Below are 57671 nucleotides of genomic sequence, written 5' to 3'. Positions count from 1 at the left end.
ATTGACGGTACCCGAAATCCCGAATGTTTCGACGCTTGGCTCGAATGCTGCTGTTGCGGGCACCGGAACATGCCGCTGGGTGGAGCAATCACCGGCGTGCCGGGGGGCGGCCCGGGAGGCTGGACGTCTTGTCTAGATTCGTATGCCAGGAGTCCCGGGTGAGGCACGACGGTCCCAACCCACCACTGCCCGCGCCCCCCGCATGGATGCGCTGGCTACCGGTCCTGTACGTCGCCGTCGTCCTGCTGCTCGAACCGCTCACCCCGGTGGAGTGGCCGGTGAGTTTCGTACTGATCGCCCTGCCCCTGGTGACCGCCTTCGCGCACCCGCCCGTCGTGGTCGCCGTCGCCACCGTCTTCGGCATCGGCCTCGAACTTCTACTGGCCGGAACCCAGTGCTGTGCCGGGCGCACCGTCGGCTACCTCTCGGAGCGGCACTACGTGGCCGCCTACGCGTGCACGGCCCTGGTGGGTGCCCTGGGCGCGATCCTGGCCGCACACCGGATCCGCCGGGAACGCACCCTGGCCGACGTCCGGTTCGTGGCCGAGATCGCACAGCGCGTCCTGCTCAGACCGGTTCCGCACCGGATCGGGAACCTGCTGCTGGAGAGCTTCTACCTGTCCGCCGCCGCGGAGGCGCGCATCGGCGGCGACCTCTTCGAGGCGGTCCCCACGGCGTACGGGGTGCGGCTGCTCATCGGGGACGTGCGCGGCAAGGGGCTGCTCGCGGTGGAGACCGCGGCGGCGATGCTGGGCGCCTTCCGGGAGGCCGCGCACGACGAACCCGACCTGCTCGCCCTGATGGAGCGGGTGGACACCAGCATGACCCGCCGGGCCGACCGGCTGGGCGGGACCGAACTCGGCGAGCGGTTCGTCACCGCGATCTTCGCCGAGATCCCCGGGGACGAGAGGATCGTACGCCTGCTCAACTGCGGCCATCCGCCGCCGCTGCTCATCCGCCCCGGCGGGGTGAACGAACTGGACCGGGGGCAGCCGGGCCCGCCGCTGAACCTCGGCATGCTCGTGCGGGACCCCTACCGCGTCGAGACCTACCCCTTCGGCCCCGGCGACCAGCTGCTCCTGTACACGGACGGGGTCACGGAGACCCGGGACCCCGCCGGCGACTTCTACCCGCTGCTCCAGCGACTGCGTTCGTGGGGTCCGATGCCGCCCCCCGAACTGCTGGAACGGCTCCATCAGGACCTGCTGGACCACAGCCACGACCAGTTGCAGGACGACACGGCAGCGCTCACCGCCTTCCTGCTGCCCGAGGGAGCGGTCGAGGAAGCCGACGGCGGCCGGGAGGGCACCGTCGCCGGGGAGTTCGGCGAGCCACTGCCGTGACACGGGGGTCCTGACCCCGGACCGGCGGCTGAGTGGTCAGAGGAAGCTGACGCCCTGGGCCAGAGTGAGTTCGCCGGAGTAGTTGACCTTGTTGGTCGCGGAACGCATGTACGCCTTCCAGGCGTCGGAGCCGGACTCCCGGCCGCCGCCGGTGTCCTTCTCACCGCCGAAGGCGCCGCCGATCTCGGCCCCGGAGGTGCCGATGTTGACGTTGGCGATGCCGCAGTCGGAGCCGGCGGCGGAGAGGAAGAACTCGGCCTCCCGCTGGTCGCGGGTGAAGATGCTGGAGGACAGGCCCTGCGGGACGTCGTTGTGGAGCGCGATCGCCTCGTCGAGGGTGTCGTAGGCGAGGACGTACAGGATGGGTGCGAAGGTCTCCTCCCGGACGACGCCGGTCTGTTCGCCGACACGGACCAGGACCGGTTCGGTGTAGGCGGCCGCGGGTGCCGCCTCGGCCAGGCGCCGGTTGCCGCCGGCCAGCAGCTTGCCGCCGTCGGCCCGGACACGGCTGAGGGCGTGCTGCATGCGGTCGAGGGCGCCGGTGGTGATGAGCGGGCCGACCAGGGTCGCGGCGTCGAACGGGTTGCCGACGGGGAGCCTGCCGTAGACGGTGGCCAGGCGCTCGGCGAGGGTGTCGGCGATGTCGCGGTGGACGAGGAGCCGGCGCAGTGTGGTGCAGCGCTGCCCCGCCGTGCCGGCCGCGGCGAAGACGATGCTCTGCACGGCGAGGTCGAGGTCGGCGGAAGGGGCGACGATCGCGGCGTTGTTGCCGCCGAGCTCCAGCAGGCTGCGGCCGAAGCGGGCGGCGACGCGCGGGCCGACCTCGCGGCCCATGCGGGTGGAGCCGGTGGCGCTGACGAGAGCCACCCGGGGGTCGTCGACGAGCTGCGCGCCGATCGCGCGGTCGCCGAGCAGCAGGCGGTGCACGTCGCGCGGGGCGCCGGTCTCCTCGGCGGCGCGGGCGAGCAGGTGGTGGCAGGCCAGGGCGGTCAGCGGGGTGAGTTCCGAGGGCTTCCAGACCACGGTGTCGCCGCAGACCAGGGCGATGGCGGTGTTCCAGGACCAGACGGCGACGGGGAAGTTGAAGGCGGAGACGACGCCGACCACGCCGAGCGGGTGCCAGGTCTCGGCGAGACGGTGGCCGGGGCGTTCGGAGGCGATGGTACGGCCGTACAGCTGGCGGGACAGGCCGACCGCGAAGTCGCAGATGTCGATCATCTCCTGGACCTCGCCGAGCGCCTCGGAGCGGATCTTGCCCGCCTCCACGGTGACCAGATCGGCCAGGTCCTCCTTGTGCTCGCGCAGCAGTTCGCCGAGGCGCCGGACCAGGTCACCGCGGCGCGGGGCGGGGGTGGTGCGCCAGGTCAGGAAGGCGGCACGGGCGGCCGACAGGGCCTCTTCGACGTCCGAGGCGGTGGCTGCCCGCAGTCCGAAGAGGTGTTCGCCGGTGACGGGTGTGCGGGCCGGGAAGTCGTCGCCCTCGGCGGCCTTGGCACCGATGTTCCGCAGGCAGGCCCGGGCGCGGGCGCGCAGTTCGTCCGTGGTGGGCAGCGCGGTGCTGGTCATCCTGGTCCTCCGGGGGGTGTGCGGGGTCAGCGGATGGGCTCGGCGAGGCCGAGGGTCCGGGCGGCCTGGGCGAGGGAGCGGTTCTGCTGCTGCCCGTAGAGGGCGAAGGGGTCGAGAACGTCGCGGCCGATGGCGCCGGAGAGCCAGTCGGCGTCGTAGGCGGTGCCCTGCCGGTCGTCGTCGCGGGTGCCCTCGCCGCTGAGGTTGGACTGGAAGATCCCGGCGGCGGAGCGGGGCAGGAAGTCCTCGTAGACGACGGGTTCGGCGCGCACCCAGCCCTGCCGCACCAGTTCGGCGATCCCGGTGGGCGGCGTGCGGCCGTCGTGCGGCCGGTCGTCGGCGACCCGGTAGGTGAAGAACGCCAGCCCCTGGGCCGCCAGCTCCGCCTCGCTGCCGGGCAGGTGCCGCTCCCACACGGCGCGCGCGATGTCGGCGCGCGCCGACGCGGGGTGGCCGGCCGCCTGTTCGTCGACGCGGTCGAGGAGTTCGTCGTACCGGGCGCGCCCCGTCCGGGTGAGGGCGATGCCGCGGGCCTCGACCTCGCCGAAGCGCACCCGCAGGGCGCCGCTGACGACGCTGCCGTCCTCGGTGCGCATCGCGCGCGGCTCGGCCAGGGCGCGGAAGGAGGTCTGGCGGAGCAGGACGTCGGGGCCCTTCCAGGCCGGCGGGCCCTGGATGGTGTCGATCATCTCGATGCCGCGGTCGGTCATCCGGCGGTACAGCTCGTCGATGTCCAGGACGCGCGGGGTGAGGTGGTTGATGTGGGTGCTGCGGACGCCGCCGATGTCGGCGGCGACGGCGGAGACCTGCTCCAGGGTGCGGTACCAGGCGCGGTCCACCGGTTCGGCCGACAACTCGAAGGCCCGCACGGCCAGTCCGAGGAAGCGTTCGGCGTCGTCCGCCGGCAGTCCACGGTCGGCCGCCGCGCGGTCGGCCAGCGTGAGCAGCTCCGGCGTGAAGAGTTCGCGGGCGGCGAGGAAGGTCTCCAGCCGGACGCGCAGCTCCGCGTCGAAGAAGCGGGGGTCGTCGGGGGTGAGCAGGGAGGTGAACACCCGGAAGGGGTTGCGGGCGAGTTCCTCGGCGTCGACCGGCCGGAAGGCGGTGGAGACGACGGGGACGGCGCCGACCGCGGCGTCCCGCAGGTCGTAGAAGCCGACCGGGTGCATGCCGAGGGCGCCGAAGACGCGGGCGACCTGGTGCAGTTCGCGCGGGGTGCCGACGCGGATGGCGCCGTGCCGCTCGGCGGTGACCCTGCCGATGGATCCGAGGCGTTCGGCGTCGGCGCCGCGGGCGCGCAGCACGTCCTCGTTGACCTCGCGGGAGACGTCCACCAGCGTGGTGTAGGCGGGCACCTCCCGCCCGTACATCTCCGACAGCCGCGCCGCGAACGCGGCCCGCAGCCGCCATTGACCGATCGTCGGCATCGTGGGGTCCTCCGGTCGGCGACGGGGCGGCGATCACGTCTTCGATGGTCGCCGACCGGGCCGCCGCCGTACAGATGACGGGGCCGCCCGCGGGCGCGGGGAAAAGCGCCGCCACACGCGGAGCGGAAAACCCATTGGACCGATCTTCCCAGCGGGTCCCTAACATATGGCGTCAAGACAACCAAGCGACCGGCTCGTCGGATGCGTGCCGGTCGGGGTCGCCGATGCCAGGGTCCGCTCCCCGGGCTGCGGTGATCTTCCTACCCAGGAGGACCTTCCGCATGTTCCGACGAATCGGCAGTGCCGTCGTCCGACATCCAGTCTGGACGATCGTGGCATGGCTGATCGCGGCGGTGGCGATCGTAGCCACCGCCCCGAGCCTGCCCTCGAACAGCGACGAGAGCAGCTTCCTGCCCAAGAGTTACGAGTCCATCAAAGCGGCCGATCTCCAGGCGAAGGCGTTCCCCAGCGCCTTCACCCCGTCCGCGATCGCGCTGTACCAGCGCACCGACGGCGGCAAGCTCACCGCCGACGACAAGAAGGACGTCGCCCGGTTCGCCACCGAACTGGGCGGCAAGCACATCGACCAGGTCCAGAAGGTCGTCCCCGGCCAGCCGTCGAAGGACGGCAGGTACGACCTGATCCTGGTGCAGATGGACAGCAAGAAGGCCGGCCAGCCCGTACAGGCCGACGCGGCCAAGGTGTTGCGCGACGACGTCAAGCAACTGGCCCAGGGCACGCACCTGGAGGTCAAGCTGGGCGGTTCGGCCGCGCAGGCCCTCGACCAGCAGGACTCGTCCAAGCGCGGTCAGGCGCTGATCGGCATCGGCACCTTCGTGATCATCCTGGTGACCCTACTGATCATCTTCCGGGCGCCGATCCTGGCGTTCCTGCCCCTGGTGGTGATCGGCGTGGTGTCCGCCATCGCCAACGGGCTGATCGCGTACGCCACCAAGCTGTTCGACCTGCAGGCCAACAGTTCCGTGTCGTCGATCCTGATCGTCGTGCTGTTCGGCGTGGGCACGGACTACTTCCTGTTCCTGATGTTCCGGTACCGCGAACGCCTGCGCGCGGGGGACGAACCCAAGGAGGCCATGGTCAACGCGGTCGGCCGGGTCGGTGAGGCGATCGCCTCGGCGGCCGGCGCGGTCATCATCGCCTTCCTCGCGCTGGTCCTCTCCACGCTGGGCTTCCTGAAGCAGATGGGCCCGGCGCTGGCCATCGCGGTCTCCGTCACCCTGATCGCGGGGCTGACGCTGATCCCGGCCGTGGTCTCGCTCATCGGCCCGAAGGTGTTCTGGCCGTCCAAGTCCTGGCAGCAGGAGCCGGCGAACGCCCGTTTCGCGGCCCTGGGCCGTGGTGTTCAGCGCCGTCCGGGGCTGACCGCGGTGGTCTCCGGCCTGGTCCTGGTCGTGCTGTCGCTGGGCACGCTGGGCTACCACGCCACGTTCGACCTGGCGTCGGGCTCGATGCCCAAGACCAAGGAGTCCATGGTCGTCCAGGACCAGATGCAGAAGGCGTACTCGGCCGGTGCCGCCGCGCCCACCGACGTCTATCTCTCCAGCACCGACGGCAAGCCGCTGGACGCGTCCTCCTTCGATGCGTACGCGCGGAAGCTGGGGGCCGTGGACGGTGTCGCGAGCGCCCGGATGGTCCAGGTGAACAAGGCCGGCACCACGGCGGACTTCACGGTCACCCTCAAGTACGAGGCGTCCACGGACAAGGCCATAGACGCCGTGGGCCGGGTGCGGGACGTCGCGCACGCCGGTGCGCCCGAGGGGACCGAGGCGCTCGTCGGCGGCATGTCCTCGATCTACAAGGACATCGACGCCGCGGTCAACCACGACTACCGGACGGTGTTCCCCGTCGCAGCTCTGCTGATCATGGTGATCCTGGGGCTCCTGCTGCGCAGTGTGGTCGCCCCCTGGTACCTGATCGCCTCCGTCGGGCTCGGCTTCGGCTCGACACTCGGCGCCACGGTGTGGATCTTCCAGGACGCGCAGAACAAGCCGGGCCTGATGTTCATGCTCCCGGTGATCATGTATCTCTTCGTGGTGGCCATCGGCACGGACTACAACATCCTCATGATCGCCCGGCTCCGTGAGGAGGCCCGCGAGGGCCGGGAGCCGCGCGAGGCGGCCGGCATGGCGCTGCGGCACGCAGGGCCGACGGTGGCCGCGGCGGGCTTCATCCTGGCGGCGACCTTCGCCACGATGATGCTGGCCGGCAACGCGCTGCTCACGGAGATGGGTTTCGCGGTCTCCTTCGGCATCGCGGTGGCCGCGTTCGTCATGGCGATGTTCTTCACCCCGAGCCTCACGGCGCTGATCGGCCACGCGGCCTGGTGGCCCGGCCACGCCGACCGGGCGGAACCGGCCGCGGTCACGGGCACGGGCGACGGCGATGCCACGCCGGCGGCCGGCGAGGACCGGAACGCCCCCGCGGGGCGCCGCGGCTGAGCACTCAGCGGGACGTGCCGCGAGCTGCCGACCCGCGGCACGGTCGTGGCTGGTCGCGCCCCGCCCCGCCCCGGGGCGGGGCGGGGCGGGGCGGGGCGGGGGAAGGCCGGACTTCGGCCGACTTCGCCGGACCTGCTGGGCGGCGCGATTCCGGTCGCGTACGGGTGGGGTCCGGGGGAAGCTGTAACGCTGCCCCTGGTTCCCACCCCCCGGACGAGGCGACATGGCGTTCTTCGCGATCTCCCGCACGGAGCCCCTGCGGTTGCTGTCGGCCACCGAGCTGGCCGCCGAGTACGAACGGCTCACGGCCGAGACCGCCCAGCTCCAGCAGGCCGTCACCTCTCATGCCGTAATCGACCAGGCCATCGGCGTCGTCGTCGCGTACGGCCGGATCCCTCCTGAGGAGGCCTGGAGGGTCCTGCGCGACCTCTCCCAGCGCACCAACACCAAGCTGCGCACCCTCGCCGGACTCCTCCTGAGGTACGCGCAGGGCGAGGCCGTCCCGGACTTCGACCCGGCCGAGTTACGGCGGACGATCGACCGGTACCCGGTCTCCGTCCGGCACTGATTCACGTGACGACATGATCACGTGACGATCGTGAAAGATGCAGCGGCGAAGACCGCGGTGGTGCGCCGGCGGACCGGGAAAGTGATCCCCGGCCCGCCGCGCCGTGTCGTCGCCGTCGCTACGCCGCGAGAGCGTGCCCGGGGTGCAGGACGACCTTGGTGTAGCCCTCGATCCGCTGGTCGAACTTCTCGTAGGCGCCGGGGGCGTCCTCGAGCGGCAGTTCGTGGGAGACCACGAAGCTGGGCTTGGCCCGCTCCGCGATGATCATGTCACGCAACTGGCGGTTGTACTGCTTGACGTTGCACTGGCCGGTGCCCATCTGCTGCCCCTTCTCGAACATCCTGCCGATGGACACCAGGAGCTGGCCATGCTTGGCGTGCTCGTCGGGACCGCCCGGGTCGGAGGGGACGTACAGGCCCGGTACGCCGAGCATGCCGGTCGGCCGTACCGTCTCGACGAGGGAGTTCAGGACGACGGCTGGTTCCTCGTGGCTCGCGTCGTGCGCCTGGGCCTGGTAGCCGACCGCGTCGACGCCCTTGTCCGTGCCCTCGCCTCCCGTCTGTTCCTTGATCTGTTCGGCCGGGTCGCCCTGGGTGAAGTCGATCGGTATCGCTCCGATCTGCTCGGCCTTGGCGAGCCGCTCCGGCACGCGGTCGACCGAGAACACCTTGGCCGCACCCCGCAGCAGGGCGGAGTACGCGGCCATCAGCCCGACCGGGCCTGCTCCGAAGACGGCGACGCTCTCACCCGGGGCGACCCGGGCCAGCTCACAGCCGTGATAGCCGGTCGGGAAGATGTCCGCGAGCAGCACGAAGTCGGTCTCGAACTCGTTGCCCGGCGGCAGCTTCAGGCAGTTGAAGTCGGCGAACGGCACCCGTAGCAGCTCCGCCTGGCCGCCCTTGTAGGGGCCCATGGCCACATAGCCGTAGGCTCCGCCGGCGAAGCCCGGATTCACCGTGAGGCAGAAGCCGGTCTTGCCGGCCAGACAGTTCTTGCAGAAGCCGCAGGCGACGTTGAAGGGCATGACCACCCGGTCGCCCTCGGACAGCGAGGTCACGCCGGAGCCGGTCTCCTCGACGATGCCGAGGTTCTCGTGTCCGAAGACGATGCCCGCCTCGGCGGCCGTACGCCCCTCATACATGTGCAGGTCGGACCCGCAGATGGCCGTCGATGTGACCCGTACCAGCACGTCGTTCGGGTGCTGGATCCGTGGATCTTCGACATCCCTGACCGTGACACTGAAGGGCTTCTCGTAGACGACGGCTTTCACCAGGCTCACCTCCGCGTCGAGCGCCGGGTCACGGCGGACCACTCGGACCGAGGCCTGGCCATGGCAGACAGCCGGGACAGAGCCCCCGGTCCGTGCCGCAACCCTGGGCGCTCTTGTTTCACCATCGGGTACTTCCAGAAAACGCCGGTCGCGCGGACGCTGCAACCCAGGCCCCGGCGGCGCCCTCCTACTGGGTAAGTGCCCGGCCCAACAGGGATCGTGGGCAAGGTTGTTGCACCGAGGGGGCCTGGTGGGAGTGGAGCGGGCGTTTGCCGTACGGCCCGTTGCGGAGTTGCTCGTCGAGAACTCCGTGCGCTACGGCCGGAAGGTCGCCTTCGCCGATGACCGGCGGGCGGTGGGCTGGGCCGAGCTCGAACGCAGGACGGGCCGGTTGGCGGCCGGGCTGGACGTGGGCCGCACGGCCCGGGTCGCCTTCTGCCTGGGCGACGGCGTGGAGCTGGTCGAGGGGCTGCTCGCCACGGTGCGGGCCGGTGCCGTGGGGGTGCCGCTGAGCTCCCGCGCCACGGACGCCGAACTCGCGGAGCTCCTGGCCGACTGCGCCCCCGCCGTGCTGGTCACCGACCGGCACAACCTGCCACGGATCACGCGGCTGACGGCCGGACAGCCCGTCCGGCTGCTGGTCACCGGCGAGGGGGCGGTGCCGGGCGGGGCGGCCGCCTGGGAGGCGCTGGCCACCCGACCGTCGTCCGCTCCCGCCGACGACCTCGGTCTGGACGAGCCGGCCTGGCTGCTCTACACGTCCGGGACCTCCGGCACCAGCAGGGCGGCGATCTCCAGCCAGCGGTCGGCGCTGTGGTCCTCGGCCGCCTGCTATCTGCCCCGGCTCGGGCTGTCGGCGACGGACCGCGTCCTGTGGCCGCTGCCCCTCTCGCACACGTACGCCCACTCGCTCTGCGTCCTCGGCACCACCATGGCCGGCGCGAGCGCCAGGATCACCGTGGCTCCGGAACCGGCCGCCCTCGTCCGGCTGGTCGGCGAGTACGCACCGACCGTCCTGGCCGGGGTCCCCCTCACCTACCGGCAACTGCTGGACGCCGGGCTGGGGGCCGTCCCCTCGCTGCGGCTGTGCGTCACGGCCGGCGCGCCCAGCGGACCGGAGCTGCGGGAGGAGGCCGAGGCACGGTTCGGTGCCCCGCTGCTGGACGGCTACGGCAGTACCGAGACCTGCGGCAAGATCGCCGTGGAGTCGCCCGCGGGGCCGCGGGTGCGCGGCAGCAGCGGACTGCCGCTGCCCGGCATGGAGGTACGGATCGTCCCGGCGGAGGGTGGCGGCGAGGACGGCGAGATCTGGGTCCGCGGCCCCGGCGTCATGCTCGGCTACCACGACCGGCCCGAGGAGACCGCCGCCGCCCTGCGCGAGGGCTGGTACCGCACGGGTGACCTGGGCCGGCTCGACGAGCACGGCTCTGTGACCGTCACCGGCCGGGCGGGCGACCGTATCGTGCGCGGCGGCGAGAACGTCGACCCGGCCGAGGTGGAGCGGGTGCTCTGCGGGCTGCCCGGGGTGCGGGACGCGGCCGTGGTCGGCCGGGCACATCCGCTGCTCGGTGAGGTTCCGGTGGCGTTCGTGGTGCCGGACCGTCCGGGCCTCGATCCGGCGCCGCTGCTGCGCGCCTGCGCCGCGGTGCTCTCCGCGCACAAGGTGCCCGAGGAGGTGCTGCCGATCCCGGCGGTACCGCGCACCTCCGGCGGCAAGCCGCGCCGGGCCCTGCTGCGGCGGGCGCTCACCGACCGCCCGGCCGATCCGGGACTCGCCGAACTGGCCGGGCGGGCGCCCGCTGAGCGGCGGGCCGCGCTGACCGACCTGGTGCTGGCGGAGACGGCGGCGGTCCGGGACGGCGCCGCCGATCCGGACGCGGCGTTCGCCGATCTGGGCCTGACCTCGATGGACGCCATGAACCTGTGGCACCGGCTCGGCACCCGCACTGGGCTGTGGCTGCCGGCGACCCTGGTGTGGGACCACCCGAGCCCGGCCGCGGTCGCCGCCCACCTGGACGCACTGCTGCACGGGCCGACGGCGACCGCACCCGGCGGCACGGCGGCGACCGCACAGGACGGGACAGCCGGCACCCCACGGGACGGGACGGCCCGCACGGCACAGGACCGAACAGCCGGCACCCCACGGAACAGCACCGCCCGTACCGCACAGGACGGGACGGCCCGCACCGCGCCGCGGGGCGGGAAGGAGGTCCCCCGGGGCGGGCCGGAGGCCGGGGCCGGGGACGACGCCGTGGTGATCGTGGCGGCCGGCTGCCGCTTCCCCGGTGGAGTGAGCTCTCCCGAGGATCTGTGGCGTCTGGTGGCCGAAGGGCGCGACGCCACCGGTGAGTTCCCGGCCGACCGGGGCTGGGACCTCGCGTCGCTGCACCATCCCGACCCCGACCGGCCCGGGACGACGTACACCCGTCGCGGCGGGTTCCTCGACTCGGTCGCGGACTTCGACCCGCTGTTCTTCGGCATGTCGCCCCGCGAGGCGCTGGCCACCGATCCCCAGCAACGGCTGCTGCTGGAGGTCGCCTGGGAGACCTTCGAACGGGCCGGTGTCCCGGCGCCGGAGCTACGCGGCACCGACACCGGCGTGTTCGTCGGTCTCATGCACGCCGGCGGGTACGGCCGCGGCCGGGTGCCCGACGAGTTGGAGGCCCAGCTCGGCATCGGCTCGTCGCCGAGCGTGGCGTCCGGCCGGATCGCCTACGCCCTGGGGCTGCGCGGCCCGGCGCTCACCCTGGACACGGCGTGTTCGTCCTCGCTGGTGGCGCTGGACCTGGCGGCCCGGTCGCTGCGGGCCGGGGAGTGTGCGCTGGCGCTGGCCGGCGGGGTGACGGTGCTGTCGAATCCGCAGCCGTTCGTCGTGTTCAGCCGGCTGCGCGGACTGTCGCCGGACGGGCGCTGCCGGTCCTTCGCCGCGGGCGCGGACGGCACCGCCTGGGCCGAGGGCGTCGGTCTCGTGCTGCTGGAACGGCTGTCGGACGCCCGCCGCAACGGCCATCCGGTGCTGGCGGTGCTGCGCGGTTCCGCCGTCAACTCGGACGGCGCCTCGAACGGCCTGACCGCTCCCAACGGCGCGGCCCAGCGGGACCTGATCCGGCGGGCGCTGGCCGACGCGGGGCTGGACGCATCGGGCGTCGACGCGGTCGAGGGGCACGGGACGGGCACCGCGCTCGGCGACCCGATCGAGGCGAACGCCCTGCTCGCGACCTACGGACAGCGCCGGGAGCCGGCCGATCCGGTGTGGCTGGGCTCGGTGAAGTCGAACCTGGGGCACACCCAGGCGGCGTCGGGGGTGGCGGGCCTCATCAAGATGATCGAGGCGATGCGCCACGCCGAACTGCCCGCCTCGCTGTACGCGGAGCAGCCCTCGCCGCACGTCGACTGGTCCGGCGGTGCGGTACGGCTGCTCGACCGGCCCCGCCCGTGGCCGCGGGGCGACCGTCCGCGCCGGGCGGCGGTCTCGTCGTTCGGTATCGGCGGCACCAACGCCCACGTGATCATCGAGGAGCCGGCGCAGGCCGCTGCGGAGGCCGGGACGACGGCGGCCGGCGAGGCCCCCACCGCCCCGCCCCCCGGCCGGCTGCCGCTCATGCCCTGGCTGGTCGGCGGGGGTGACGAGGCCGGGCTGCGCGCGCATGCCGCGAGGCTGGCGGCCGAACTGGCCGGCGTGCGGGGGGACGCGGCCGCCCTGGACGTCGCGTTCTCGCTGGCCACGACGCGGGCACCGCTGACGCACCGGGCGGCCGTCCTGGCCCCGGACGTCGCAGGCCTGCTCGACGGGGTGCGCGACCTGGCGGCCGGCGCCGACGGTCCGGCACTGCTGCGGGGCACCGCACGTTCCCGCCCCAAGGTGGCCCTTCTCTTCCCCGGTCAGGGAGCCCAGCGACCGGGGATGGGCCGCGGCCTGCGGGCGGCCTTCCCCCTCTTCGACGCTGCCTTCACCGGCCTCTGCGAGGAGTTCACCCCGTGGCTGGACCGCCCCCTGCTGGAGGCGATCGACGACCCGGGCCTGCTGGACCGTACCGACTACGCCCAACCCGCACTGTTCGCCCACGCGGTGGCCCTGCACACCCTCCTCGACGGCTTCGGCGTACGGCCGGACCGGCTGGTCGGGCACTCCGTCGGAGAGCTGGCCGCAGCGCATGTCGCCGGGGTCTTCTCCCGTGCCGACGCGGTGCGGCTGGTCGCCGCGCGCGGCCGGCTGATGGCGGCCCTGCCCGCCGGCGGCGCGATGATCGCGGTCCGGGCGCCGCTGGCCGAGGTGACGCCCGTGCTCGACGCGGTTCCCGGGCGGCCCGTCGCGGTCGCGGCGGTCAACGGGCCGGAGTCGGTGGTGCTCTCGGGGCCCGAGGACGCGGTGACGGCGGTGGCCGCCGCCGTCGGACGGCCGCAGCGCCGGCTGCGGGTCAGCCACGCCTTCCACTCGCCGCTGCTGGACCCGGTGCTGGCCGGGTACCGTGCCGTCGCCGAGTCGGTGACCTACCGGCGGCCGTCCGTGCCGGTCGTCTCCACGCTCACCGGACGCGCGGAGACGGATGCGCTCGCGACCGCCGCGCACTGGGTGCGCCAGGCGCGCGAGACGGTCCGGTTCGCCGACGCGGTGGGCGTGCTCGCCGAAGACGGCGTCACGGCCTTCGTCGAGGCCGGGCCGTCCGCCGCGCTCGGCGCGGCCGCCGAGGAGTGCGTCGGGCCGGACGCGGGCGCGGTGTTCGCGTCGTGCGGTGACGCCAGGACGACGGTGGAGGCGCTGGCCGCGCTGCATGTGCACGGGGCCGAGGTGGACTGGCGGTCGGTGTACGCCGGTTCCGGTGCCCGGCGGCGCCCGCTGCCCACCCATCCCTTCCGGCGGCAGCGCTACTGGCTGGATGCCGCCCGGCCGCCGAGCGGGTCCGGCCATCCCCTCCTCGGCGAGCCGGTGCCCGATGCCGACGGACCCGCGATCCGGCACACCTCGGTACTGTCCCTGGACCGCCATCCCTGGCTGGCCGACCACGTGATCGGCGGCCGGGTGGTGGTGCCCGCGACCGTCTTCGCCGAGCTGGCGGCCCGGGCCGACGGCTCCGCCGGGCCGGTACGGCTGGCCGAGCTGGCCCTGCACGCTCCGCTCGTCCTCGCTCCGGGGCCGGGGGCGCAGGTACAGGTGCAGGTGGTGGCCGGGGCACCGGACGGGACGGGCGGGCGGCCGGTCACCGTGTGGGGACGGCCGGCCGGCGTGCCGGGCCCGTGGACCCGGCACGCCACCGCGACGACCGCCACGGCCGAGGCACCGCCGGGGGACACCTCCGGCGCCTGGCCACCGCTGGGCGCGGAACGGATCAGTGTCGGCTACGAGCGTCTCGCCGGCCACGGCCACCGTTACGGCCCCGCCTTCCGCGTGTTGACCGCGCTGTGGCACCGCGACGGCGAGACCTTCGCCGAACTGGCGCTGCCGCCCGGGGAAGCGGCGGCCGCCCGGTCGTACGCCCTGCACCCGGCCCTGTTCGACGCGGCGCTGCACGCGGCGCTGCTGGCCGAGGAGCCGGGTGAGCCGAGAGCGCCGGTCACCCTTTCCGGGGTGACGGTGTACGCGAGCGGTGCCGCCGCGGCGCGCGCGGTCGTACGACGGCTGGGCCCGGACGAGTTCGGGGTCACGCTCACCGACGGGACCGGGCTGCCGCTGGCCGCCGTGGAGTCCGTGGTCACCCGACCGGTCCCGGCCCCCGCGCGACCGCCGGCCGAGACCTACCGTCTCGCCTGGCGGCCGGTGCCCCCGGCCGGCACGGCGAGCACGGAGCACGAGGTGCTCGACGTGGCGGAGCTGGCCGCCGCCCTGCCCCCGGACGCTCCCCCGCCCGACCGGGTGCGCGCGCTGCTCGGCGCCGTGCTGGAGCGGGTGCAGGGCTGGACCGCCGGTGCACGGTCGGGGAGGTTGCTGGTGCTCACCGGGAACGCCACCGGAGACGCCCCCGACCCCGCCGAGGCCGCCGTCGCCGGGCTCGTGCGCAGCGCCCAGTCGGAGCATCCCGACCGGATCGTGCTGGTCGACCGGCAGGGGGCCGCTGTCACGCCGACGGCCCTGGCGGCGGCCCTGCGCACCGGAGAGCCGGAACTCGCCCTGCGCGACGGTGCCGCCCTGGCGCCCCGGCTGGCCCTCGCCGGTCCACCGGCCGTCGAGGCCGCCCGCCTGGATCCCGAGGGGACCGTGCTCGTCACCGGCGGCACCGGCGCGCTCGGGGCCGGCCTGGCCCGCTATCTGGTCGCCGACCGCGGGGTCCGGCATCTGCTGCTGGCCGGCCGTGACGGGAAGGTCCCGGACTGGGCGGGCGGACTCGCCGCCGACGTGCGCGTGGTGGCGTGCGACGTGAGCGACCGGGCGTCCGTGCGGGCGCTGGTCGCCTCCTGCCGGCCGCCGCTCACCGCGGTCTTCCATCTGGCCGGGGTGGTGGACGACGGCGTGACCGACGCCATGACGCCCGAGCGGCTCGCGGCCGTGCTCGCGCCGAAGGCGGACGGTGCCTGGCATCTGCACGAGGCGACGAAGGACCTCGGTCTGGCCGCCTTCGTGCTCTATTCCTCGGCCGCGAGCGTGCTCGGCAGGCCGGGACAGTCGAACTACGCCGCGGCGAACGGGTTCCTCGATGCGCTCGCCCGGTACCGGGTGGCGCGCGGCCTGCCCGCGCAGTCGCTGGCGTGGGGGCCGTGGACCACGGCGGGCGCGCAGGGCATGGCGGGCCGGGTGGCACCGGACCGGCTGCGGGAGGGCGGTGTGCTGCCCGTCGGCGAACGGGAGGGCGTCGCCCTTCTCGATTCCGCGCTGCGCCGCCAGGAACCGGTCCTGGTGCCGGTACCGCTGGATCTGCGGGCCGCGGCCGGACCGGGCGCGCCCTCCGTCCTCGCCGACCTGCTGCCGCGCAGCCCGGCCCCGACCGAGGCGGCCCCGCTGGACCGCGCCGCACGGACGCCCGGTGCCTGGCGGGAACGGCTCGCCGCCGTCGCGCCGCCCCGACGCGCGCCGCTGCTGGCCGAGTTGATCCGCGCCGAGCTCGCGGCGGTCCTGGGCTTCGCGGACCCGTCCGCCCTCCCCGCCGAACGCTCCTTCGCCGAGCTGGGATTCGACTCCCTGTCCGCCGTGCAGGTCCGCAACCGGCTCAGCGCGTTCATCCGGGTCCGCCTGTCCCCGACCGTCGTGCTGGAGCACCCGACGCTGCCCGAGCTGACGGCGCACGTCCTCGGGGTGCTCCTCGACGCGGACGCCCTGCCGGGAACGGAGACCGCCGCGGCGGCCGTCCCTGCCCGCCCGTCCACGTGACCACGCCGGTCCGTTCGGAAGAGGAGTTGCCTGATGACGTCGCGAGACGAGACGCGCGCGGACGACGAGCACGGGGCGTACGGGTCATCCGGATCGTTCGGGTACGGGTCGTACGACCTGATCGTGGTCGGCGGCGGGCCGGCCGGGTCGACCGCCGCGACGGCCGTGGCCCGGCGCGGGCACCGGGTGCTCGTGCTGGAGCGTGAGACCTTCCCCCGCTACCAGATCGGCGAGTCGCTGCTGCCCGCCACCGTCCACGGCCTGTGCCGCCTCCTGGGGGCCGACGAGGAGGTCGCGGCGGCCGGGTTCACCCTCAAGCGTGGCGGTACCCTGCGCTGGGGCCGGGATCCGGAGCCCTGGCAGTTCTCCTTCGCGACGACACCGCGGCTGCCGGAACCGACCGCGACCGCCTTCCAGGTGGAGCGCTCCCGGTTCGACGAGATCCTGCTGCGCAACGCCGAGCGCGCCGGCGCCGAGGTACGGGAGGGCAGTCCGGTACGCCGGGTGCTGACCGTGGGCGAGCGGGTGCGCGGTGTCGAGTACACCGACCCGGACGGCACCCCGCGCACCGCGCACGCCCGGTTCGTCATCGACGCGTCCGGCAACACCAGCCGGATCCACGGCCGGGTGGGCGGGGCCCGGGTGTACTCGGACTTCTTCCGCAACCTCGCCGTGTTCGGCTACTACGCGGGCGGCCGGCGCCTGCCGGCGCCGAACGACGGGAACATCTTCTGCGCCGCGTTCGACGCCGGCTGGCTCTGGTACATCCCGCTGCGCGACGACCTGACCAGCGTCGGTGCCGTCGTCTCGCCGGAGCACTACGCGGCCGTCCAGAACGATCCGCGTGCCGCGTGGCAGGACATGATCAAGGCCTGCCCCGAAGTCGGCCGGCTGCTCACGGACGTACCGGTCGCGACGGAGCCGCCGTACGACCGGGTCCGGGTGCGCAAGGACTACTCCTACTGGAAGACGTCCCTGTGGATCCCGGGCATGGCGCTGGTCGGCGACGCCGCCTGCTTCGTGGACCCGGTGCTCTCCTCGGGCGTCCACCTGGCCACCTACGGCGCCCTGCTGGCGGCCCGCGCCGTGAACGCGGCCCTGGAGGGCACCGTTCCCGAGGAGCGCGGCTTCGCCGAGTTCGAGGCACGCTACCGCCGGGAGTACGGGGTGTTCTACGAGTTCCTCGTCGCGTTCTACGACATGGAGCGGGACGACGACTCCTACTTCTGGTCGGCGAAGAAGATCACCCGTGTGGACGTCGACGAGGCCGCCGCCTTCGCCGAGCTGGCCGGGGGCGTGGCGTCGGGTGACACCGGGATTCCCGCCGCGGGCGGGCTCGGCGTCCGGTGGAGCGCTTCGGCGGCCGAACTGGAGGGCGCGGTGGGCCGGTTGGCCTCCGCCGAGGACCGTACGAACCCGCTGCTGAGCACCCGGGTCGTCGCCGAGACCTTCCGCACCGGCAACGACCTCCAGGAGCAGGCCCTGTACGGCGCCCCGCTGGACGGCCCGCTCCCGTCGCCGTCCGGCCCCGGCCCCCTCGGGGTCACCGAGGACGGGCTGTCCTGGCTTCCGGCCTGACGCCGGCGCCACCCGGGCGGCCGGCCGCTCACCTGCCGAAGGAGCGTGCCTCCGGCGTGCGGGCCGGCAGGCCCGCTGCCTTCCGGCCACGCAGACGGCGGTCGAAGAAGGAGGCGAGGCAGAGCCGTTCGACGGTGATCGCGCGGTCCGGGGCGATGGTGCCGATGTTCTTCACGACCGTCTTCCGGGGCAGCCCCAGCCCGCGGGCGATCTGCGGGATCATCGCCTCCTCGTCGGTGAACGTGGCGTGTTCGGCGCCGCGCAGGGTCAGGCCCTCGCGCGGGCCGCGGCTGTGCCGCCACAGGGCATTCCAGGACGGGACCGTGCTCAGGTCGTTGCCGTCCTTGCCGACCAGCAGGAAGGGCCGGTCGAGGCCCTCGGCGGCGACGGTGGAGAGATGGCCGGTGTCACCGTCGTCCTGGACGTAGGCGGCCACGCCGTCCAGGTCGGCCCCGGCCGCGATGCGCCGGTCGTCGTGCATCGCCTGGAGAGCGGTGAAGCCTCCTGCCGAGTGGCCGAACATGCCGATGCGGTCCAGGTCCGGCGTGCCGCCCAGCTCGCGGGACAGCACCCGCGGCAACTCACCGAGCAGGAAGCGGGTGTCGGCCACCCGTACGTCGATCGTCTTCTTCAGGAGCGCCCTGATGCGCTTCTGGTCCGGGTAGGCCCTGTCGTACTCGGCGGGCAGCACGGTGCGTTCGACGCGGCCGCCGGGGAACTGGACGGCGGTCGCGTCGTAGGTGTGGTCGAGCATCACCACGACGTAGCCGCGGGAGGCGAGGCCGTCACAGAGGGTGGTGCCGAGGGAGCGCGGGTCGCCGGTACCGGGTGAGTAGCAGAGGACCGGGTACGGGCCGCGGTCCCGGTCGACCGGGGCGGCTTCGTGGGCGTGGGTGCGGGTGGCCGCCCAGTCGACCTGGTCGGCGGGCACGTCGGCGAGGTTGTTGACGGCGGCGAAGCCGGCCGCCTCCCCCGGCAGCATCTGCGGTGCCCGCGGGCGGCCGCCGACGTCCCGCGCCGGGTAGCGGATGCTGATCATCAGCTCCCGGTACGGCTGTGCGGTGATCCAGGGATCGGCGCGTGCCGTGTCGACGAGGCGCAGGGAGACCGTCCCCACCGGATACGGGCCGCCGGGCGTGGGCAGGGTCAGCCGCACCGGCCCTGCCGTACGCGGCGCGGCCGACGCGGTGCGCACGGCGACGGCGGACAGGGCGGTGGCGGAGACGGCCGACAACAGGGCGGTACGGCGGGTGAGCAAGACAGGCCTCCTCGGCTGCACGGGCCGCGCGGACCGGGCGGACCGGGCGTTTTCAGCGACTCCCCCAGCTTTGTGGACGGGCCGGGGCCGTCACCATCCGGCAGGCCTGCTGTCACCCCGGGGGGTTAGCCCTACGCCCGCCGCCACCGGTGGGCGGGAGCGCCCGGCAGCCTGCCGGGCGCCGAAGGGCCGTCAGCTCAGAGCCGGTGCCGGCAGGGACCGGGTGAGGTGGCGGGCGAAGAAGCGGGCCGCGCTGTCGGCCTCGAACCTGGGGTGTTCCTTGTGCCTGCCCGCGTTGGCGTGCAGGGTCTTCTCCTCAGAGGCGAAGGCGTCGAACAGTGCGAGACCGGCTTCGCGGGGGATGTGTTCGTCGTCCCACTGGAGGTGGAACTGGACCGGGACGGTGATCCGCCGTGCCGCCGCGGCCAGGGCGTCGGGCCAGTGGAGGCCGAGGACGGCGGCGGTGATCCTGGGGTCGGCCGCCGTCAGCGGCACCCCGATCGCGGTGGCCATGTTGAGGCCGTAGTAGCCCACCGGCCCTTCCGTGCCGATCTCGGGGAGGGTCTGGAGGGCGTCGAGGGTCGCCTGCCATTCGGGCACGGCACGCTCGGCGAGGTGGGCGTTGTAGCGGACGACGATCGGGCCCTCCGGCTCGCCCGCCTCCCGTGCCCGGTAGAGCGCGGCGATCTCCTGCTCGTCGTGCGCCGTGCGCGGCCGGTCGCCGTGGCCGGGCGCGTCGATGCAGGCGACGTGGAACCCGCAGCCGTGCACGATCCGGTGGGCGCGGCCGGGCATCGCCGGCCACTTCTTGTGGGTGCCGCCGCCGTGGCCCATCAGGACCAGGGGCGCGCGCCCGGAGGATGCGGGCGACCAGAGCACGCCGGGGATCCCGCCCACGGTGAAGTCGCGTTCCACGACGCCGTCCGAGGACGTCTCGGCGGTGAACTCCAGAGAATGCATGAGGTGTTGCCTTTCGGGATGGCCTTGTCGTTCAGGCGCTCCCGGCGACACCTATGTCGATCGCCCGACCGTGACGGAGCGAGGGAGCACCCACTCGGATACCGCGTTCATGGGTCTCACCTCCTCGTCCGGCGTCACGGTGGCACCGACGCTACGCAGCGGGGGCCACGTGGGTCCACCGGTTTTCTCCCGCCTCTCGTCCGTCCGTCCAAGGACCACCGATCTTTGTCCATGGACGGAGCGTCCGCCGGCGGCGAGGGTCGGCGCATGGGTGGATCCGCGGTCGGGGACAGGTACGTGCCGGTGCGGGAACGGATGCCGGGCGGGCTCGTCGCGCTGGCGTTGGGCGGGTTCGGCATCGGGCTGACCGAGTTCCTGATCGCCGGGCTGCTGCCGCAGGTGGCGTCGGGTTTCTCGGTGTCGGAGGCGGCCGCGGGCCGGCTGGTCTCCGGGTACGCGCTGAGTGTCGCCGTCGGCGCGATCGTCCTCACCGCGGCGACGGCCCGGCTGCCTCGCAAGCGGGTCCTGGTCGGGCTGGTGGTGCTGTTCGTCGTCGGCAACCTGCTGTCCGCGGTCGCGCCCACCTACGCCGTGCTGCTGCTCGGGCGGATCGTCGCCGCCCTGTGCCACGGCTCGTTCTTCGGCGTGGGCTCGCTCGTCGCCCGCAGCCTGGTCGCTCCGGAGCGGAAGTCCCGGGCGGTGGCCGTCATGTTCGCCGGGCTGACGTTCGCGAACGTGCTGGGCGTGCCGGTCGGCGCGTCGGTGGGCGAGCGCTGGGGATGGCGGGCGGCGTTCTGGGCCGTCACCGCGATCGGCGTGCTCGCGCTGGCCGGCATCGCCGCCCTCGTCCCTGCCGGAGCGGGTGCGGTGCCCGGGGACGCGGCGGGCGGCGGGCTGCGGGACCAGGTGCGCGCGTTCCGCTCCGCGCAGGTGTGGCTCACCCTCACCGCCACCGCGCTCGGCTACGGCGGGATGTTCGGGGCGTTCAGCTACATCGCCTACACCTTCACCGGGGTCGGCGGTTTCTCCGCGGCCGATGTCGCCTGGCTGCTGATGGTGTACGGCGTCGGCCTGGTCGTGGGGAACGTGATCGGCGGCCGGTGGTGCTGGTGTTCCTGATGGGGGTGACCGGGTTCGCCGCCGTACCCGGCATGATCACTCGGGTGACCGATGCCGCGGGGGGCGCGGCGCTGGCCGCGAGCGCCAACGTGTCCGCGTCCAACGTCGGCAACGCCCTCGGCGCCTGGCTCGGCGGCCTCGCCATCACGGCGGGCCTCGGCTACACGGCGCCGCTGTACACCGGCGCCGCGCTCACTCTGGCGGCGCTGGCGGTCATGGTCGTCGCCGCGCGCCGGGCCGTGCCGTCCGCCGACCGGAGCGGTCGCGGGCCCGTCGGGCGCCCGGGCGGCTGACGGGCCCGCTCTCCGGCACCCGGCCCTGGGTCGCGTCCGGGGCCATCACCGGGCCGCTCTCGACACCTTGGGCGGGGTCAGCCGGGCAGACGGCGGGTGAACCAGTCGCAGGCGAGGTGTGCGACGCGCTCGAGGGTGCCCGGCTCCTCGAACAGGTGGGTCGCGCCGGGAACGACTTCGAGCCGGGTCTCGCCCGGGATCTGCCGCATCGCGTCCTGGTTGAGCCGCAGGACCTCCTGGTCGCGTCCGCCGACGATCAGCAGGGTCGGCCGGCGGACGGACGCCAACGCGCTCCCGGCCAGGTCCGGCCGTCCGCCCCGGCTGACGACCGCGCGGACCGTGTCCGGACGCACGGAGGCTGCGACCAGGGCGGCCGCGGCGCCCGTGCTGGCGCCGAAGAGCCCGCACGCGAGCTCCGCGGCGGGCTCGTACTCCCCGAGCCAGTCGGCGAGGTCGGTCACGCGGGCGGCGAGCAGGCCGATGTCGAAGCGGAGCTCCCCCGTGACCGCGTCGGTCCGCTCCTCCTCGCGGGTGAGCAGGTCGGCGAGGACGGTGCCGATCCCGGCCGCCTGCAGTTCGCCGGCGACGAAGCGGTTGCGGGGACTGTGCCGGCCGCTGCCGCTGCCGTGCGCGAACAGCACGACCCCTTTCGCCGCCTCGGGGACGGCCACGTCGGCGTCGAGCCGCACCCCCGTCACGGGTATCCGCACACTCTCCACGACCGCGTTCACGGCGCCCTCCTCACCTGCGGGAGTTTCATGATGCTCCGGGCGTGAATCCCCTGTCGCGGGCAGCGGGATCCGGCACCGTCCTGCGGGTACTCGGGTGCCGCCGCCACCGAGGCGGCGGGAAACGAGGACACGAACGATGACGACACCGACCCACCACCGGGCCCGCCCGCGGGTGAACGGACTCCGGACGGACCTGCTCGGGATCTACCTCAACGACCACCTCGCCGGGGCCACGGTCGGTGCCGGCCGCTCCCGGTTCATGGCCCGGTCGCACCGCGACACACCGGCGGCCGGCCCCCTGCGGGTGCTCGCGGCCGAGATCGCCGAGGACCGGGAGACCCTCCTGCGCGTCATGCGGGACCTGGGCGTGCCCGCGCGCCGCTACAAGACCGTCGCCGCGGGCACGGCCGAGCGGCTCGGCCGGCTCAAGGCCAACGGACGTCTGCTCCGTCCTTCGCCGCTCACGCTGGTGATCGAACTCGAGTTCCTCCGGCTGGGGGTCAAGGGCAAGGAACTCGGCTGGCGGACGCTGCGGTCTCTGGCCGAGGCGGACGACCACCTGGACGGGCGGGAGCTCGACGGGCTGATCGACCGGGCCCACCGTCAGCTGCGCACCCTGGAGGACCTGCGGGTCAGGGCGGCCCAGGACGTGTTCCGTACCGGCTGACCCGCCTCCCCGCCGGTGTGTGTTGCCCGCGCGCCGAGTGGGGTACCCGGCCGCTGTGCACAAGCGAACACCCCTGGGACGCATACCCGACGCATGCGCGCGCCCCGGGAACGAGCCGCCTGCGACGAGGAGGAACAGATGAGCACGGTCAAGGAAGCCGTGGAAGTCGACGTCCCGATCCACACGGCCTACAACCAATGGACCCAGTTCGCGGACTTCCCGAACTTCATGGAGGGTGTCGACGAAGTCACGCAGCTCGATGACCGCCACAACCACTGGACCACCAGCATCGGCGGGGTGCGGCGCGAGTTCGACACCGAGATCGTCGACCAGCTGCCGGACGACCGGATCACCTGGCGGACCATCGACGGCGACACCCGGCAGCGCGGGTCCGTCCGCTTCGAGCCCCTGGACCCGACGCACACCAGGGTCGAGCTCACGATGGACGTCGAGCCCTCGGGGCTGGCCGAGAAGGGAGCGGACGCGCTCGGCATGATCGACCGCCGGGTCAAGGGCGACCTGCACCGCTTCAAGGACTTCATCGAGCAGCGCGGCGCCGAGAGCGGCGCGTGGCGCGGCCGTATCCGGCCCGGCGATCCCGGCGGCCTGCATTGAGAGCGGCCGGCCGGCAGCGGTCGTACCCCCGGGAACCCCGGACCCGCGCGGCGGGCCCGGGGTTCCGCCGTCGTCGGCTGCTCCGGCGCGTCGGCCGCCCCGCCGGCCGCCGGGCCGGGCCCGTTCTCAGGCGGCCCCCTCCAGGGCCTCCGGCAGGGGTCGGCGAGCAGGCCCGTCTGGAGGAGGCCGCTGGGCCGGTGCGCTCGACTGGCTGCCGGGCCCGGCGCCGGGTTCTTTCCTGGCGGCCGCCACCGTGCTGCGCGCCGACGCCTTCCGTGCGGCGGGCGGCTTCTACCCCGGTCTGCGGCTGGGCGGCGAGGAGGAGCTGTCGGCGGCCGACCCGCTGCGGCGGGGCCGGCGGCTCAGCTACCTTCGACCACCTGACGGGCCATCACCAGGCGTCGGTGGTGCGGGACAGCACGGCGCGCCGGGTCCTCGGGCTGCGCAACACCCTGTGATTCACGTGGCTGCACCGCCCGCTGCTGTCCGCCCTGCACCGAACGGCACAGCTGCCGGCCATCGTTCCCCGTGACGCCGCCTCGGCCCGCGCGGTCGGTGCCGCGCCGGCCGGGCTGCCCTGGGTGCTGCGGCAGCGCCATCCGGTTCCGAGGGACCTGGAGCGCCGTCTGAGGGCGCTCCAACGGGCCCGGCGCCACTCCGCCGCCCGCCGTTACGTGGGCTGAGACGGCTCACTTCGCGCCGCTGCCGCCGCTGCCGAAGGAGCCACTGGAGCCGGGGTGCCAGCGCGGGCGGGTCTGGTCGCCGCTGGGCCTGCTGTGCGCGTTGCCCAGCTGGTGCGGGGTGAGACGCTCACCGTCGCCCGCCGCCCGGGGCACCTCGTTCGGCTCGCGCATGTTCTGCTCCTCGTACACGGGTCCGGAGTCGGGCAGTTTCGGCTGCTCCGAGCGCCGCGGCGGTGCCGACTCGCGCCGCCGCACCCCGATGCCGAGGCGTACGGCGCCCATGAGCGCGGCCGTGACGAGCACACCGCAGACGACGATGACGACCATCCCCGCCGCCGAGCCGGCGGCGGCCAGTTGCTCCAGTGCTGTGTCCATCCGCGCCGGGTACCCGCCACCCGGCATCGAATGCCCGGCCGCGAGGCGTGGCGGACCTGGTCTTCGGCGGGTCACCGGTAGCGTCGGGCGGAGCTGACACATCCCATCCGTCCGCTATGCCGGTTTCATCGTCACGGGCGGCGGTCGCGCCCGCGCGGGAGCCGGACGGTTTTCCGGGTACGGCGGGCAGGGCACCCGCGTGGCGCTTCCGGCGCTCGGCACGGCTGAGGAGGACCATGAGCGAACTCTCGCAACGCGTCGGCGAAGAGCCCGCGCCTCCCGCGCCTCCCGCGTCGCTGGGGCGCCGGCTGCTGGGCTGGACGTCGACGACCGACCACAAGGTGATCGGCCGGCTGTACATGGTGACGGCGTTCTGCTTCTTCGTGTTCGCCGGGCTGCTCGCGCTGGGCATGCGGGCCGAACTGGCCCGTCCCGGGCTGCAGTTCCTCAGCAACCAGACCTACAACCAGTTCGTCACCATCCACGGCACGATCATGATGCTGCTGTTCGCGACCCCGATGTTCGCCGGTTTCGCGAACGCGATCATGCCGCTCCAGATCGGCGCCCCGGACCTGGCCTTCCCGCGCCTCAACGCACTGTCGTACTGGATGTACCTGTTCGGCGGGCTGATCGTGGTCTCCGGGTTCCTGGTGCCGGGCGGCGCCGCGGCCTTCGGCTGGTTCGCCTACGCGCCGCTGAACAGTGCCTACTTCTCCCCCGGCGCGGGCGGTGACCTGTGGGCGATGGGGCTGGTGGTGTCGGGTGTGTCGACGACGCTGACGGCGGTGAACTTCCTCGCCACCGTCCTGTGCCTGCGCGCCCCGGGCATGACCATGTTCCGCATGCCGATGTTCACCTGGAACGTGCTGTTCACGTCGATCCTGGTGCTGCCCGCGTTCCCGGTGCTCACGGCCGCGCTGCTCGCCCTGGAGTCGGACCGGAAGTTCGGCTCGCACATCTTCGACGCGCACAACGGCGGGGCCCTGCTGTGGCAGCACCTGTTCTGGTTCTTCGGGCATCCCGAGGTGTACATCGTGGCGCTGCCGTTCTTCGGCATCGTCTCCGAGATCATCCCGGTGTTCTCGCGCAAGCCCCTCTTCGGCTATCTGCCGATGATCGGGGCCACCACCTCCATCACCATGCTGTCCGCGGTCGTCTGGGCGCACCACATGTTCGCGACCGGGGCGGTGCTGCTGCCGTTCTTCTCGATCATGTCGTTCCTGATCGCCGTCCCGACCGGCATCAAGTTCTTCGCGTGGATCGGGACGATGCGCGGGGGGTCGCTCTCCTTCGAGACGCCGATGCTCTGGTCGATGGGCTTCCTCGTGACGTTCCTGCTCGGCGGGTTGAGCGGAGTGCTCGTCGCCTCGCCCCCGCTCGACTTCCACGTCACCGACTCCTACTTCATCGTGGCCCATCTGCACTACGTGCTCTTCGGGACGGTGGTCTTCGCGACGTTCGCCGGGTTCTACTTCTGGTGGCCCAAGTTCACCGGGAAGATGCTCGACGAGCGGTGGGGGAAGGTGCATTTCTGGCTGCTCTTCCCGGGGTTCCAGCTGACGTTCCTGGTGCAGCACTGGCTCGGGGCCGAGGGCATGCCCCGCCGGTACGCCGACTATCTGCCGGCGGACGGGTTCACCCTCCTCAACACCCTCTCGTCGGCGGGCGCGTTCCTGCTGGGCGTCTCCACGCTGCCGTTCCTCTACAACGTCTGGCTCACGGCCCACCGGGGACGGCAGGTCGAGGAGGACGATCCGTGGGGGTACGGGCGCGGACTGGAGTGGGCGACGAGCTGCCCGCCGCCGCGGCACAACTTCGTGGCGCTGCCCCGGGTGCGGTCGGAGTCGCCGGCGTTCGACCTGCACCATCCGGAGATCCTGCGGCTGGCGGAGAAGAAGGGGCTGCGGTGAAGGTCGAGGCACTGCTCTTCGGTGGGGTGGCCGTCTTCTTCGGCGGCGCCGCCGCGCTCTACGGCGTGTGGTCGCGGGCCGACCCGGCCGGGACGGCGGCGCTGATCGTGGCGTTCGGGATGGCCGCGCTGGTGTCGTTCTTCTGCGCGGTCAGCTACATCCGGCACGGCCCGCGCCCGCAGGACCGCACGGAGGCGGAGGTGGCGGAGTCGGCCGGGCCGGTGGAGTTCTTCCCGCCGCACGCTCTCGTAGCCGCCGGCGAGCGTCTGCCGTACGTCACCGGTCTCCTCGCCCTCGGTCAGCCGCTCCCGTTCCGCGTGCAGCAGGGCCCGGCACAGCGAGCGGGTCAGGAAGAAGGCGACGATGGGGGCCACGATCAGGGCGATACGGAAGATCCAGGTCAGGGCGTTCACCGAGATCCGGAAGGCCTGCGACATGACGTCGTTGCCGCCGGCCAGCAGCAGCACGCCGTAGAAGGTGATCCCGGCCACGCCGAGGCCGGTGCGGGCGGGCCGTTCGCGCGGACGGTCGCAGAAGTGCTGCTCCTGGCGCCACTCCCCGGTCAGCCGCTGCTCGACGAAGGGGTGGGCGTACAGCACGAGGAACAGCAGCGCGGGCAGGACGACGGCCGGCAGCAGGACGTTCCACATGAGGGTGTGTCCGGCGAAGTTCGTCTCCCAGGGCGGGACCAGGCGCAGCGAGCCTTCCAGGAAGCCGACGTACCAGTCCGGCTGGGAGCCGGTCGACGCCTGGTCGGGGCGGTAGGGGCCGTACTTCCACACCGGGTTGATCTGGGCGATGCCGGCGAGCGCCACCAGCAGTCCGGAGACGCTGAGGGACAGGCCGAGGGAGGACGCCGTGAACTGGGGGTAGAGCGGCTTTCCGACGACGTTGGAGTTCCTGTGGCCGGGACCGCGCCACTGGGTGTGCTTCAGGTGGAAGACCAGGATCAGGTGGACGGTGACGAGGGCGATGAGCGCACCCGGCAGCAGCAGGATGTGCAGGCTGTACAGCCGGGGGATGATGTCGTGGCCGGGGAACTCGGAGCCGAACAGGAACATGCCCACGTACGTGCCCACGACGGGGATGGAGAGCGTGATGCCCTGGGCGATCCGCAGTCCGGTGCCGGACAGGAGGTCGTCCGGCAATGAGTAGCCGGCGAAGCCCTCGGCGAGGGCGAGCGCGAAGAGCGTGACGCCGATGACCCAGTTCATCTCCCGGGGCCGCCGGAAGGCGCCGGTGAAGAAGATCCGCAGCAGGTGCACGCCGATCGCGGCGACGAAGACCAGCGCGGCCCAGTGGTGGGTCTGCCGCATCAGCAGGCCGCCGCGGACGTCGAAGCTGATGTGCAGGGTGGAGTCGAAGGCCCCGGACACGGGCTGCCCGAGGAGCGGGACGTACGACCCCTCGTAGACGACGTCCCGCATCTCGGGCTTGAAGAAGAACGTCAGCCACACGCCGGTGACCACCAGGACGATCAGGCTGTACAGGGCGATCTCGCCCAGCAGGAACGACCAGTGGTCGGGGAAGGACTTGCGCAGCAGCTGACCGGCGCCGTCGTGGACGGGCAGCCGGGCGTCGACCGCGTCCGCGAACCGCTCCCCCGCCGCACCGTGCTCGGGATCCACCAAACGCCTCCTCGCCTCTCGCCATCCCTTGCCCGGGAGGCGCGGGGCGAGTACCCGGTCGGCGCGAAACACCCGCGCGGCTGGGTCGTGGCACCCGATCGGCTGAGGCCCGGCCGGCTCAGGTGTTGGGCCGCGCCGCGCTGATGTCGCCGAGGGCGGACTTCTCGTCGCGTTCGATCGCGAGGTCGCCGATGGCGATGATGCCCACCGGCTGGTCGCCGTCGACGACCGGGAGCCGCCGTACGGCGTGCTCGCGCATCAGCCGGACCGCCCGGTCCAGGGTGTCGTCCGGGGTGATGGTGACCAGGTCCTCGCTGGCCGCCTGCATGACGGTGGTCCGTTCCGGGTCGGCGCCTTCGGCGAAGGCCCGCACCACCAGGTCGCGGTCGCTCACCAGGCAGCGCAGGTGCCCTTCCTCGGTCACCAGGACCGCGCCGACGTCCTCGTCCCGCATCACCCGGGCCACGGCGGCGACCGACGCCTGCGGTTCCACGGTCACCAGGTCGCTGGTCATGATGTCGCGTACGTGCTGGGCCATGACCGGCCCCCTTCCCACTCTTCGAGGGTGTCTGTCGGCGACCGGGTACCCCTCGTGCCGGGTCTCTCCCGGACCACCGCGAGTTCAGCGGGCAGAAAGCGAATAGACGTGGAAGGCCCGTCCGATGACGGGCTGGGCCACGTTGCGCACCCGTACTCCCCCACCGGTCATGCCGTGCTCGGTGCCGGCGTGCGCGTGTCCGTGGACGGCGAGGTCGGCGCCCACGGTGTCGATGGCCTCGGCGAGCAGGTAGCTGCCGAGGAACGGGTAGATCTCCGGGGGTTCGCCGGCCAGGGTGTCCGGGACGGGGGCGAAGTGGGTCAGGGCGATACGGGTGTCGCACTCGTGCCGGCGCAGCTCCTCGAGGGCGGCGCGCAGGCCGTCGGCGCGGCGGCGTGCGTACCGTACGAACTCCTTCATCACCGGTTCGCCGAACTCGCCGGCGCACCGGCCGACGAACCCGCCGCCGAAGCCCTTGGTGCCGGCCACGCCGATCCGCAGACCCCGGTGGCTCACGACGGTCGCCTCGCCCTCCAGGACGTGCGCTCCGGCGTCCCGCAGGATGGCCGTGACCTCGTCGGGGTGGTCGTCGTGGTGGTCGTGGTTGCCGAGGACGGCGACGACCGGGACGCCCAGGTCCTTGATCTCCCGGGCGACGACCCGCGCCTCCTCCGGAGTGCCGTGCCGGGTGAGGTCGCCGGCGAGCAGGAGGATGTCGGCGCAGCCCGGCAGCGTCTCGAAGGCCGGCCGGAGGGTGCCCTGGCTGTCCGGGCCCATGTGGATGTCGCCGACGGCCGCGACCCTGGTCATGTCAGCACCTCCGGGTGGTCGGGCGGGGCGGTCTCGGCGACGACGAGGTCGCAGTGGACCGGCACCCCCGCCAGTTCGTCCTGCACGACGCGGCTGACGGCATCACGGCAGGCCGCGGACGGGACGGTCCCGGTCAGCAGGACCGTCCCGCCCCGGATCTCGGCCCGTACCCCCAGCTCGCCGCACGGCCCGGCGGCGAGGTGCTCGGCGACGTGCGCCACCAGGTATTCGAGGTTCATCACTGCTCCTGCGGGGGGTCGATGACGTTCAGCCGCTCCAGGAGGAAGAGGAAGGCGGCAGGCATCGGCTCGTCGCCGCAGCGGCGCCGCACCTCTCCCCAGTCGACCTTCTCGCGCAGCGTGCGGGCCACCGGGAGGACGGCCCCGAAGTCGCAGTGGTGCTCCGAGAAGGCCATGTTCAGGTTCACCAGCAGGTCGGTCGCCGACAGGACCGGCATGTGGACGGAGTCGACCGAGAGTTCCTGGGCGCGGGCCAGCAGATCCACGGTGACCGGACGGTGGGCGAGTTCGAAGATGATGTCGACGTCCTGGTCGAAGCAGGCCGTCTTCACCAGCCAGTCCTCCGGCGGGACGCGCACCGTCAGACCGGCCGCGCGCAGGGACTCGGCCACTGCCTCGGCGTCCTCGGGCAGTACGCAGAAGTCGGCGTCGTGCCGGAGTCTGCCGCTGCCGCCGTGGGCGTAGACGGCGACGCTTCCGGCCAGCGCGAACCTGTGTCCGGCGCGTTTGAGGATGGCGCCGATCTGTTTGGCCGCCTCCAGGATGGCCTGGGTGCGGTCGGGCGGGAGCTGTTCGGGTGCGGCCGACTCCGGCTCCGGGTCGGCCACCCTGAGGTCGGGGGTGCGCGCCGTGCCCTCTCCGTTTCTCATCGACGGCTCCCTTCGGGACGCGGGCGGGACGGACGACACGCGCTACGCCCCCCGCGCTGCCGATGCGGCGCGCCGGCAGCGCCACAGCTCCTCGGCGTACGGCAGGGCGACGCCGCCGACGACGGCCCCGGCGAGCGCCGCCAGGTACCTGGCCGGCAGCGGGTGCTCCTTGGGCAGCAGCCGCCAGTCCTGCGCACCCGGGCCGCCGCGCAGGGTCGCCCGGACCTGGTCGGCGTGCAGGCAGGCGGTGAACGCCAGGGCAGTGAGGGGCAGCACCTCCAGGAAGCTGTGGATGTGCTGCTCGATCGGCCGGACCTCGCGTTCGCCGACGGCCAGCGAGACGTCCCACACGGCCGTCGCGCCGTGGGTGAGGGCGGCGCCGCCCATCACCGAGAGCACCAGGGGGTTGACCCGGGCCAGCAGGCCCATGAGTACCGGCACCCCGGCCTCGGTCATCATCAGGGCGTGGACCGCGGACTCCCTGGTGCCGCTGGTGTGCTCGATCCGGGTCCGTTTGTGCATCCACCAGTCGGCGAGGCCGGGCAGTACCCACAGCGGCAGGGCGCCGTACAGGAGGAATCGCCTGCTCGCGTCCTCCACCTCGGTCGAGTGGAGCGGGATGCGCAGGTCGGCGGAGCGCCGCCAGTTCCGCCAGGCCTTCCGGGGCAGCACACGCAGTGCCATGAACACCTCCGTGGTCGGTCTGTCGATGACCCGCCTCTCCGGTACCCCTCCTCATCCGGGCGACACGCCGTGCACAACCGGGTGGCCACGGGGTACTCGGCTGCGGTCCCCAGTCACACACGCGGATCAGGAGAGACGATGGCGGGCTTCGGATACTTCCTCTCGTGCGAGGAGCACAGCCCCGCGGAGCTGGTCGAGCAGGCGCGGATGGCCGAGCAGGCCGGTTTCGAGTCGCTGTGGATCTCGGACCACTACCACCCCTGGCACGACGGGCAGGGCCAGAGCCCGTTCGTGTGGTCGGTGATCGGCGCCCTCTCCCAGGCGGTCTCGCTGCCCGTGGAGACGGCCGTGACCTGCCCGCTGGTGCGTACCCACCCCGCCGTGATCGCCCAGGCGGCCGCCACCGCCGCGGTGCAGCTGGACGGCCGGTTCCGGCTGGGGGTGGGCACCGGTGAGGCGCTGAACGAGCACATCCTCGGCACGGTCTGGCCGGAGGCGCCGGTGCGGCTGGAGATGCTGGAGGAGGCGCTCCAGATCATCCGGCGCCTGTTCACCGGGGAGCAGGTCAGCCACCGCGGCAAGCACTACACGGTGGAGAACGCCCGGCTGTACACGGTGCCGGACGAGCCGGTGCCGATCGACGTGTCGGCGTTCGGACCGCAGGCCGCGGAGGTCGCCGCGCGCATCGGCGACGGGCTGATCACGATGATGCCCGACGAGTCCGTGGTGGAGCGGTTCCGGCGCGGGGGCGGCGGCGCCAACCCGGTGTACGGCGGGATGAAGGTGTGCTGGGGCACCGACCGGCAGGAGGCGGTGCGCACCGCACACCGGCTGTGGGCCAACGAGCAGCTGCCCGGTGAACTCCCGCAGGTCCTGCCGACCCCGCGCCACTTCGAGCAGGCCATGCAGCTGGTCACCGAGGAGCAGGTCGCGGAGTCCGTGCCGTGCGGCGACGATCCGGACGACCACGTCAAGGCGGTGTCCGCGTTCGTCGAGGCGGGGTTCGACACCGTCTACGTGAACCAGATCGGCCCGGACCAGCAGGGCTTCTTCGACTTCTACCGCACGAAGGTCCTGCCGCAGCTGCGGGACTGACCGCGAGAACAGCGGAAGGTGGTGAACGCCGTGACCGGGCCCGGAGCGACCGACGGCCGCGCGCTCGTCGTCATCGACATGATCAACACGTACGACCACGAGGACGCGGAGCTGCTGCTGCCCGCCGCGGAGCAGGTGGTGCCCGTGCTGGCGGACCTGATCGGCAGGGCCCGGGCGGCGGGCGTGCCGGTGATCTACGCGAACGACAACTTCGGGCTCTGGCGCTCCCACCACGGCGAACTCGTCGAGTCCGCGCTGTCCCGCCCGCACGCCGACCTGGTCGAGCCGATCCGCCCGGACGACGACTCCCTGTTCGTCGTCAAGGCCCGGCACTCGATCTTCTACGACACGCCCCTCGCCTATCTGCTGTGGGAGCTGGGGGTCGGGACGGTGGTGCTGAGCGGCCAGGTCACCGAGCAGTGCGTCCTCTACTCGGCCCTGGACGCCCACATCCGCCATCTGGAGGTCATGGTGCCCAGGGACGCCGTCGCCTCGATCCACTCGGGCCTGGCGTCGGCGGCGCTGGACATGATGGAGCGCAACATGGGGGCCCGGATCGTCCTGGCGAAAGAAGTCGACTTCCTGGGTACCCGGGGGGCCGTACCGGAGGAAACTCCACGTCAGCCCGGAGGTCGGCGATGAGCACACGCGTTCCCGGTGAGTCACTGGACGGCCTGGTCACGGCCCTGCGCGACGGGACCGACGCGGAGGTCCGTTTCGATGCCGGGAGCCGGGGCGCCTACTCGACGGACGGCTCCAACTACCGGCAGGTCCCGCTCGGCGTGGTCGTGCCGCGCACCGTGGAGGCCGGTGCCCACGCGGTGGAGCTGTGCGCCCGCTTCGACGTCCCGGTGCTGTCGCGCGGCGGCGGCACCAGTCTCGCCGGCCAGACCACGAACGAGGCCGTGGTGATCGACTGGAGCAAGTACTGCAACGCGCTGGTCTCCGTCGACCCCGACGCCCGCACCTGCGTGGTGGAGCCCGGCATCGTCCTGGACGAACTCAACCGGCGGCTGTCCGACCACAAGCTGAAGTTCGGCCCCAAGCCGTCAACGCACAGCCACTGCGCGCTCGGCGGCATGATCGGCAACAACTCGTGCGGGGCCTCCGCGCAGGCCTACGGCAAGACGGTCGACAACGTGCGCCGGCTCGAAGTGCTGACGTACGACGGGCTGCGGATGTGGGTGGGCCCCACCTCGAAGGCCGAGCGGGCCCGGATCGCCGCCGAGGGCGGCCGGCGGGCCGAGCTGTACGACGGCCTCGACCGGCTCGTCGCCGAGTACCTGGGGGACATCCGGCGCGGCTACCCGGAGATCCCGCGCCGGGTCTCCGGCTACAACCTGGACTCGCTGCTCCCGGAGAACGGCTTCGACGTGGCCAGGGCCCTGGTCGGCAGCGAGGGCACCCTGGTGAACGTGCTGCGCGCCGAGCTGGAACTGGTGCCCGTGCCGTCGTACGAGTCCCTGCTGGTGCTGGGGTACGACGACATCTGCCAGGCCGCCGACCACGTGCCGCTGCTGCTGGAGCACTGCTCCCCCGGCCAGCTGGAGGCGCTGGACGGGCGGATGGCGGAGTTGATGCGCGAGGAGCAGGCCTACCTGGAGTCGCTGCGGGTGCTGCCGGAGGCGGACAGCTGGCTGCTGGTGCAGTTCACCGGGGACAGCCAGGACGAGGTCGACGAGCAGGCGCACGCGCTGCTGAAGGCGATCGGCAGGTCGGAGAAGGACTCCTCGGTGGCCTTCTCGGACAATCCGCAGCGCGAGCAGAAGATGCTCAAGGCGCGGGAGGCGGGGCTCGGGGTGACCGCGCGGCCGCCGGACGACCGCGAGACCTGGGAGGGCTGGGAGGACTCGGCGGTGCCGCCCGAGCGGCTCGGCGACTACCTGCGGGACCTCAAGGGGCTGTTCGAGGAGTTCGACTACGACCACCCCTCGCTGTACGGGCACTTCGGGCAGGGGTGCGTGCACACCCGGATCCCGTTCGGGCTGAAGACCGCCGAGGGTGTCGCCGACTTCCGGCGCTTCGTGGAGCGGGCCGCCGACCTGGTGGCCTCCTACGGCGGTTCGCTGTCGGGCGAGCACGGCGACGGCCAGGCCCGGGGCGAGCTGCTGACCCGGATGTTCGGGGAGCGGCTGGTCGGCGCCTTCGGCGAGCTGAAGGCGCTGTTCGACCCGGGCAACCGGATGAACCCCGGCAAGGTCGTCGACCCGCATCCGGTGGACGGGCAGCTGCGGCTCGGGGCCGCCTGGCGGCCGGACGCCCACGACACCCACTTCGGGTATCCGGAGGACAACCACTCCTTCACCCGGGCGGTGCTGCGCTGTGTCGGCATCGGCAACTGCCGGAGCCTGGAGGGCGACGTCATGTGCCCCTCGTACCGGGCCACCCGCGAGGAGGAACACTCCACGCGCGGGCGGTCGCGGCTGCTGTTCGAGATGCTCGACGGGCATGCCGACTCGGCGGTCAAGGACGGCTGGCGGTCCACGGAGGCCAAGGACGCCCTGGATCTCTGTCTCGCCTGCAAGGGCTGCAAGTCGGACTGCCCGACGGGCGTGGACATGGCCACGTACAAGGCGGAGTTCATGGCCCACCACTACGCGGGCCGCCTCCGCCCGGCCGCCCACTACTCGATGGGCTGGCTACCCCTGTGGGCCCAACTGGCCGAGCACGCGCCCGGGTTGGCGAACAGCGCGCTGCACGCGCCGCTGCTCGGCCGGGCCGGGAAGGTCCTCGCCGGGGTGGCCGGGGAGCGGCAGCCCCCGGTCTTCGCCGAGCGGTCCTTCGTGCGCTGGTGGCGGGCCCTCGGCACCGAGCAGCCGGACCCGGCGGATCCGGCGACCGTGGTCCTGTGGCCGGACACCTTCAGCAACCACTTCCACCCCTCGGTCGCGATGTCGGCCGTGCGGGTCCTGGAGGATGCCGGCTTCCGGGTGGCCGTGCCCGAGACACCCGTGTGCTGCGGCCTGACCTGGATCTCGACCGGTCAGCTGACCGTCGCCAAACGGGTGTTGCGCCGCTCGCTGCGGGCGCTGGCGCCCTACCTGGAGGCAGGCACGCCCGTCATCGGCCTGGAGCCGTCCTGTACGGCCGTGTTCCGCTCCGACGCCCCCGAACTGCTCCCCGACGACCAGGACGTGCAGCGGCTCGCGGGGCAGACCCGCACCTTCGCCGAGCAGCTCGTCCACCACGCGCCGGCCGGCTGGCAGCCGCCGTTCCTGGCCCGGCAGGCGACCGTGCAGACCCACTGCCACCAGCACGCGATCATGAAGTTCGACGCCGACCGTGAACTCATGCGCCGTGCCCGCCTGGACGCGGACGTCCTCGACGAGGGCTGCTGCGGCCTGGCCGGCAACTTCGGCTTCGAGCGCGGGCACCACGACGTCTCCATGGCGGTCGGCGAGCTGGGAGTGCTGCCCGCGGTGCGCGGAGCCGCCCCGGACAGCCTGGTGCTGGCCGACGGGTTCAGCTGCCGCACCCAGATGGCCCGGCGGCCCGCCGAACCCTCCGGAACGGCGCGGTGGGCGACCACCGCGGCCGCCGGGATCCTCGCGGCCGCGGCCGCGCTGGGCGCCGTACGGCAGTTGCGCCGCCCGTAGACGCACGCAGACGCACGCACGTCAACTTCAGGAAAGGTTGTCGAACATGTCGACGAAGGTCTCCGACTACATTCTCCAGCGGCTGCGCGAGTGGGACGTGGACCATGTCTTCGCCTACCCCGGCGACGGCATCAACGGTCTTCTCGCGGCCTGGGGACGGGCGGAGAACAAGCCCCGGTTCATCCAGTCCCGGCACGAGGAGATGTCCGCCTTCGAGGCCTGCGGGTACGCCAAGTTCTCCGGCAAGGTCGGCGTCTGCGCCGCCACCTCGGGACCCGGCGCCATCCATCTCCTCAACGGCCTGTACGACGCCAAGCTCGACCACGTCCCGGTGGTGGCGATCGTCGGGCAGACCAACCGCAGCGCCATGGGCGGCTCCTACCAGCAGGAGATCGACCTGCTCAGCCTGTACAAGGACGTCGCCTCGGACTTCTGCGAGATGGTCACCGTGCCCGAGCAGCTCCCGAACGTCCTGGACCGGGCCATGCGCACGGCCATGGCGCGCCGCTCGGTGACCGCTCTGATCATCCCGGCCGACGTGCAGGAACTCGACTACTCGCCGCCCGAGCACGCCTTCAAGATGGTGCCGTCCAGTCTCGGCATGTCGCACTACGCGCCGGTGCCCGACGACGGCGACCTCCAGCGGGCCGCCGACGTGTTGAACTCCGCAGGCAAGACGGCGATCCTGATCGGCCAGGGCGCGCGCGGCGCCCGCACGGAGGTCAAGGAGGTCGCCGACCGGCTCGGTGCGGGGGTCGCGAAGGCGCTGCTGGGCAAGGACGCCCTCGACGACGACCTCCCCTACGTCACCGGCGCCATCGGGCTGCTCGGCACCCGGCCGTCGTACGAGATGATGCGCGACTGCGACACGCTCCTCGTCATCGGCTCCTCCTTCCCCTACACACAGTTCCTGCCGGCGTTCGGCAACGCGCGGGCGGTGCAGATCGACATCGACCCGCACATGGTCGGGATGCGCTACCCCTTCGAGGTCAACCTCGTCGGCGACGCCGCCCGGACGCTGCGCAGGCTGCTGCCGCTGCTGGACCAGATGGAGGACCCGTCCTGGCGGCAGAAGATCGAGAACAACGTCAGGGACTGGTGGGAGGTGATGGAACGGCGGGCCGCCGTCTCGGCCGACCCGATCAACCCCGAGTACGTCGCCCACGCCCTCAGCGGGCTGCTCCCGGACGACGTCATCCTCTCCTCCGACTCCGGCTCGGCCGCCAACTGGTATGCCCGGCACCTGAAGCTGGGCGGGGCGATGCGGGGTTCGCTGTCGGGGACGCTGGCGACGATGGGGCCGGGGGTGCCGTACGCCATCGGCGCCAAGTTCGCGCACGGCGACCGGCCGGCGATCGCCCTGGTCGGTGACGGGGCGATGCAGATGAACGGCATGGCCGAGCTGATCACCATCGCCAAGTACTGGCAGGACTGGGCGGACCCGCGGCTGATCGTCGCCGTCTTCAACAACCGGGACCTGAACCAGGTGACGTGGGAGATGCGGGCCATGGAGGGCGCCCCGCAGTTCCTGCCCTCGCAGTCCCTCCCGGACGTCGGGTACGCCGACTTCGCCCGCTCACTGGGCCTGACCGGCATGCGGATCGACGAGCCGGGCGGGGTGCAGGGCGCCTGGGAGGCCGCGCTCGCCGCCGACCGGCCGTGCGTGCTGGACTTCGTGACCGATCCGGCCGTACCGCCGATCCCGCCGCACGCCACCCTCGACCAGATCGAGGCCGCGGCGGCCGCCGTCCTCAAGGGCGACAGCGACCGGGTGGCGATGGTCCGGCAGGGCTTCAAGGCCAAGGTCCAGGAGTTCCTGCCGCACCGGCACGAAGCGGGACGGCGGTGAGCGACCTGCCGGCCGTCGAGCGGGTGGACAGCGCCGTCTACACCGTTCCGACGGACACGCCCGAGGCGGACGGGACCGCGGCCTGGGACAGCACCACGCTCGTCCTGGTCACCGTCCGCTGCGGGGAGGTCACCGGACTCGGCTACACCTACGCCCCGGCCGCGGCCGCTCGGGCCGTCGACGACCTGCTCGCGGGGGTGGTCACCGGCCTGCCGGCCCTCGACGTGCCGCGGGCCAACGAGGCCATGCAGCGGGCCGTGCGCAACGCGGGGCTGCCGGGGATCGCCGCCGAGGCGATCTCCGCGGTGGACATCGCCCTGTGGGACGCCAAGGCGCGGCTGCTCGGGCTCCCGCTGGTGGAACTGCTCGGCGCCGCCCGTGACGACGTGCCGGTGTACGGCAGCGGCGGCTTCACCACGTACGACGCGGAGCGCCAGGACCGGCAGTTGCGGGGCTGGGTGGCCGAGGAGGGCATTCCCAGGGTCAAGATCAAGATCGGCGAGTCCTGGGGCAGCCACGAGGCACGTGACCTGGCACGGGTGGCCCGGGCCCGGAAGAGCATCGGCGACGCGGCCGAGTTGTACGTGGACGCCAACGGCGGCTACGGCGCCAAGCAGGCCGTGCGGGTGGCGGCGGGGCTGGACGGGGAGGGCGTGACCTGGTTCGAGGAGCCGGTCTCCTCCGACCGCCTCGAGGCGCTCGCCGCCGTCCGCGGCCGGGTCATGGCCGACGTGACGGCCGGGGAGTACGGCTACACGCTGCCGTACTTCCGGCACATGCTCGCCGCCGGGGCCGTCGACTGTCTGCAGGCGGACGTCACCCGCTGCGGCGGGATCACCGTCTGGCTGCGGGTCGCGGCGCTGGCGCTCGGCCACGGCCTGGAGATCTCGGGGCACTGCGCGCCCGCCGCCCACGCGCACGCGGCCGCCTCGGTGCCGAACCTGCGGCACCTGGAGTGGTTCCACGACCACGTCCGCATCGAGCGGCTGCTCTTCGACGGCGCGCCGAGCCCGCAGGGCGGCGCCCTGGTCCCCGGCCGGGACGGGTCCCCCGGCCTGGGCCTGCGCCTCGACGCCGAACGGGCCCGCCCCTACCGCATCGGCTGACGAAGCGAGCCCTACGGGCCGAAGCCGACAGACCGAGGCCGACGGACCGAAGCTCAGGGACCGAGGCCGACGGACCGAAGCTCAGGGACCGAGGCCGACGGACCGAAACCGACACACCGAGTCGACGGACCGAAGCCCACGAACCGAACCGACAGAGCGAAGCTCACAGACCCAAGCTCACGAACCGAAGGAAAGGACCATGTCGCAAGTCGTCGTCATCACCGGAGCAAGCGCCGGTATAGGCCGTGCCACGGCCCGGCTCTTCGCCGAGCGGGGTGCGCGCGTCGCGCTCATCGCGCGGGGCGAGGCCGGTCTGGAGGCGACCGCCGAGGAGGTCGGCGAACGCGGCGGCCACCCGCTGATTCAGCAGGCCGACACCGCGGACCCGCGCCAGATGGAAGCCGCCGCCGACGCCGTCGAACGGCTCCTCGGGCCCATCGACGTCTGGGTCAACTGCGCCTTCACCAGTGTGTTCGCGCCCTTCACCGAGATCACCCCGGAGGAGTACCGGCGAGTGACCGAGGTGACCTACCTCGGCTTCGTGAACGGCACCCGGGCCGCTCTCGCCCGGATGGTCCCCCGCGACCGGGGCACCGTCGTACAGGTCGGCTCCGCGCTCGGCGAACGGGCCATCCCGCTCCAGTCTGCCTACTGCGCGGCCAAGCACGCGATCAACGGCTTCACCTCGTCGGTCCGCGTGGAACTGCTGCACCAGGGCAGCAACGTGAACGTCACCGTCGCCCAGATGCCGGCCGTCAACACCCCGCAGTTCTCCTGGGTACGCACCCGGCTCCCCCGCCACGCACAGCCGGTGCCGCCCATCTACCAGCCCGAGGTGGCCGCCCGCGGGGTCCTCTACGCCGCCGATCATCCGAAGCGCAAGCAGCGCTACATCGGGGCCACGACCGCGGCGACGATCTGGGCCAACCGGCTGGCCCCGGCGCTGCTCGACCGCTACCTGGCGCGGACCGGCTTCGACTCCCAGCAGACGGACGCCCCCGCACCCGCCGGTCCCGGCAACCTCTACGCGCCGGCCGACTCCGTGCCCGGCACCGACCACGGCGCCCACGGCGAGTTCGACGACCGGTCGCACGGGCACTCCGTGCAGGCCGCGCTGGCCCGGCACCCGGCGGTGACGGCCGCGACCACGACCGCCCTGACCGTCGCGGCGGTCGGCGGGGTACGGCGGCTCCTGGGCAGCAGGAGCGGCTAGCGCCGGGCCCCGCGTTTCCGGCAGGTTTCCGTCGGCTATGAGTGCCCGGGACGATGGTCACGACTTGGGCCCAAACGCTTGTGCGCTTGTGCGGTGCAGTGGACCATGGCCGAATCGCGCCCCTCCCGAGCACGCTGGAGCTCCCGGTGACCGCTGCCCCCATCGCACCCGAGCCGGTCGACGCGCCGGCCGCCGCCCAGGTGGAACGGCAGAAGCTGCGCAAGCACTTCGGCCGCTTCGACATCCTGTTCTTCCTGCTGTGCACCATCGTCGGGGTGGACACCATCGGTGCCGTGGCCTCGTCCGGTGCCGAGGCCTTCACCTGGCTGATCGTGCTGGCAGTGGTGTTCTTCGTGCCGTCCGCGCTGCTGATCGCCGAACTGGGGGCCGCCTTCCCCGACGAGGGCGGCCCCTACATCTGGACCAGCCGGGCCTTCGGGCGGCTGGCCGGCGCCGTCAACAACTTCCTGTACTGGATCACCAACCCGGTGTGGCTGGGCGGCACCCTCGCCGTCTCCGCCGTCACGGCGTTCACGACCTTCTTCAACGGCGGGAAGGACCTGAGCACCCCCGCCTTCTACGTCTTCACCGTCGTCTTCGTCTGGGTGGGCGTACTCGCGGCGATCCTCTCCTTCGACGTCGGCAAGTGGATCCCGACCATCGGCGCCTGGAGCCGGTTCGTGCTGCTCGGCCTGTTCACCGTCACGGTCGTGGTGTACGGGATCCAGCACGGCCTGCACGGCTTCGGCGCCGGTGACTTCTCGCCGACCTACGCGGGGTTCGTCGCCCTGGTCCCGGTCCTGATGTTCAACTACGTCGGTTTCGAGCTGCCCAACACGGCCGGCGACGAGATGACGAACCCGCAGAAGGACATCCCCTACGGCATCTTCCGCAGCGCCGTGCTCTCCGTCCTCCTCTACGCGCTGCCGATCCTCGGCATCCTGCTCGTCCTGCCGGTCAAGGCGATCACCGGCCTCGGCGGCTTCGTCGACGCGATCCGCCAGGTCTTCACGGTGTACGGCGGCCATGTCGGCGCCGACGGCACGGCCACGCTCAGCGGGTTCGGCACCGTGCTCGGGGACCTGGCCGGGATCATGTTCATCCTCACGGTGCTGTCCTCGGGCGTCACCTGGATCATGGGTTCGGACCGCGCCCTGGCCGTCTCGGGCTACGACGGCGCCGCGCCCCGCTTCCTCGGCGTCATCTCCAGCCGGTTCGGCACCCCGGTCCGGGTGAACATCCTCAGCGGCCTGGTCTCCACCGGTGTCCTGATCCTCGCCCACCAGCTCACCAACGGCAGCGCGGCCAAGCTCTTCGGCGCGGTCCTCGGTCTCGCCGTCTCCACCACCCTCGTCAGCTACCTGGGCATCTTCCCGGCGCTCCCGTTCCTGCGCCGCAGGTACCCGGACACACCCCGCCCCTACAAGGCCCCCCTCCCCTGGGTCATCAGCGTGGTCCTCACCCTGCTCATCCTCTTCGCCAGCGTGCAGCTGGTCGCGCCGGGGGCGGGCGACCACTGGTTCGGCGCCGACTACGCACCGGACGGCTGGACCCACGCCGAGCGCGGCAAGTACCTGCTGACGGAGCTGGTCCCGCTCGTCGGATTCATGCTCCTCGGTGTGCTGTTCTGGGCGCTGGGCCGCCCGACCCGGGCGGCCGCCGCCGCCGACAAGCGGAGCACAAATGCTTGAATCCTAAACATGCTGCTCCTACGGTTGCGTCCATGCCCCTCATTCGCGAACTTCTGATCGGCGGCAAGGACGTCCCCGCCCTGTCCGGCCGCACCACCGAGGACATCGCCCCCTACACCGGCGAGGTCTACGCCACGGTCGCCGCGGCCGGGCCCGAGGACGTGACCCGCGCCGTGGACGCCGCCGACGCGGCCTTCGAGGCGTGGGCCGCGCTCGCCCCCTTCGCCCGCCGCGCGATCTTCCTCAAGGCCGCCGACCTGCTGGAGTCACGCGCGCAGCAGGTCGCCGACCTCATGGCCCAGGAGGTCGGCGGCACCCGGCCGTGGGCCGGTTTCAACGTGGGTCTCGCCGCGAACATCCTGCGCGAGGCCGCAGCCGCGATCACCGCGCCGCGGGGCGAGGTGCTGAGCGCCCAGGAGGCGGGCGCCCTGGGGCTCGCGGTACGGGAGCCGCTCGGCGTGGTGGCGGCGTTCGCGCCGTGGAACGCCCCGGTCATCCTCGGTGTCCGTGCGGTCGCGGCGCCGCTCGCCGCCGGCAACACGGTCGTCGTCAAACCCAGCGAGGACGCGCCGATCGCCTGCGGGCTGCTCGTCGCGGACGTGCTCCGCGAGGCCGGGCTGCCCGACGGCGTGCTGAACGTGGTCACCAACGCCCGTGAGGACGCGGCCCAGATCGCGGAGGCGCTGATCGCCGACCCGCGGGTACGGGCGGTGAACTTCACCGGCTCCACCGGCGTCGGCCGGATCATCGGCACCCACGCGGCACGGCACCTCAAGCCGGCGGTGCTGGAGCTGGGCGGCAAGAACGCGGTGCTCGTCCTCGCGGACGCCGACGTGGACTACGCGGTGGACGCCGTCACCTTCAGCATGTTCATGAACTCCGGGCAGATCTGCATGTCGGGGGACCGCATCCTCGTCCACGAGTCCCTCGCCGACGAGTTCGTCCAGAAGCTCAGCGCCAAGGTCGCCGCCCTCCCGTCCGGTGATCCGGGCGACCCGCGCACGGTGGTGGGCCCGCTGGTCACCGCGTCCGCCGCGGAGCGGGTGGCCGGGCTGGTGGCGGACGCGGTCGGCAAGGGCGCCACCGTGCTCACCGGGGGCGGCCGGCCGGAGGGCGCGGTGCATCCGGCGACCGTCCTCGCCGACGTCCCCAAGGACGCCGAGCTGTACTACGCGGAGGCCTTCGGACCGCTCGGCGTCGTCGAGACGTTCACCGACGACGCGGCCGCGATCGCCCTCGCCAACGACACGGACAACGGTCTGACCTGCGGCATCATCACCGAGAACGCCACCCACGGGCTCGCGGTCGCGCGCCGGATCCGTACCGGGATCGTCCACATCAACGACCAGTCCGTGGCCGACGAACCGCACGCGCCCTTCGGCGGGATCAAGGCCTCCGGGTACGGCCGGTTCGGCGGGCGGTGGGGCATCGAGGCGTTCTCCAACACCCGCTGGGTGACCCTCTCGACCCAGCAGGCGCACTACCCGTTCTGAGCGCCGCGCCGGCGGTACCCGGCGGACCGGGGGTCCCGGCCCCGGACCGCCGCCGGCTCCGGACGCCTCCCCGGCCGCCGGAGCCGGCCACGACGGGTAGCCGAAGATCATTGCGCGTACGCTCGTGCACATGGTTCAGCATCGAATGGTCGACGTGAACGGGATCCGGCTGCACATCGCCGAGGAAGGTACCGGCCCGCTGGTCCTGCTGCTGCACGGGTTCCCCGAGTCCTGGCACTCCTGGCAGCACCAGTTCGGCCCGCTGGCCGAGGCCGGCTTCCACGTGGTCGCCCCCGACCAGCGCGGGTACGGCAGCAGTGATCGTCCCGCGGACGTCGAGGCGTACGGGATCTTCCAGCTGGTCGGCGATGTCGTCGGACTGATCCGGGAGCTGGGCGAGGAGCGGGCGTTCGTCGTCGGGCACGACTGGGGGGCGCCGGTCGCCTGGCACACCGCGCTGTTCCGGCCCGACCTGGTGCGCGGGGTGGCCGGGCTGAGCGTGCCGCCGCCGTTCCGCGGGGCGCAGCCGCCGCTGGAGACGATGGACCGGAGGTTCGGCGGGCGCTTCTACTGGAACTACTTCAACCGGCCGGGTGTCGCCGACGCCGAGTTCGGCCGCGACCCGCGCGCCACGCTGCGGAAGTTCTTCACCATGGCCTCCGGCGACGGCGCCGGCACCGGTGAGATCCGGCAGCCCCTGGTCGACCCCGAGCGCGGCTGGCTCGCGGACATGCCGGATCCGGAGTCCCTGCCGGGGTGGTTCACCGAGGCCGACCTCGACGCGCTCACCGAGAGCTTCTCCCACGGCTTCACCGGCGCCCTCAACTGGTACCGCAACCTCGACCGCAACTGGGAGCTCACCGCCCCCTGGCAGGGCGCCGCCGTCACCCCGCCCGCGCTGTACGTCTACGGCGACCGCGACCTGGTCCCGGCGTTCCCCGGCACACCCGAACTCATCGCGCGGCTGCCCGAGTTGATGCCGAACCTGGTGCGCGAGCCCGTGAAGCTGGCGGGCTGCGGGCACTGGACCCAGCAGGAGCGGCCGGACGAGGTGAACGCGGCGCTGCTCGAATTCCTGAACTCCCTCTCCTGAGAGCACGGTTCACGTCCCCCGACCGGGCGGTCCCCGGCACCCTCTACGATCACTGCGTGAGCGCGTGGAACAACACCCTGACCGCGGCAGGCGTCACGGACCCGGAACTGCGCCGGGACTACGGCGTCCAGCGTCGGCTGGTGCGGCGGTACCGGCGCAGCGCCTACCTGGCCTGCCGGGTGCTGCTGCCGCCCGCCGTTCTGCCGCATGTGGTGGCCGCGACCGCGGTGATGCACCACGGGGACACACTCCTCGACTCCGGCCCGAAGCCGGAGCGGGCGGCGGCCTGGGACGCCTGGGAGAAGCGGGTGCGCACCGGGCTGGAGACCGGGACCAGTGACGATCCGCTGATCCGCACCCTGTTGCACACCGTCACGACCTACCCGCGGCACCGGGAGGCCGTGGAGTCGTACCTGGCCACCGCCGCGGCCGAGCTGGAGTTCGACGGCTTCGCGACGGAGGCCGACTACCAGGCCTATGTGGACGCCTACTCGCTGCCCGCCTTCCTGCCGATCGCCGGACTGCTGGGGCCGGGCAGCGACCCCGACGGGCGGTTCCGGGCGGGCTGCCGCACGCTCATCGACGGCAGCCAGCGACTGGACTTCGTCAACGACCTCGCCGAGGACCTGCGGGAGGGGCACCTGGGGATCCCGGCGGAGACCCTGAAGCGCTTCTCGGTCACGGTGGCGGACCTCGAAGCGGGCCGGGCCTCCGACGGTCTGCGATCCCTCGTGGAGCACGAGGTCGACAGGGCCCGGGTTGATCTGCGGTCCGGGCGGGAGGTGCTGGACCTGATGCCGGCCGCCCACCGGCCGATGGTGAGCGCCCTCGTCGAGATCGAGCTGATGACCGCGGAGGCCGTACTCGCCCGCGGTACGGGGGTGCTGCGGGGTTCCGCGTCACCGTCCACGGCGGGCACCCTCAGGCTGTTGCTCGGTGCCCGCCGGGCGGCGGTGCGCGCTCAGCGGTAGCAGGTGGTGAGGCCCGGGTGCCAGCGGCAGGCGATCCCGGCGAAGCCGCCATTGGCGACCACGTCGACGCTCAGCTCGTCGCCTCCGCGCAGCACTCGGCTGTCCTGGACGAGGCCGTCGGCGCCGTCCCTGATCGTCTGCACCAGCCACCGGCCCCGGCCGACGGTGAGCGGCACGGTGGCGGTGTGGGCGGCGCCGGCGTAGACCCCGCCGAGGAACCAGCGGTCCCCGCTGCGGCGGGCGAGCACGGCCTCCTGTCCGGGGCTGCCGGCCAGCAGCCGGGTGTCGTCCCAGGCGGCGGGCTCCTGGTCGAGGAAGTCCCGGGCGAGGGGCCGTTGGTCGTACGACTCGGGGGTGCCCGCGAACATCTGGAGCCCCGACTCGTAGGCGACGGTGAGCCCGAGCTCGGCCGCGTCGGAGTCGGGGCGCAGGCCGACCCGCTGGAAGCCGCCGGGGGTGAAGTCCATGGAGCCGATGACGTTGCGGGTGAAGGGCAGGGTGGTGAGGTGGGCGGCGGTGTTGGTGCGCTTCTCCTCGCCGCCGACGGCCTCCATGGTCATCACCTGGGGCCAGGTGCGCTGGATGCCCTTGGGCAGGGTGGCGCCGTGGAAGTCGACCATGAGGTGGTGCGCGGCGGTCTCCGCGAGGATCGTGTCATACCACTGGAACATGGACTGCGCCTCGGAGTTCATGAAGTCGATCTTGACTCCCTTGACGCCCCAGCGTTCCAGGGTCGGCAGCCACTGGGCGCGTTCCTCGGGGGTGTCGAGGTCGCGCTGGTGGATCCAGACGATGATCCCGACGCCCTTGGCCCGTGCGTAGTCGACGAGCTGGGGCATCCAGCTGTCGGTCTGCCAGTCGGGGTCGGTGACGTCCCACTCGTCCTTCTTGAAGTACCAGCCGGAGTCGACGGCCTCGTAGGGCCAGTGGTGTGCGGCCGCGTAGTCGACGTACGCCTTCTGCGCGTCGAGGCTCTGGCCCGCGGTGCGGCCGCCGGCCAGCCAGGTCCACAGCACCGTGCCGGGACGGATCCAGGAGGTGTCGGCGACCTTGGAGGCGGGCGCGAGATCGTCGGTGAAGGTCGACCGGGTGACGGTGGCGAGGTCCCCGGTGATCATGGCGCGCCAGGGGGTGGTGAGGGCGCCGTCGGTGTGGACCTGGCTGTCGGCGAGCTTGACGCGGTACGTGCCGGTGCCCTGCGTGTGCGCGAGCCGGGCGCCGGAGTAGGTGCCGGTGAGGTCGGACTCCGCGAGCAGGGTGTAACCGCCGTCGGTGGCGAACAGGGCCTGGTCGGAGTACTCGCCGGTCGGGGCGGTGGCGGCGGTGTACTGGTTGAACTGGCCCTCGTTGTCGACCCGGTAGGTGCTGAGCCAGGCTCCCGCGTCGGCCGGCAGATTGAACGCGGAGGTCTCGCCGAGGACGTCGCCGTACCCGGCCGGCAGGACGTAGCGGTAGGCGATGCCGTCGGCGGAGGCGCGGACGACGAGGTCGAGGCGGGCGCCGGCGGCGGTGGCGAAGGACAGCCGGGTCTCGTTCATGCGCACCCGGCGGTCCAGGCGCTTGCCGGACTTCGCCCGGTAGTGCTCCTCGACCGTGCGGTCCTTGCGGTGCAGGAAGCGCAACCCCTGGGAGAGGTCGGCCTGCTGGGTGACGATACCGACGGGCGACGGCTCGACGACGGTCCGGCCGTCACGCGAGACCGTGAGACTGAGGGTGCCGGTGGTGTCGTCGAGGGCGATCCGGGCACGGGGTGCGTGGGCCGCCTCGGTGACGGTCCAGGCGTGCGGCTGCTGCTCGGCCCGTGCGGGCGCGGTGGTGAGGAGGGTGGCCGCCAGCCCGGCACAGAGTGCGGCGACCATGCTTCTTGGGAGTGGAACGGCCATGTGAACGCTGCCTTACGGTCGGTGGTTACGGCAGTCCCCACGCCGCGCCCGGTTCACTGACGGCGACGGGGGCGATGACGAGGTCGGGGCGGGTGCCTGAGTACACGAGGACCTCGCGGCCGCGGGGCAGGTCGATGGCGAGGGTGCCGTCGCCGAGGTCGTGGGTGCGGGCCGGGGTGCCGTCGTCGAGCAGGACGGTGAGCCGGCCGGTCAGGCCGTGCCGGAGCTTGAGGGGCTCGCCGGCGAGGCTGCGGATCCGGATGAACCGGGTGCTGCTGGCCTTGCGCACCGCGCTCACCAGGAAGGCGCCCTGGGTGCGGAAGTCGTGCAGGGTGAGGTCCGCCCAGGCGGTCGGGACGGCCGGGAAGACGCGGATGATCCCGCCCCAGCTCTGGCAGAACATGTCGTGCAGGGACTGCGAGGCGGACAGCGGGGTCTCGATGACCGGACCGGCCTCGGTGTAGTGCGTGTTGGCCCGGCAGGGGTAGCGGGTCGTGGGGTCGAAGAACTTCCGCAGGTAGCCGATGGCGGTGTCGCCGTCGCCGGTCATCGCGTACATCGAGGCGGCCCCGGTGTAGCTGTAGCCGCGGTGGGCGCCGGTCAGCGCGTGCCAGTGCACGACGGACTTCGTGATGAGGTCGCGGTTCTCCGGCTGGTCCCAGTTGACGAGGTACAGCGGGTAGACCATCAGCAGGTGCGAGTAGTGGCGGTGGGACTGGTCGTACGGGGTGTCGGCGCCGATCATGAAGCCGTTGCCGTCGACCGGGTACGAGGTGAGCCGGGCCAGTATCTCCTGCCAGCGTGGCTTCAGCTCGTCGTCGACACCGAGCAGTTCGGCGGAGTCGAGGAGGGTCTGGCAGCCCCAGCGGATCAGGGCGAGGTCGTAGTTGGTGTCCTGCGGCGGGACGACGGGGTACTCGGGCGAGAGCGTGCTCGGCAGGTGCAGCCTGCCGTCGCTGCCCGGGGTGAGGAAGTGCCAGTAGTAGTTGATCGTGCGGCGCAGCAGCGGATAGATCGTGTCGCGCAGCAGGGACTTGTCCATGGAGTGGCGGTACGACAGCCAGACGTTGTGCAGCGCCCAGGTGAGGTCGCCGGTCTCGGCGCCGGTTCCCGGTTGTCCCACCTCGCGGTCGGCGAACATGTCGGAGCTGCGGCCGATGCCCGAGCTGTCCGGGCGGTAGGCGGCGGGCACGTTGGCGGTGAGCTGTTCCTGGCTCTGGCGCAGGGTGGTGGCGAGGGAGTCCAGTTCCGGGTGGTTGAAGGCGTGGATGAGCCAGTACTCCAGCTGGACGTTGAGGTTCCACCAGACCGCCGGCCAGGGAGTGGGCTCCAGCCAGGGGCCGGGGGTGGCCATGACCGGGCCGTCGGCGCGGCTGGCGGAGGCGACCTTGTAGAGCTGGATCCAGTGGAAGCTCTGCAGCCGCTGGTCGGGGAAGGAGACGAAGCTCTTCCGGTAGAAGGCGTGCCACCACCGGGTGTGGCGTCGCCTGAGCGTGCCGTATGACACAACACGGTGCAGATTCCGCCGGGAGTCGGCCTCGGCGGCGCTGTCCGAGGGGAAGCTGTGGCCGACGCTCAGCAGCAGCTCGTCGCCGGAACGGCGGTAGGAGGTGGCCGTCTGGCCGCCGCCGGTCAGCGGCTGGAGGACCTGTTCGGTGCCGTCGGCCGTGGTCCGGGTGGTCCAGGGCGGGTTGGCGGTGTAGCCGGCCGGCGGGGCCTCCTGGATCTTGCGGGGGCTGATGGCCTCCTCCGGGTGGAAGGTCCAGGTGACGCGCTCGCCGCCGGCGGCCGTGGCGCGGACGGCGAGGACCTCGTCGTGGATGAGGGCGGCGAGGGTGAGGGTGCCGGCGGTGGTGGTGACGGTGCCGGTGAGTTCGGCGTTCCACAGGCTGAGGCGCCAGTCGACGGCGGTGATGGTGCCGGCCGGTTCGAGGGTGAGGTGCCCGACGGGCAGGCGTGCGGTGCCCCAGCCGCTGCCGAACTGCGGGCGGTGGTCCTGGACCCGGCCGTGCTGGACGGTCAGGCGGATCTGGTTGGCGCCCGGCTCCTGGTAGACCATGCTGCCGAGCAGCCCGTCGCCGAGGAACGGCCCCTCGTACCAGAGGGTCGGCAGCCTGGTCCACAGCAGGTCCTGACCGCGCAGGAACCGCTCCCAGGCGCCGTCGGTGGTCATGGTGTCGCGGAGTTTCCAGGGGTGTCCGGCTCCGGCGGGCTTCTCCTGCTCCCCGTGGGCGGCGAGGGCCGGTGCCGTCGATGCCGCGTGGGCGGCCCCGGGCAGCGCGGCGACCGCCGCGCCGCCGAGGGCGGTGCCGAGTACGGCTCTGCGGGGGACCGGTGAACGTGCGTCCGGGTGTGAGGTCATCATCGTCCTCCATACCTGACGGATCATCGATACATCGGGTGTATCGGCGAACCTAGGCATCGCACGTGCACCTGTCAACAACTCCAGCACGGGGGAGATTGCGCTTACTTGAGCCGCTGAGGGGGCCTGAGCTCCCTGTTCACATCAATAACTACAACTCAAGTAGTTGACTCCTCCGATGTATTGAGCCTGATGCCTGCCTGCGCGCCGCCGCTCGACAGCACAGGCGGCCGCAAGGGGGACGCCGACGCCCGTCTGCCGTGCGGCGCTACGACGGCACGGCGCTCAGGACGGACGCGTACGGCACCTGGTTCGACGTCGAGATCGCCCAGGAGGACGCTTCCGGCCGTGCGGAGGCGCGTTTCCGCGACCTCCGCCACAGGACCGGATGGCGGGCCGTGGTCAGCCCTTGTGCCACTTCTGGTTGGGCGTGCCGGAGCAGGTCCACAGCTGGAGCTTGGTGCCGTTGGCCGTGCCGTTGTCGGTGACGTCCACGCACTTGTCGGCGAGGGCGCTGACCAGGTCGCCCTGCGCGCTGAGGTAGAACAGCTGGGCACGGTTGCCGCTGCACTTGGCGACCTGGATCGCGGTGCCGTTCGCGGTGTTGGCCCAGGCCAGGTCCATGCACAGGCCGAGCGAGCGGACGGTGCCGTCCGACTGGAAGACCCACTTCTGCTTGGCGGCGCCCGAGCAGTCCAGGATCTCCAGCCGGGTGCCGTCCCCCGGAGCGTGATCCAGCGGCAGTTCGGGGCGGGGTCATCAGCAGCTACACCGACTTCCTGCGCGGGCTGACGGCGAAGACCCTCGACGCTGCACTGGCCAAGCGGACCTTCGACTTCGTGACGGAGGTCTCCGCGAACTTCCCCATCAACGTCCTGGCCCGGCTCCTCGACGTGCCGCCAAAGGACAACCAGCAGCTCATCGACTGGGGCAACCGCATCATCGGCAACACCGACCCCGACTACGCGGACGTCCTGCTGCACAGCACGGAGAGCGAGAAGTACCGCGACCAGCCGTTCCGCTCCCCCGCCTCGCTCGAAGTCTTCGCGTACGGGCGGGCGCTGGCCCGGCGGCGGCGCGGGGGCGGACCTGGTCTCCGGACTGGTCAACACCACCCCGCGCGACGGAGTCCCGCTCTCCGCGCAGGACTTCGACAACTACTTCCTGCTCCTGGTGGTGGCCGGCAACGAGACCACCCGGCACACCATCACCCACTCGGTGCTGGCCCTCCTCCAGCACCCCAAGCAGCTGGCCCGGCTCAGGGACGACCCGTCGCTGATCCCGACGGCGGTGGAGGAGTTCCTGCGCTGGCCCCCCGTCTACCACTTCCGCCGTACCGCCACCCGCCACGTCGAGCTCGGCGGCAAGCGGATCAGGGAGGGCGACAAGGTCGTCATGTGGTACGCCTCCGGCAACCGGGACGAGGAGGTCTTCGGCGACCCGTACGACTTCGACGTGGCCCGGCGGAACAACGACCACGTCACCTTCGGCAAGGGCAGCCCGCACCTGTGCCTGGGCAACCTGCTCCCGCGCGCCGACATCATGTTCGAGGAGCTGATCCCCCGGCTGGCCGACATCCGACTGGTGGGCGAAGTCCCGCGGGTGCGCTCCACCGTCGTCGACGGGATCAAGAAGCTGCCGGTCGAGGTCACCCTCGCCTGTCGGCGGGCGTCAGTGTGCTGCCACCCAGTCGTCGACGGTCGTGACCTCCGCCTGCTTCGGGAACACCTTCTCCGTGAGCACCCGGTGGATCTCCGGGTCGGAGTCGAGGCAGCCGTCGGACAGGACGGTGAGCTCGAAGTCGAGGTCGGCGGCCTGGCGCAGGGTGGACAGCACGACGCCGCTGGTGGCGATGCCGGTGAGGACGAGGTGATCGATCCCGCCGGCCCGCAGCACCATGTCCAGGTCGCTGCCCGCGAAGGCGCTGACGCGGCGCTTGGTGACGACCGGCTCGCCGGGCGCGGGAGCGACGTCCGGGTGGACCTGGGTGGCCCTGTCGTCCCCGGCCTGCCGCGTCGCGGCGCCCACGAGGCCGCGGAACATCTTGTTGCGGGCGCTGACCTCCGGGTAGCCCGGGCGGAAGCCGACGACCACGTAAATCACGGGGACGCCGCCGGCCCGGGCGGCCTCGATCGCCTTGCCCAGGCGGGGCAGGTACCCGGAGTCGGGAAAGCGGTCGACGACGACCTGCTGGACATCCATGACGAGCAGGGCTTGCTGAGGCACCGTCTCTGTTCCTTCCACGCGGCCCCGTTGGTCATCAAGCGATTACTTGGCAACGTAGACCGCGCTGGGGGATCATGTCAACGCATGATTACTTCGTGGCGGACTCGCGGAACCCCGGTCCGTCGAGGGGGCCGGGGTGGCGTTGGAGAGAGGAGCCGCTGTGTCGTCGGACGACGTGACCGATCAGGCCGCCGCCGGGGCCCGCCGCCGGGATGCCGCGGCGACCCGGCAGGCGCTGCTGCTGGCCGCCCGCGCCCGGTTCACGCAGCTGGGCTACGACCGTACGACGCTGCGGGACGTCGCCGCGGACGCGGGCGTCAACCTCGCCCTCATCAAGCGGTACTTCGGCTCCAAGGAGGGCCTGTTCAAGGCGGCGCTGGCGTCGACGCCCCGGTTCCTGGGCGGTGACGGGGAGTTCCCGCGCGACCGGGCCGCGCTGGCCGAGGCGCTGAGCCGGCAGCTGGCGGCCGGGGCGTGGGCGGAGTTCGGCGAGCACCCGGTACTGATGCTGCTGCGGGACTCCGGGGACGAGCAGGTGGCCGAGCTGCGTCGGCGGGCCCTGGCGGAGTTCGGCCGGCAGGTGCTCGAAGCGTCGGGCGCCCCTGCGGCACCCGACGCCCGGCTGCGGGCGGAGCTCCTGGTCGCCCTCGGCGTGGGGGTCGCCGTCGTACGCTCCGCGGTGGGCCTGCTGCCCCTGGCCGACGCGACACCCGAGGACCTCCTGGGCCCCCTCCGCGACATCGTGGAGGGGCTGCTCGGACCGCGTCCGGACTGAGCGGCCCGTTTCGGACGGATCACTCGGGCCGGGCGGAGTCCTTGATGACCTCGCCGAAGTCGCCGCGGCGTGAGCACTACCAAGCACTACCGCAGACGGTGCGCCACCACCGGACGACCGGACCGGCCGAGCGCCGCGACGTGCCGGACCGGCCGAGCGCCGCGACGTGCCGGACCGGCCGAGCGCCGCGACATGCCGGACCGGCCGAGCGCCGCGACATGCCGGCCGCCTGCTGCGGCGCCGTCGTGGCTTGTCGCGCCCACGCGGCGGAGCCGTATGCCGGCACAGCCCCGCGCCCTTCCAGGGCGCGCCGCCCGCTCAGGGAACCAGCACCAGCCGCCCGCACACTCCGCCCGCCGCGAGGCGGGCGTGGGCCTTTGCGGCATCGTCGAGTGAGAACGTCTCGGCTGAAGGTGCCTAGGTCCCCCAGAGGTGAGCGATGCCGACGACGGCGGCCCAGCGGCGCGAGCAGGCGCGCGTGGAGTACGACGCGTTCATCCGGGCCTGCCCCACCAACCAGTTGCTCGACCGGATCAGCGACAAGTGGGTCAGCCTGGTCGTCTGCGCACTGGTCCCCGGCCCCCTGCGCTACAGCGAGCTCGGCCGCAAGATCACCGGCGTCAGCCCCAAGATGCTCACCCAGACCCTGCGCTCCCCGGAACGGGACGGCCTCCTCGCGCGGACGGTGACCCCGGCCGTCCCCGTCCGCGTGGACTACGAACCCACCCCGCTCGGCCGCAGCCTCTCCTTGCTGCTGGCGGGAGTGAAGGACTGGGCGGAGACCCATATCGAGGAACTCCACGAGGCCCGCGAGCGCTATGACGCGGAGGCCGAGGGCTGAGGACTGAGGGCTGTTGCGAGAGTCGGTCCCGGGCGTGTCGTGAAAGCGGGGACGGAGCTCACAGCGTCCACGAAATTGCCGGACGGCCATGGGTGTTGATCACGTCATGACTCAAGGACCAGCGCCTCGCCCCCTGTCCGACGAAGCCCTCTCCGACCTCCTTGGCAAGCAGCAGTTCGGCACGCTCGCCACCATCAAGCGCAGTGGCCGCCCCCATATGACCACCGTGCTGTACAACTGGGACGCCGACGCCCGCATGGTGCGGTTCTCGACGACGGCCGACCGCATCAAGGTCGCGCACCTGCGGCGCAACCCGCATGCGGCGCTGCATGTGCAGGGCGGCGACCTGATCGTGCACGAGCGCGGCAACCGCCTCACGGTGTCGCGCGCCACGAAGGCGGCCCTCTCGCTCGCGTCCACCAAGGCGAAGGTCTCCTCGGCCACGGCGAAGGCCAAGGCGCTCACCACGGCGGCCAAGGCCGGCGCCGAGCATCCCGCGGTGGACGGCAGCCCGCGCCTCGTCGTCTGGGCCGGCTCGGGCAAACCCGCCCTGGCCTGGGAGTCCGTGGTCGGCGGCTTCCAGGACGACGGCACCCCCAACGAACTCCACGTGATCACCGACGCGGGCACCGGAAAGCAGCTCTTCCGGTACCAGGGCGTCGAAACCGGCACCGGCACCGGTCAGTTCAACGGGACCGTGCCCCTCAGCACCACGCTCTCCGGTACCACGTACCAACTCGTCGACGGCGACCGCGCCGGACACCGCACCTACGACCTCAACCAGGGCACCTCCGGCACCGGCACGCTCTTCACCGACGACAACGATGTCTGGGGCGACGGCACTCCGGCCAACCGGCAGACCGCGGGCGTCGACGTCGCCTTCGGCGCCGCGGCCACCTGGGACTACTACAAGAACGTCTTCGGCCGCAACGGCATACGCAACGACGGCGTCGCCGCCTACAGCCGCGCCCACTACGGCAGCAACTACGTCAACGCCTTCTGGCAGGACAGCTGCTTCTGCATGACGTACGGCGACGGTTCGGGCAACACCCACCCGCTCACCGCGCTCGACGTGGCCGCCCACGAGATGAGCCACGGCGTCACGGCGGCCACCGCGGGGCTCACCTACTCCGGCGAGTCGGGCGGTCTCAACGAGGCGACCTCCGACATCTTCGCCGCCGCCGTCGAGTTCTACGAGAACCTGCCGGCCGACGTCCCGGACTACCTGGTCGGCGAGAAGATCGACATCAACGGCGACGGCACCCCGCTGCGTTACATGGACAAGCCCTCCAAGGACGGTGCCTCCAGCGACTACTGGAGCTCCTCGCTCGGCGGCCTCGACGTCCACTACTCCTCGGGCCCGGCCAACCACTTCTTCTACCTGCTCTCCGAGGGCAGCGGCGCGAAGACGGTGAACGGGGTCGCCTACGACAGCCCCACCTACGACGGCCGGCCGGTGACCGGCATCGGCATCGACAACGCCCAACGCGTCTGGTATCGGGCACTCACCACCTACGGGCGCCCGGACCGCCACCCTCCAGGCCGCGGCCGACCTGTTCGGCGCCTACAGCCCCTCCTACCTCGCCGTGGCCGACGCCTGGGCGGCGATCAACGTGGGCCATCGCGTCGCGCTGGGCGTCAACGTGGCGCCGATCGCCGACCAGATCAGCGGCATCGGGCAGGCGGTGTCGCTCCAGACGGACGCGTACACCACCAACTCGGGTGCGGGCCTGACGTACACGGCGACCGGCCTGCCGGACGGCCTGACGATGAGCGACACCGGCCTGATCTCGGGCACCCCGACCACCCTCGGCACCAGCGACGTCACCGTCACGGTCACCGACGGCACCGGCGCGAGCAGCACGGTGAGCTTCGCCTGGGAGGTGGCCTACGTCTACGCCAACGCCACCCGCGTCGACATCCCCGACAACAGCACGGCGGTGGAGTCCCCGGTCACCGTCACCGACCGCACCGGGAACGCGTCGGCGACCACCCAGGTCTACGTGAAGATAATCCACACCTACCGGGGCGACCTGACGGTCGACCTGGTCGGCCCGAACGGAACGGTCTACTCCCTGCTGAACCGCAGTGGCGGCTCCGCCGACAACGTCGACCAGACGTTCACCGTCGACGCCTCCGCACAGCCGCTGAGCGGCACCTGGAAACTCAGGGTCCAGGACCACGCCGCGATCGACGTCGGCTACATCGAGCAGTGGCGGCTCATCCCCTGAGCCTGACCGGCCCCCGTCCCTGAGGGGATGCGCGGAGTCGTTGCCGCGCGCCGTCCCCCCAGGCCCGTGGCAACGGCTCCGCCCGGGTGCTGTCGGCACCCGGGCGGCGTAACGTGTTGTGCGAATGAACCGGTCGCGGGCCATGCGGTCCGATGTCGTCCGTCGGCCCGTTGGTCTCCGTGGCGTGCACCCGCATCAGTCAGGAGCGCATCGTGGGGACACCTGTTCGTCGGCGCACGTGCGGCCTCGCCGCCCGGCGCACCACTGTTGGAGTCGTCAGCACCGTGCTCGTCGCCGGTGTGTGCACCGGGCCGGCCGCGGGAGCGACCGGCCACCCGGTGGCCGCCGTGTCCGCGGCGAGCTGCGCCGACACGGTCTACGCGGGGATGACCCAGGCACAGCGCGTCGGCCAGCTCTTCATGGGCGGGGTCGCCGCCAACCGCCCGAGCACCACCGACCTGCAGACGCTGCGCACCTACCACGTCGGGTCCGTCATGCTCACCGGCCGCAGCAGCGCCGGGACCACCGCGACCAGGAAGGTCGTGGACGCGTTCCGCACGCAGGCCGACACGGTCGGCGGGCACCGGGTCGGGCTGCTCGTCTCCACCGACCAGGAGGGCGGCCAGGTCCAGGTGCTCAGCGGCCCCGGCTTCTCGGTCATTCCCAACGCCCTGACGCAGGGCACGTGGTCCACGGCCACCCTGCGCAGTCGCGCCACGACCTGGGCGGGGCAGCTCAAGGCGGCGGGCCTGGACCTCAACCTCGCCCCGGTCGCCGACGTGGTGCCCGCGAGTCTCGGCACCCGCAACGCCCCCATCGGCCACTTCTACCGCGAGTACGGCCACACGCCCGCCGTCGTGACCTCGCACACCGGCGCCTTCGCCGCGGGCTTCCGCGCGGCCGGGGTGATGACCACGTTCAAGCACTTCCCCGGACTGGGCCAGGTGATCGGCAACACCGACACCACGGCGAACGTGGTGGACTCGGTGACGACCGCGTCCAGTTCGAGCCTCCAGCCGTTCCAGAGCGGGATCAAGGCGGGTGCGCCGTTCGTGATGATCTCGTCGGCGAAGTACACGAAGATCGACTCCAGGCACCTCGCCGCCTTCTCACCGACCGTCATCAACTCGCTGCTGCGCACCAAGTTCGGCTTCAAGGGAGTCGTCATCTCCGACGACCTCGGCCAGGCGGTCGCGGTGCGCGCCTACACCCCGGCACAGCGGGCGGTGCAGTTCATCGCCGCCGGCGGCGACATGGTCCTCACGGTCAAGGCGTCGACCGTACCGGCGATGGTCCAGGGGGTGCAGGCCCAGATGGCGAGGGACGCGTCGTTCCGCACCAAGGTCGCCGCCTCCGTGCACCGCGTCCTCACGGCCAAGGCGACCGCCGGCCGCCTCACCTGCAGCTGAGGCCTGAGCGGGACCGGGCCGCTCAGGCCGGATCGAGTGCCGACGTGTCCCGGCGGGAGACGGCGAGGTAGCCGACGAAGCAGGCGATGGCGGCCGTCCAGGCGAGGGTCACCGGTGCCAGCCCCAGTCCGAGGCCGCCCCGGCCGTGGCCGACCGCCATCCAGTCGGCGAGCGAGGCGCCGAGGGGGCGGGTGATGACGTAGGCCGTCCAGAAAGCGGTCACGGCGTTCAGCGCACCGCCCCGGTGGGCGATCGCGGGGATGCAGATCGCGACGGCGAAGAGGACCACCGAGCCGAAGTAGCCGAGGCCGGCGGTGGCGGTCAGGTCACCGGCGGCGGTGCCGAGGGCGAAGGTGGCGAGGACGGTCGCCCAGTAGAAGGTCTCACGGCGGCGGGTGCGGATGCCGTGGATGGACAGCGTCCGCTCGACGGCGTACCAGAGGGCGAAGACCGCGGCCAGCACGACGACGAAGAACGGGGTGGACAGCGCGTAGGGCACGCCGAGACCGACGTGCAGGACGTCGGCGGCCATCGTCCCGAACACGCTGACCATGACGACCGCGGTCCAGTACACCCAGGCGATGTACCGGCGGACCGCGAACTGCACGGCCAGGGACGCCGCGAGGGCGAGACCGCCGAGGCCGACGGCCGGTATCGGGCCGAGGACGCGGGCCAGCAGGTCCGACGCGGTCTCGCCCATCCCGGTGGTGAGCACCTTGATGATCCAGAAGTAGACGGTGACTTCCGGCACCTTGTTCGCCATGGTGCGGAGGGGAACGCGGGAGCGGTCGTCGAGGAGGTGCTCAGTGGTCATGGTCGGCACGATGACATGCGGGACTCCCGCTGCCACAGATGTCTTTACCAATGCTTTGGCGCCTCTGGTGCATGAGTTTCAGCTTCCCGCGCCGGACCTGAACACAACCTGAACGACACAGCGAACTCCCTGGTCGTGGTGGTTGGGTGAGTGGTACGGGGGTGCGTGCACGGGTGGTCGTCACGGCTGTGGGCCCCGCATGGCGCACCCACGATCGTCTAGACCCGGACTTCGCACATGGGGTTTCAGGTGTCCAGCCAGCGTGGGCGGGTTTCGTCGATGCCGAGTAACTCGAGGAGGTGGGCTTGAACCCCGCGGTTGATCAGAATGGTTGGCGGGTCGGTGGCGGTTTTGG

General features: G+C 72.4%; 38 protein-coding genes and 7 pseudogenes. 26 read left to right on the top strand and 19 right to left on the bottom strand.

Annotated features, from left to right (window positions below; genetic code table 11):
• The first annotated feature begins 158 nt into the window (after positions 1–158).
• Positions 159–1343, top strand: a complete 1185-nt coding sequence (locus JF597_RS34820; RefSeq protein WP_294004612.1) for a PP2C family protein-serine/threonine phosphatase — start codon at positions 159–161, stop codon at positions 1341–1343.
• A 36-nt stretch (positions 1344–1379) separates the two neighbouring features.
• On the opposite strand, the gene JF597_RS34815 is transcribed toward JF597_RS34820, so the two are convergent.
• A complete protein-coding gene (locus JF597_RS34815; RefSeq protein ID WP_294004609.1) occupies positions 1380–2909 on the bottom strand; it encodes an aldehyde dehydrogenase family protein in 1530 nt (509 codons plus the stop codon).
• A 26-nt stretch (positions 2910–2935) separates the two neighbouring features.
• Positions 2936–4333, bottom strand: coding sequence for a VOC family protein (locus tag JF597_RS34810; protein WP_294004606.1), 1398 nt, complete (start codon positions 4331–4333; stop codon positions 2936–2938).
• Between the two features lie 281 nt (positions 4334–4614).
• Here JF597_RS34810 and JF597_RS34805 point away from each other — a divergent pair, with 281 nt between their 5' ends.
• Positions 4615–6792, top strand: a complete 2178-nt coding sequence (locus tag JF597_RS34805; protein ID WP_294004603.1) for an MMPL family transporter — start codon at positions 4615–4617, stop codon at positions 6790–6792.
• Between the two features lie 223 nt (positions 6793–7015).
• A complete protein-coding gene (locus JF597_RS34800) occupies positions 7016–7360 on the top strand; it encodes an ANTAR domain-containing protein (RefSeq protein WP_294004600.1) in 345 nt (114 codons plus the stop codon).
• 118 nt (positions 7361–7478) lie between these two features.
• Here the strand turns inward: JF597_RS34800 and JF597_RS34795 are convergent, their stop codons facing one another.
• Positions 7479–8630 (bottom strand): glutathione-independent formaldehyde dehydrogenase, encoded by a 1152-nt coding sequence (locus JF597_RS34795; protein ID WP_294004597.1) that lies wholly within the window; start codon positions 8628–8630, stop codon positions 7479–7481.
• Positions 8631–8880: 250 nt separating this feature from the next.
• Here JF597_RS34795 and JF597_RS34790 point away from each other — a divergent pair, with 250 nt between their 5' ends.
• Together JF597_RS34790 and JF597_RS34785 are read left to right on the top strand one after the other, a co-directional pair.
• Positions 8881–15930 carry a type I polyketide synthase gene (locus JF597_RS34790; RefSeq protein WP_294004594.1) on the top strand — a complete coding sequence of 2350 codons (7050 nt, stop codon included), beginning with the start codon at positions 8881–8883 and terminating at the stop codon, positions 15928–15930.
• Between the two features lie 33 nt (positions 15931–15963).
• Complete coding sequence (locus tag JF597_RS34785) at positions 15964–17508, top strand: tryptophan 7-halogenase (protein WP_294004591.1); 1545 nt, start codon at positions 15964–15966, stop codon at positions 17506–17508.
• Between the two features lie 28 nt (positions 17509–17536).
• Here the strand turns inward: JF597_RS34785 and JF597_RS34780 are convergent, their stop codons facing one another.
• Entirely contained in the window at positions 17537–18766 is a 1230-nt protein-coding gene (locus JF597_RS34780) for a hydrolase (RefSeq protein ID WP_294004588.1), read from the bottom strand.
• 192 nt (positions 18767–18958) lie between these two features.
• The gene (locus JF597_RS34775) at positions 18959–19726 is read right to left on the bottom strand and encodes an alpha/beta hydrolase (protein WP_294004585.1); all 768 of its coding nucleotides are present in this window, start codon (positions 19724–19726) and stop codon (positions 18959–18961) included.
• 315 nt (positions 19727–20041) lie between these two features.
• On the opposite strand from JF597_RS34775, the pseudogene JF597_RS34770 reads away from it, so the two are divergent.
• Positions 20042–21138, top strand: a pseudogene (locus tag JF597_RS34770) (MFS transporter).
• A 77-nt stretch (positions 21139–21215) separates the two neighbouring features.
• Here JF597_RS34770 and JF597_RS34765 read toward each other — a convergent pair.
• On the bottom strand, positions 21216–21869 hold the full coding sequence (locus JF597_RS34765; protein WP_294004582.1) for a dienelactone hydrolase family protein: 654 nt from the start codon (positions 21867–21869) through the stop codon (positions 21216–21218).
• Between the two features lie 136 nt (positions 21870–22005).
• On the opposite strand from JF597_RS34765, the gene JF597_RS34760 reads away from it, so the two are divergent.
• From JF597_RS34760 to JF597_RS34750, 3 genes and pseudogenes are all read left to right on the top strand, one after another.
• Positions 22006–22536: a hypothetical protein gene (locus JF597_RS34760; RefSeq protein WP_294004579.1), complete on the top strand. Its 531-nt coding sequence runs from the start codon at positions 22006–22008 to the stop codon at positions 22534–22536.
• A gap of 138 nt (positions 22537–22674) precedes the next feature.
• Positions 22675–23151, top strand: coding sequence for an SRPBCC family protein (locus tag JF597_RS34755; RefSeq protein WP_294004577.1), 477 nt, complete (start codon positions 22675–22677; stop codon positions 23149–23151).
• 208 nt (positions 23152–23359) lie between these two features.
• Positions 23360–23834: pseudogene (locus tag JF597_RS34750) on the top strand (glycosyltransferase family 2 protein); the annotation flags it as partial.
• A 6-nt stretch (positions 23835–23840) separates the two neighbouring features.
• Here the strand turns inward: JF597_RS34750 and JF597_RS34745 are convergent.
• Positions 23841–24209, bottom strand: coding sequence for a DUF6479 family protein (locus tag JF597_RS34745; RefSeq protein WP_294004574.1), 369 nt, complete (start codon positions 24207–24209; stop codon positions 23841–23843).
• Positions 24210–24445: 236 nt separating this feature from the next.
• On the opposite strand from JF597_RS34745, the gene ctaD reads away from it, so the two are divergent.
• Both ctaD and JF597_RS34735 read left to right on the top strand, forming a co-directional pair.
• Positions 24446–26119, top strand: a complete 1674-nt coding sequence (gene ctaD, locus JF597_RS34740) for a cytochrome c oxidase subunit I (RefSeq protein ID WP_294004571.1) — start codon at positions 24446–24448, stop codon at positions 26117–26119.
• Positions 26116–26304 (top strand): annotated as a pseudogene (locus JF597_RS34735) (cytochrome c oxidase subunit 4); the annotation flags it as partial. The gene ctaD and the pseudogene JF597_RS34735, both read left to right, overlap by 4 nt.
• A gap of 63 nt (positions 26305–26367) precedes the next feature.
• Here the strand turns inward: JF597_RS34735 and JF597_RS34730 are convergent.
• The 6 genes and pseudogenes from JF597_RS34730 to JF597_RS34705 form a co-directional block, all read right to left on the bottom strand.
• Positions 26368–27747, bottom strand: a pseudogene (locus JF597_RS34730) (ubiquinol-cytochrome c reductase cytochrome b subunit); the annotation flags it as partial.
• A 118-nt stretch (positions 27748–27865) separates the two neighbouring features.
• Positions 27866–28285, bottom strand: a complete 420-nt coding sequence (locus JF597_RS34725; RefSeq protein WP_294004568.1) for a CBS domain-containing protein — start codon at positions 28283–28285, stop codon at positions 27866–27868.
• A gap of 84 nt (positions 28286–28369) precedes the next feature.
• Complete coding sequence (locus tag JF597_RS34720; RefSeq protein ID WP_294004565.1) at positions 28370–29095, bottom strand: metallophosphoesterase; 726 nt, start codon at positions 29093–29095, stop codon at positions 28370–28372.
• On the bottom strand, positions 29092–29334 hold the full coding sequence (locus tag JF597_RS34715) for a BON domain-containing protein (protein ID WP_294004562.1): 243 nt from the start codon (positions 29332–29334) through the stop codon (positions 29092–29094). Before JF597_RS34715 ends, JF597_RS34720 begins: the two co-directional genes overlap by 4 nt.
• Positions 29334–29984 (bottom strand): nucleotidyltransferase family protein, encoded by a 651-nt coding sequence (locus JF597_RS34710; protein ID WP_294004559.1) that lies wholly within the window; start codon positions 29982–29984, stop codon positions 29334–29336. Before JF597_RS34710 ends, JF597_RS34715 begins: the two co-directional genes overlap by 1 nt.
• Before the next feature lie 42 nt (positions 29985–30026).
• Positions 30027–30668, bottom strand: a complete 642-nt coding sequence (locus JF597_RS34705; protein WP_294004556.1) for a diguanylate cyclase — start codon at positions 30666–30668, stop codon at positions 30027–30029.
• Positions 30669–30806: 138 nt separating this feature from the next.
• Here JF597_RS34705 and JF597_RS34700 point away from each other — a divergent pair, with 138 nt between their 5' ends.
• From JF597_RS34700 to JF597_RS34655, 10 genes are all read left to right on the top strand, one after another.
• Positions 30807–31763: an LLM class F420-dependent oxidoreductase gene (locus JF597_RS34700; RefSeq protein WP_294004553.1), complete on the top strand. Its 957-nt coding sequence runs from the start codon at positions 30807–30809 to the stop codon at positions 31761–31763.
• Between the two features lie 30 nt (positions 31764–31793).
• Positions 31794–32405 carry an isochorismatase family cysteine hydrolase gene (locus tag JF597_RS34695; RefSeq protein ID WP_294004548.1) on the top strand — a complete coding sequence of 204 codons (612 nt, stop codon included), beginning with the start codon at positions 31794–31796 and terminating at the stop codon, positions 32403–32405.
• A complete protein-coding gene (locus JF597_RS34690; RefSeq protein ID WP_294004545.1) occupies positions 32402–35359 on the top strand; it encodes an FAD-binding and (Fe-S)-binding domain-containing protein in 2958 nt (985 codons plus the stop codon). The genes JF597_RS34695 and JF597_RS34690 overlap by 4 nt, the downstream gene beginning before the upstream one ends.
• Before the next feature lie 46 nt (positions 35360–35405).
• A complete protein-coding gene (locus JF597_RS34685) occupies positions 35406–37208 on the top strand; it encodes a thiamine pyrophosphate-requiring protein (RefSeq protein WP_294004542.1) in 1803 nt (600 codons plus the stop codon).
• Entirely contained in the window at positions 37205–38314 is a 1110-nt protein-coding gene (locus tag JF597_RS34680; RefSeq protein WP_294004539.1) for an enolase C-terminal domain-like protein, read from the top strand. The genes JF597_RS34685 and JF597_RS34680 overlap by 4 nt, the downstream gene beginning before the upstream one ends.
• Positions 38315–38513: 199 nt before the next feature.
• Positions 38514–39527, top strand: coding sequence for an SDR family oxidoreductase (locus JF597_RS34675; RefSeq protein WP_294004536.1), 1014 nt, complete (start codon positions 38514–38516; stop codon positions 39525–39527).
• A gap of 146 nt (positions 39528–39673) precedes the next feature.
• Positions 39674–41218 (top strand): APC family permease, encoded by a 1545-nt coding sequence (locus tag JF597_RS34670; protein ID WP_294004533.1) that lies wholly within the window; start codon positions 39674–39676, stop codon positions 41216–41218.
• A gap of 32 nt (positions 41219–41250) precedes the next feature.
• Positions 41251–42711 carry an aldehyde dehydrogenase family protein gene (locus JF597_RS34665; RefSeq protein WP_294004530.1) on the top strand — a complete coding sequence of 487 codons (1461 nt, stop codon included), beginning with the start codon at positions 41251–41253 and terminating at the stop codon, positions 42709–42711.
• Between the two features lie 130 nt (positions 42712–42841).
• Positions 42842–43804, top strand: coding sequence for an alpha/beta hydrolase (locus JF597_RS34660; protein WP_294004527.1), 963 nt, complete (start codon positions 42842–42844; stop codon positions 43802–43804).
• Between the two features lie 56 nt (positions 43805–43860).
• Positions 43861–44775 carry a squalene/phytoene synthase family protein gene (locus tag JF597_RS34655; protein ID WP_294004524.1) on the top strand — a complete coding sequence of 305 codons (915 nt, stop codon included), beginning with the start codon at positions 43861–43863 and terminating at the stop codon, positions 44773–44775.
• Here JF597_RS34655 and JF597_RS34650 read toward each other — a convergent pair.
• From JF597_RS34650 to JF597_RS34640, 3 genes are all read right to left on the bottom strand, one after another.
• Positions 44766–46658, bottom strand: coding sequence for a glycoside hydrolase family 97 protein (locus JF597_RS34650; protein WP_294004521.1), 1893 nt, complete (start codon positions 46656–46658; stop codon positions 44766–44768). The genes JF597_RS34655 and JF597_RS34650 overlap by 10 nt on opposite strands.
• A gap of 25 nt (positions 46659–46683) precedes the next feature.
• Positions 46684–49020, bottom strand: a complete 2337-nt coding sequence (locus JF597_RS34645) for a Tat pathway signal sequence domain protein (protein ID WP_294004754.1) — start codon at positions 49018–49020, stop codon at positions 46684–46686.
• Positions 49021–49422: 402 nt separating this feature from the next.
• On the bottom strand, positions 49423–49719 hold the full coding sequence (locus JF597_RS34640; protein WP_366916488.1) for an RICIN domain-containing protein: 297 nt from the start codon (positions 49717–49719) through the stop codon (positions 49423–49425).
• A 24-nt stretch (positions 49720–49743) separates the two neighbouring features.
• Between JF597_RS34640 and JF597_RS34635 the strand changes: the two are divergent.
• Positions 49744–50679: pseudogene (locus JF597_RS34635) on the top strand (cytochrome P450); the annotation flags it as partial.
• Positions 50680–50691: 12 nt separating this feature from the next.
• Here the strand turns inward: JF597_RS34635 and JF597_RS34630 are convergent.
• Complete coding sequence (locus JF597_RS34630; protein ID WP_294004519.1) at positions 50692–51246, bottom strand: cysteine hydrolase; 555 nt, start codon at positions 51244–51246, stop codon at positions 50692–50694.
• A 160-nt stretch (positions 51247–51406) separates the two neighbouring features.
• Between JF597_RS34630 and JF597_RS34625 the strand changes: the two genes are divergently transcribed.
• Positions 51407–52021 carry a TetR/AcrR family transcriptional regulator gene (locus tag JF597_RS34625; protein WP_294004517.1) on the top strand — a complete coding sequence of 205 codons (615 nt, stop codon included), beginning with the start codon at positions 51407–51409 and terminating at the stop codon, positions 52019–52021.
• Between the two features lie 318 nt (positions 52022–52339).
• Here the strand turns inward: JF597_RS34625 and JF597_RS34620 are convergent.
• Positions 52340–52429 (bottom strand): annotated as a pseudogene (locus JF597_RS34620) (NADP-dependent oxidoreductase); the annotation flags it as partial.
• A 31-nt stretch (positions 52430–52460) separates the two neighbouring features.
• Here JF597_RS34620 and JF597_RS34615 point away from each other — a divergent pair.
• The 3 genes and pseudogenes from JF597_RS34615 (at position 52461) to JF597_RS34605 (ending at position 56502) form a co-directional block, all read left to right on the top strand.
• The gene (locus JF597_RS34615) at positions 52461–52862 is read left to right on the top strand and encodes a helix-turn-helix domain-containing protein (RefSeq protein WP_294004514.1); all 402 of its coding nucleotides are present in this window, start codon (positions 52461–52463) and stop codon (positions 52860–52862) included.
• Positions 52863–52950: 88 nt separating this feature from the next.
• Positions 52951–55093: pseudogene (locus tag JF597_RS34610) on the top strand (M4 family metallopeptidase).
• A 212-nt stretch (positions 55094–55305) separates the two neighbouring features.
• Positions 55306–56502 (top strand): glycoside hydrolase family 3 N-terminal domain-containing protein, encoded by a 1197-nt coding sequence (locus tag JF597_RS34605; RefSeq protein WP_294004511.1) that lies wholly within the window; start codon positions 55306–55308, stop codon positions 56500–56502.
• Positions 56503–56524: 22 nt separating this feature from the next.
• Here JF597_RS34605 and JF597_RS34600 read toward each other — a convergent pair whose 3' ends face one another.
• Positions 56525–57316, bottom strand: coding sequence for a hypothetical protein (locus JF597_RS34600; RefSeq protein WP_294004508.1), 792 nt, complete (start codon positions 57314–57316; stop codon positions 56525–56527).
• Positions 57317–57671 lie beyond the last annotated feature (355 nt).

Origin of the sequence: Streptomyces sp. (genome assembly GCF_019510245.1) — a bacterium.
In the GTDB taxonomy this organism is placed as follows: Bacteria; Actinomycetota; Actinomycetes; order Streptomycetales; family Streptomycetaceae; genus Streptomyces.
The sequence above is the reverse complement of the archived record's forward strand: the minus strand, read 5'-3'. Positions and strand labels throughout refer to the sequence as shown.

Bases quoted from the DNA above. Each gene is read 5' to 3' on its own strand.
- JF597_RS34815 (WP_294004609.1), bottom strand. From the start codon at position 2,909: ATGACCAGCACCGCGCTGCCCACCACGGACGAACTGCGCGCCCGCGCC.
- JF597_RS34810 (WP_294004606.1), bottom strand. From the start codon at position 4,333: ATGCCGACGATCGGTCAATGGCGGCTGCGGGCCGCGTTCGCGGCGCGG.
- JF597_RS34805 (WP_294004603.1), top strand. From the start codon at position 4,615: ATGTTCCGACGAATCGGCAGTGCCGTCGTCCGACATCCAGTCTGGACG.
- JF597_RS34800 (WP_294004600.1), top strand. From the start codon at position 7,016: ATGGCGTTCTTCGCGATCTCCCGCACGGAGCCCCTGCGGTTGCTGTCG.
- JF597_RS34785 (WP_294004591.1), top strand. From the start codon at position 15,964: ATGACGTCGCGAGACGAGACGCGCGCGGACGACGAGCACGGGGCGTAC.
- JF597_RS34775 (WP_294004585.1), bottom strand. From the start codon at position 19,726: ATGCATTCTCTGGAGTTCACCGCCGAGACGTCCTCGGACGGCGTCGTG.
- JF597_RS34760 (WP_294004579.1), top strand. From the start codon at position 22,006: ATGACGACACCGACCCACCACCGGGCCCGCCCGCGGGTGAACGGACTC.
- JF597_RS34755 (WP_294004577.1), top strand. From the start codon at position 22,675: ATGAGCACGGTCAAGGAAGCCGTGGAAGTCGACGTCCCGATCCACACG.
- JF597_RS34745 (WP_294004574.1), bottom strand. From the start codon at position 24,209: ATGGACACAGCACTGGAGCAACTGGCCGCCGCCGGCTCGGCGGCGGGG.
- ctaD (WP_294004571.1), top strand. From the start codon at position 24,446: ATGAGCGAACTCTCGCAACGCGTCGGCGAAGAGCCCGCGCCTCCCGCG.
- JF597_RS34725 (WP_294004568.1), bottom strand. From the start codon at position 28,285: ATGGCCCAGCACGTACGCGACATCATGACCAGCGACCTGGTGACCGTG.
- JF597_RS34720 (WP_294004565.1), bottom strand. From the start codon at position 29,095: ATGACCAGGGTCGCGGCCGTCGGCGACATCCACATGGGCCCGGACAGC.
- JF597_RS34715 (WP_294004562.1), bottom strand. From the start codon at position 29,334: ATGAACCTCGAATACCTGGTGGCGCACGTCGCCGAGCACCTCGCCGCC.
- JF597_RS34710 (WP_294004559.1), bottom strand. From the start codon at position 29,984: ATGAGAAACGGAGAGGGCACGGCGCGCACCCCCGACCTCAGGGTGGCC.
- JF597_RS34705 (WP_294004556.1), bottom strand. From the start codon at position 30,668: ATGGCACTGCGTGTGCTGCCCCGGAAGGCCTGGCGGAACTGGCGGCGC.
- JF597_RS34700 (WP_294004553.1), top strand. From the start codon at position 30,807: ATGGCGGGCTTCGGATACTTCCTCTCGTGCGAGGAGCACAGCCCCGCG.
- JF597_RS34690 (WP_294004545.1), top strand. From the start codon at position 32,402: ATGAGCACACGCGTTCCCGGTGAGTCACTGGACGGCCTGGTCACGGCC.
- JF597_RS34685 (WP_294004542.1), top strand. From the start codon at position 35,406: ATGTCGACGAAGGTCTCCGACTACATTCTCCAGCGGCTGCGCGAGTGG.
- JF597_RS34675 (WP_294004536.1), top strand. From the start codon at position 38,514: ATGTCGCAAGTCGTCGTCATCACCGGAGCAAGCGCCGGTATAGGCCGT.
- JF597_RS34665 (WP_294004530.1), top strand. From the start codon at position 41,251: ATGCCCCTCATTCGCGAACTTCTGATCGGCGGCAAGGACGTCCCCGCC.
- JF597_RS34660 (WP_294004527.1), top strand. From the start codon at position 42,842: ATGGTTCAGCATCGAATGGTCGACGTGAACGGGATCCGGCTGCACATC.
- JF597_RS34650 (WP_294004521.1), bottom strand. From the start codon at position 46,658: ATGGCCGTTCCACTCCCAAGAAGCATGGTCGCCGCACTCTGTGCCGGG.
- JF597_RS34645 (WP_294004754.1), bottom strand. From the start codon at position 49,020: ATGACCTCACACCCGGACGCACGTTCACCGGTCCCCCGCAGAGCCGTA.
- JF597_RS34615 (WP_294004514.1), top strand. From the start codon at position 52,461: ATGCCGACGACGGCGGCCCAGCGGCGCGAGCAGGCGCGCGTGGAGTAC.
- JF597_RS34600 (WP_294004508.1), bottom strand. From the start codon at position 57,316: ATGACCACTGAGCACCTCCTCGACGACCGCTCCCGCGTTCCCCTCCGC.